The sequence below is a fragment of the Sphingomonas pituitosa NBRC 102491 genome (assembly GCF_001598435.1).
Lineage (GTDB): Bacteria > Pseudomonadota > Alphaproteobacteria > Sphingomonadales > Sphingomonadaceae > Sphingomonas > Sphingomonas pituitosa.
Genome location: NZ_BCYY01000024.1, coordinates 1 through 54,511 on the forward strand (window position 1 = coordinate 1; position 54,511 = coordinate 54,511).

55 protein-coding genes and 1 tRNA gene are annotated in these 54,511 nt (G+C 66.2%); 19 read left to right on the forward strand and 37 right to left on the reverse strand.

Going from position 1 to position 54,511, the window contains the following annotated elements; all coding sequences use genetic code 11:
• Window positions 1-389 precede the first annotated feature (389 nt).
• The 8 genes from SPI01S_RS17395 to SPI01S_RS17430 all read left to right on the forward strand — a co-directional run bounded on the left by SPI01S_RS17395 (window position 390) and on the right by SPI01S_RS17430 (window position 10,658).
• Window positions 390-734, forward strand: a complete 345-nt coding sequence (locus SPI01S_RS17395) for a hypothetical protein (protein ID WP_157084762.1) — start codon at window positions 390-392, stop codon at window positions 732-734.
• Between the two features lie 55 nt (window positions 735-789).
• On the forward strand, window positions 790-2,049 hold the full coding sequence (locus SPI01S_RS17400; protein ID WP_066725557.1) for a TolC family protein: 1,260 nt from the start codon (window positions 790-792) through the stop codon (window positions 2,047-2,049).
• Window positions 2,046-3,197: an efflux RND transporter periplasmic adaptor subunit gene (locus tag SPI01S_RS17405; RefSeq protein WP_066725560.1), complete on the forward strand. Its 1,152-nt coding sequence runs from the start codon at window positions 2,046-2,048 to the stop codon at window positions 3,195-3,197. The genes SPI01S_RS17400 and SPI01S_RS17405 overlap by 4 nt, the downstream gene beginning before the upstream one ends.
• Window positions 3,194-6,430, forward strand: a complete 3,237-nt coding sequence (locus SPI01S_RS17410; RefSeq protein WP_066725563.1) for an efflux RND transporter permease subunit — start codon at window positions 3,194-3,196, stop codon at window positions 6,428-6,430. The genes SPI01S_RS17405 and SPI01S_RS17410 overlap by 4 nt, the downstream gene beginning before the upstream one ends.
• Window positions 6,431-6,590: 160 nt before the next feature.
• Entirely contained in the window at window positions 6,591-7,433 is an 843-nt protein-coding gene (locus tag SPI01S_RS17415; RefSeq protein WP_066725565.1) for a chromate resistance protein ChrB domain-containing protein, read from the forward strand.
• The gene (gene chrA / locus SPI01S_RS17420; RefSeq protein ID WP_066725573.1) at window positions 7,430-8,839 is read left to right on the forward strand and encodes a chromate efflux transporter; all 1,410 of its coding nucleotides are present in this window, start codon (window positions 7,430-7,432) and stop codon (window positions 8,837-8,839) included. Before SPI01S_RS17415 ends, chrA begins: the two co-directional genes overlap by 4 nt.
• Window positions 8,840-9,154: 315 nt before the next feature.
• Window positions 9,155-9,228: transfer RNA gene (locus tag SPI01S_RS17425), tRNA-Gly, on the forward strand.
• 197 nt (window positions 9,229-9,425) lie between these two features.
• Window positions 9,426-10,658, forward strand: coding sequence for a tyrosine-type recombinase/integrase (locus tag SPI01S_RS17430; RefSeq protein WP_066725576.1), 1,233 nt, complete (start codon window positions 9,426-9,428; stop codon window positions 10,656-10,658).
• 63 nt (window positions 10,659-10,721) lie between these two features.
• On the opposite strand, the gene SPI01S_RS17435 is transcribed toward SPI01S_RS17430, so the two are convergent.
• From SPI01S_RS17435 to SPI01S_RS17525, 19 genes are all read right to left on the reverse strand, one after another.
• Entirely contained in the window at window positions 10,722-11,144 is a 423-nt protein-coding gene (locus tag SPI01S_RS17435; protein WP_066725579.1) for a type II toxin-antitoxin system VapC family toxin, read from the reverse strand.
• Window positions 11,144-11,407 (reverse strand): type II toxin-antitoxin system Phd/YefM family antitoxin, encoded by a 264-nt coding sequence (locus SPI01S_RS17440; RefSeq protein WP_066725584.1) that lies wholly within the window; start codon window positions 11,405-11,407, stop codon window positions 11,144-11,146. The genes SPI01S_RS17435 and SPI01S_RS17440 overlap by 1 nt, the downstream gene beginning before the upstream one ends.
• Before the next feature lie 232 nt (window positions 11,408-11,639).
• Window positions 11,640-11,858 carry a DUF2274 domain-containing protein gene (locus tag SPI01S_RS17445; protein WP_019369571.1) on the reverse strand — a complete coding sequence of 73 codons (219 nt, stop codon included), beginning with the start codon at window positions 11,856-11,858 and terminating at the stop codon, window positions 11,640-11,642.
• Between the two features lie 9 nt (window positions 11,859-11,867).
• Entirely contained in the window at window positions 11,868-13,076 is a 1,209-nt protein-coding gene (locus tag SPI01S_RS17450) for a TraB/TrbI/VirB10 family type IV secretion system protein (protein WP_066725590.1), read from the reverse strand.
• On the reverse strand, window positions 13,073-14,002 hold the full coding sequence (trbG, locus tag SPI01S_RS17455) for a P-type conjugative transfer protein TrbG (RefSeq protein WP_066725592.1): 930 nt from the start codon (window positions 14,000-14,002) through the stop codon (window positions 13,073-13,075). The genes SPI01S_RS17450 and trbG overlap by 4 nt, the downstream gene beginning before the upstream one ends.
• Window positions 13,999-14,805, reverse strand: a complete 807-nt coding sequence (gene trbF, locus SPI01S_RS17460; RefSeq protein ID WP_066725596.1) for a conjugal transfer protein TrbF — start codon at window positions 14,803-14,805, stop codon at window positions 13,999-14,001. Before trbF ends, trbG begins: the two co-directional genes overlap by 4 nt.
• 3 nt (window positions 14,806-14,808) lie before the next feature.
• Complete coding sequence (gene trbL, locus SPI01S_RS17465; protein ID WP_066725603.1) at window positions 14,809-16,107, reverse strand: P-type conjugative transfer protein TrbL; 1,299 nt, start codon at window positions 16,105-16,107, stop codon at window positions 14,809-14,811.
• Window positions 16,108-16,220: 113 nt separating this feature from the next.
• Window positions 16,221-16,967 (reverse strand): P-type conjugative transfer protein TrbJ, encoded by a 747-nt coding sequence (gene trbJ / locus SPI01S_RS17470; RefSeq protein WP_066725739.1) that lies wholly within the window; start codon window positions 16,965-16,967, stop codon window positions 16,221-16,223.
• Between the two features lie 4 nt (window positions 16,968-16,971).
• A complete protein-coding gene (trbE, locus tag SPI01S_RS17475; protein WP_066725605.1) occupies window positions 16,972-19,410 on the reverse strand; it encodes a conjugal transfer protein TrbE in 2,439 nt (812 codons plus the stop codon).
• Window positions 19,404-19,676, reverse strand: coding sequence for a VirB3 family type IV secretion system protein (locus tag SPI01S_RS17480; protein WP_066725607.1), 273 nt, complete (start codon window positions 19,674-19,676; stop codon window positions 19,404-19,406). The genes trbE and SPI01S_RS17480 overlap by 7 nt, the downstream gene beginning before the upstream one ends.
• Complete coding sequence (locus tag SPI01S_RS17485; RefSeq protein ID WP_066725609.1) at window positions 19,673-20,002, reverse strand: TrbC/VirB2 family type IV secretion system protein; 330 nt, start codon at window positions 20,000-20,002, stop codon at window positions 19,673-19,675. The genes SPI01S_RS17480 and SPI01S_RS17485 overlap by 4 nt, the downstream gene beginning before the upstream one ends.
• A 2-nt stretch (window positions 20,003-20,004) precedes the next feature.
• The gene (trbB, locus tag SPI01S_RS17490) at window positions 20,005-20,994 is read right to left on the reverse strand and encodes a P-type conjugative transfer ATPase TrbB (RefSeq protein WP_066725612.1); all 990 of its coding nucleotides are present in this window, start codon (window positions 20,992-20,994) and stop codon (window positions 20,005-20,007) included.
• The gene (locus tag SPI01S_RS17495) at window positions 20,991-21,392 is read right to left on the reverse strand and encodes a CopG family transcriptional regulator (protein WP_066725614.1); all 402 of its coding nucleotides are present in this window, start codon (window positions 21,390-21,392) and stop codon (window positions 20,991-20,993) included. Before SPI01S_RS17495 ends, trbB begins: the two co-directional genes overlap by 4 nt.
• Window positions 21,393-21,394: 2 nt before the next feature.
• A complete protein-coding gene (locus SPI01S_RS17500) occupies window positions 21,395-23,446 on the reverse strand; it encodes a conjugal transfer protein TraG (RefSeq protein WP_066725616.1) in 2,052 nt (683 codons plus the stop codon).
• A 738-nt stretch (window positions 23,447-24,184) separates the two neighbouring features.
• Complete coding sequence (locus SPI01S_RS17505; RefSeq protein WP_157084763.1) at window positions 24,185-24,970, reverse strand: hypothetical protein; 786 nt, start codon at window positions 24,968-24,970, stop codon at window positions 24,185-24,187.
• A complete protein-coding gene (locus SPI01S_RS17510) occupies window positions 24,967-25,392 on the reverse strand; it encodes a hypothetical protein (protein WP_066725620.1) in 426 nt (141 codons plus the stop codon). Before SPI01S_RS17510 ends, SPI01S_RS17505 begins: the two co-directional genes overlap by 4 nt.
• Before the next feature lie 57 nt (window positions 25,393-25,449).
• Window positions 25,450-26,361, reverse strand: a complete 912-nt coding sequence (locus SPI01S_RS17515; RefSeq protein ID WP_066725623.1) for a DUF4238 domain-containing protein — start codon at window positions 26,359-26,361, stop codon at window positions 25,450-25,452.
• A 66-nt stretch (window positions 26,362-26,427) separates the two neighbouring features.
• The gene (locus tag SPI01S_RS17520) at window positions 26,428-26,844 is read right to left on the reverse strand and encodes a sigma factor-like helix-turn-helix DNA-binding protein (protein WP_066725625.1); all 417 of its coding nucleotides are present in this window, start codon (window positions 26,842-26,844) and stop codon (window positions 26,428-26,430) included.
• 254 nt (window positions 26,845-27,098) lie between these two features.
• Window positions 27,099-28,985: an ATP-binding protein gene (locus SPI01S_RS17525; protein ID WP_066725627.1), complete on the reverse strand. Its 1,887-nt coding sequence runs from the start codon at window positions 28,983-28,985 to the stop codon at window positions 27,099-27,101.
• Between the two features lie 240 nt (window positions 28,986-29,225).
• Here SPI01S_RS17525 and dndB point away from each other — a divergent pair, with 240 nt between their 5' ends.
• Genes dndB through SPI01S_RS17550 form a run of 5 tightly spaced genes read left to right on the forward strand, consistent with a single transcriptional unit; the run spans window position 29,226 to window position 35,407 of the window.
• A complete protein-coding gene (gene dndB, locus SPI01S_RS17530) occupies window positions 29,226-30,374 on the forward strand; it encodes a DNA sulfur modification protein DndB (protein ID WP_084253545.1) in 1,149 nt (382 codons plus the stop codon).
• 45 nt (window positions 30,375-30,419) lie between these two features.
• Entirely contained in the window at window positions 30,420-31,904 is a 1,485-nt protein-coding gene (dndC, locus tag SPI01S_RS17535; RefSeq protein WP_066725633.1) for a DNA phosphorothioation system sulfurtransferase DndC, read from the forward strand.
• Window positions 31,901-33,889, forward strand: coding sequence for a DNA sulfur modification protein DndD (gene dndD, locus SPI01S_RS17540; RefSeq protein ID WP_066725641.1), 1,989 nt, complete (start codon window positions 31,901-31,903; stop codon window positions 33,887-33,889). The genes dndC and dndD overlap by 4 nt, the downstream gene beginning before the upstream one ends.
• Window positions 33,870-34,247 carry a DNA sulfur modification protein DndE gene (dndE, locus tag SPI01S_RS17545; RefSeq protein WP_066725643.1) on the forward strand — a complete coding sequence of 126 codons (378 nt, stop codon included), beginning with the start codon at window positions 33,870-33,872 and terminating at the stop codon, window positions 34,245-34,247. Before dndD ends, dndE begins: the two co-directional genes overlap by 20 nt.
• Entirely contained in the window at window positions 34,244-35,407 is a 1,164-nt protein-coding gene (locus SPI01S_RS17550; RefSeq protein WP_066725645.1) for a cysteine desulfurase family protein, read from the forward strand. The genes dndE and SPI01S_RS17550 overlap by 4 nt, the downstream gene beginning before the upstream one ends.
• Before the next feature lie 10 nt (window positions 35,408-35,417).
• Here SPI01S_RS17550 and SPI01S_RS17555 read toward each other — a convergent pair whose 3' ends face one another.
• Window positions 35,418-35,633: a hypothetical protein gene (locus tag SPI01S_RS17555; protein WP_066725647.1), complete on the reverse strand. Its 216-nt coding sequence runs from the start codon at window positions 35,631-35,633 to the stop codon at window positions 35,418-35,420.
• Window positions 35,634-35,750: 117 nt separating this feature from the next.
• On the opposite strand from SPI01S_RS17555, the gene SPI01S_RS22735 reads away from it, so the two are divergent.
• Window positions 35,751-35,903: a hypothetical protein gene (locus SPI01S_RS22735; protein WP_169804537.1), complete on the forward strand. Its 153-nt coding sequence runs from the start codon at window positions 35,751-35,753 to the stop codon at window positions 35,901-35,903.
• A 19-nt stretch (window positions 35,904-35,922) separates the two neighbouring features.
• Here SPI01S_RS22735 and SPI01S_RS17560 read toward each other — a convergent pair whose 3' ends face one another.
• From SPI01S_RS17560 to SPI01S_RS17605, 11 genes are all read right to left on the reverse strand, one after another.
• Window positions 35,923-36,807, reverse strand: a complete 885-nt coding sequence (locus tag SPI01S_RS17560) for a toll/interleukin-1 receptor domain-containing protein (RefSeq protein WP_066725649.1) — start codon at window positions 36,805-36,807, stop codon at window positions 35,923-35,925.
• A 2-nt stretch (window positions 36,808-36,809) separates the two neighbouring features.
• Window positions 36,810-37,874, reverse strand: coding sequence for a class I SAM-dependent methyltransferase (locus SPI01S_RS22430; protein ID WP_066725650.1), 1,065 nt, complete (start codon window positions 37,872-37,874; stop codon window positions 36,810-36,812).
• A 45-nt stretch (window positions 37,875-37,919) separates the two neighbouring features.
• Window positions 37,920-39,359: a hypothetical protein gene (locus SPI01S_RS17570; protein WP_066725653.1), complete on the reverse strand. Its 1,440-nt coding sequence runs from the start codon at window positions 39,357-39,359 to the stop codon at window positions 37,920-37,922.
• Between the two features lie 128 nt (window positions 39,360-39,487).
• Window positions 39,488-40,738, reverse strand: coding sequence for a DNA phosphorothioation-associated DGQHR protein 1 (locus tag SPI01S_RS17575; protein WP_084253546.1), 1,251 nt, complete (start codon window positions 40,736-40,738; stop codon window positions 39,488-39,490).
• Window positions 40,739-40,752: 14 nt separating this feature from the next.
• Window positions 40,753-41,283 (reverse strand): hypothetical protein, encoded by a 531-nt coding sequence (locus SPI01S_RS22435; protein WP_157084765.1) that lies wholly within the window; start codon window positions 41,281-41,283, stop codon window positions 40,753-40,755.
• Between the two features lie 433 nt (window positions 41,284-41,716).
• Entirely contained in the window at window positions 41,717-43,681 is a 1,965-nt protein-coding gene (rlxS, locus tag SPI01S_RS17580) for a relaxase/mobilization nuclease RlxS (protein ID WP_066725655.1), read from the reverse strand.
• A 266-nt stretch (window positions 43,682-43,947) separates the two neighbouring features.
• Window positions 43,948-44,319, reverse strand: coding sequence for a hypothetical protein (locus SPI01S_RS17585; RefSeq protein ID WP_245653646.1), 372 nt, complete (start codon window positions 44,317-44,319; stop codon window positions 43,948-43,950).
• A gap of 221 nt (window positions 44,320-44,540) precedes the next feature.
• Window positions 44,541-45,152, reverse strand: coding sequence for a lytic transglycosylase domain-containing protein (locus SPI01S_RS17590; protein WP_066725658.1), 612 nt, complete (start codon window positions 45,150-45,152; stop codon window positions 44,541-44,543).
• Window positions 45,140-45,727 (reverse strand): S26 family signal peptidase, encoded by a 588-nt coding sequence (locus SPI01S_RS17595; RefSeq protein WP_066725661.1) that lies wholly within the window; start codon window positions 45,725-45,727, stop codon window positions 45,140-45,142. The genes SPI01S_RS17590 and SPI01S_RS17595 overlap by 13 nt, the downstream gene beginning before the upstream one ends.
• Window positions 45,714-45,953: a helix-turn-helix domain-containing protein gene (locus SPI01S_RS17600; protein ID WP_066725664.1), complete on the reverse strand. Its 240-nt coding sequence runs from the start codon at window positions 45,951-45,953 to the stop codon at window positions 45,714-45,716. The genes SPI01S_RS17595 and SPI01S_RS17600 overlap by 14 nt, the downstream gene beginning before the upstream one ends.
• A gap of 168 nt (window positions 45,954-46,121) precedes the next feature.
• Window positions 46,122-46,421 carry a DUF736 domain-containing protein gene (locus tag SPI01S_RS17605; RefSeq protein WP_066725667.1) on the reverse strand — a complete coding sequence of 100 codons (300 nt, stop codon included), beginning with the start codon at window positions 46,419-46,421 and terminating at the stop codon, window positions 46,122-46,124.
• 331 nt (window positions 46,422-46,752) lie between these two features.
• On the opposite strand from SPI01S_RS17605, the gene SPI01S_RS17610 reads away from it, so the two are divergent.
• Both SPI01S_RS17610 and SPI01S_RS17615 read left to right on the forward strand, forming a co-directional pair.
• Window positions 46,753-47,232 (forward strand): YbaK/EbsC family protein, encoded by a 480-nt coding sequence (locus SPI01S_RS17610; RefSeq protein ID WP_066725669.1) that lies wholly within the window; start codon window positions 46,753-46,755, stop codon window positions 47,230-47,232.
• Window positions 47,233-47,236: 4 nt separating this feature from the next.
• Complete coding sequence (locus SPI01S_RS17615) at window positions 47,237-47,647, forward strand: NUDIX hydrolase (protein WP_066725672.1); 411 nt, start codon at window positions 47,237-47,239, stop codon at window positions 47,645-47,647.
• 18 nt (window positions 47,648-47,665) lie between these two features.
• Here SPI01S_RS17615 and SPI01S_RS17620 read toward each other — a convergent pair whose 3' ends face one another.
• From SPI01S_RS17620 to SPI01S_RS17635, 4 genes are all read right to left on the reverse strand, one after another.
• Window positions 47,666-48,031 carry an NIPSNAP family protein gene (locus SPI01S_RS17620; RefSeq protein ID WP_066725674.1) on the reverse strand — a complete coding sequence of 122 codons (366 nt, stop codon included), beginning with the start codon at window positions 48,029-48,031 and terminating at the stop codon, window positions 47,666-47,668.
• A gap of 136 nt (window positions 48,032-48,167) precedes the next feature.
• Window positions 48,168-49,925, reverse strand: coding sequence for a ParB/RepB/Spo0J family partition protein (locus SPI01S_RS17625; protein WP_066725746.1), 1,758 nt, complete (start codon window positions 49,923-49,925; stop codon window positions 48,168-48,170).
• Window positions 49,926-50,016: 91 nt separating this feature from the next.
• Window positions 50,017-50,445, reverse strand: coding sequence for a DUF2958 domain-containing protein (locus SPI01S_RS17630; RefSeq protein ID WP_066725677.1), 429 nt, complete (start codon window positions 50,443-50,445; stop codon window positions 50,017-50,019).
• Window positions 50,442-51,413 (reverse strand): ArdC family protein, encoded by a 972-nt coding sequence (locus tag SPI01S_RS17635; protein ID WP_066725679.1) that lies wholly within the window; start codon window positions 51,411-51,413, stop codon window positions 50,442-50,444. The genes SPI01S_RS17630 and SPI01S_RS17635 overlap by 4 nt, the downstream gene beginning before the upstream one ends.
• Window positions 51,414-51,749: 336 nt before the next feature.
• Between SPI01S_RS17635 and SPI01S_RS17640 the strand changes: the two genes are divergently transcribed.
• Both SPI01S_RS17640 and SPI01S_RS17645 read left to right on the forward strand, forming a co-directional pair.
• Window positions 51,750-52,106, forward strand: coding sequence for a ParD-like family protein (locus tag SPI01S_RS17640; RefSeq protein ID WP_066725681.1), 357 nt, complete (start codon window positions 51,750-51,752; stop codon window positions 52,104-52,106).
• The gene (locus SPI01S_RS17645; protein ID WP_066725683.1) at window positions 52,103-52,690 is read left to right on the forward strand and encodes an ATPase; all 588 of its coding nucleotides are present in this window, start codon (window positions 52,103-52,105) and stop codon (window positions 52,688-52,690) included. The genes SPI01S_RS17640 and SPI01S_RS17645 overlap by 4 nt, the downstream gene beginning before the upstream one ends.
• Here SPI01S_RS17645 and SPI01S_RS23380 read toward each other — a convergent pair.
• Window positions 52,687-53,034 carry a DNA -binding domain-containing protein gene (locus tag SPI01S_RS23380; protein WP_373278324.1) on the reverse strand — a complete coding sequence of 116 codons (348 nt, stop codon included), beginning with the start codon at window positions 53,032-53,034 and terminating at the stop codon, window positions 52,687-52,689. The genes SPI01S_RS17645 and SPI01S_RS23380 overlap by 4 nt on opposite strands.
• A 163-nt stretch (window positions 53,035-53,197) precedes the next feature.
• Entirely contained in the window at window positions 53,198-53,518 is a 321-nt protein-coding gene (locus tag SPI01S_RS23385; protein WP_373278325.1) for a transcriptional regulator domain-containing protein, read from the reverse strand.
• 208 nt (window positions 53,519-53,726) lie between these two features.
• On the opposite strand from SPI01S_RS23385, the gene SPI01S_RS17655 reads away from it, so the two are divergent.
• Entirely contained in the window at window positions 53,727-54,470 is a 744-nt protein-coding gene (locus tag SPI01S_RS17655; protein WP_066725690.1) for a helix-turn-helix transcriptional regulator, read from the forward strand.
• The last annotated feature ends 41 nt before the right edge of the window (window positions 54,471-54,511 follow it).

Genomic DNA, 54,511 nt, shown 5'->3' on the forward strand with positions numbered 1-54,511 from the left:
GAACTTCTCCAACGCGCTCTCCCCGTGCGACCGAACCGGACCCCTTGCCGTGGCGCAGGATGCTTGCGGTCCACGGCGTGAAGAGAGCGGCCTTATCCGCCGCGCAAGGCCCCGCCAACTGGGATCAACGCGGCGCCGTCTCGCAGCATTCGCGGTGGCCGGCGCCGACTGCGACCATAGGCGGTAGCAGCCAATCCATTCCCGGGTCGGATCGGCCAGCACGTCGCGAATGACGCGGTACCCGAGCGCACGAGTCCGACGCCCCCGCCAAACGGCTTCCCGCATCGAGGGCATCGGCAACTCGTGATCGACAAGCTGCACCCACGCTGGCGGAAAGCGTGACCCGACGCGCCTTGCCGGAGGGCGGGGTCTCGCGTAGGCTTGCCTGCATGGCAGCGCATCGATCCCGCTTGGCGATCCTTGGGGCCCTGCTCGCGTTGCTTGCGGTGCTGGGGATGAGCGCCCTGTCGACCTGGCACAGCGTCGATTTCCACGATCAAGATCCGGCGCAGGTGGCCTCGGCGGCGCAGGCCCATGAGGACGACGACTCGCCTGCCGATCCGGACCACGCGCTTCATGCCGCGGCGCACATGGTGGGGCACGGCGTTGCGTTGCCCGCTGAAAAGACTGCGCTCGCCCATTCGAATGCGACCGGTCCGCGCTGGACCGTATATCGCGCCGGTGTGCTGCCCGGTCTCGATCCTGCATCCTTGCTGAGACCGCCGCGCGCCTGAGCCGTCTCCGGCGCGCACCAGCGCGCAACGGCTCTCTCGTGCAAGGATACCGGATATGAACGGCACTACCAGCCGGCATCGCCTCGCGGCGCTGCTCGGCGGATTTGCGGGCGTGATGCTCGCAGGCGCAGCGTGGGCGGATCCCGCGCCGCCTTTCGCGCAATTGTTGAAGCAGGCGCAGGCATCCCCGCGCGTCGCGGCACTCGATGCAGATGTCGATCGCGCGCAGGGGCTGGCGGAACAGGCGCGAGCGCGTCCGAACCCGACCATCAGCCTCTATGGCGAAAATTTCGCCGGTTCCGCGCCCTATACAGGCTTCGGACGTACCGAAACGACGCTGCAATATAATCAGCCGTTCGAGCTGGGCGGCAAGCGGTCGGCGCGCGTCGCGGCGGGCGAGGCCGGGGTGAAAGCGGCGGCCGCACGCGGGCATCAGGGGCGCGTGCTGTTCGCGCACGAGCTGGCGCTGGCCTATGTCGCGGTCGAACTGGCCGACAAGCGGATCGAGATCGCCGAGGACGAGGTCGAGGAGGCGGAGGCCGACTTCAAGCTGGCCGGCGCGCTGGTCGCGGCCGGCAAGGAAGCCCGTCTCCGCGCGCTGCAATCGGAAACCGAGCTCAATGCGGCGCGCGCGATGCTGGAGGGGGCACGGGCGACCCGCACGGCAGCGCTCGCCCGCCTGTCTGCGCTCGCCGGCGTCGAGGCACCATTCACCGGCATATCGGAGTCGCTGCTGGACCGGCTCGCCGCCCCGCCGCCCTATGGCCCCGTCGATCCCAAGCGGAACGCGGGCTATGCCGCCGCGCTGGCGGACCGCGAAGCGGCGGCGCGGCACGCCGTCGCGGAGCGCAAGCGCGCCATCCCGGATGTTACCGGGCAGATCGGCGTGCGGCGGCTTGAGGGCGACCGGGCCACCGCCATCGTCGCCGGCATCTCGCTGCCCCTTACCCTGTTCGATCGCAACAGGGGCAATATCGCCGCGGCCGAAGCCGATCTGCGGGGTGCCGAAGCAAGGGCGGCGAATGCGCGGTTCGAAGCCGAAGCCAATGCCCGTGCGGCGCTTGCGCTGATCGCGGCGGCCGAGGCGCGGATCGCCGCAGCCGACCGTACCCTGCGCACCGCCCAGGAAACCTATCGCCTGGCGCGCATCGCCTATGAAGCCGGCAAGTCGCCGCTCAGCGAACTGCTCACGGCGCGCCACGGGCTGGGTGTCGCCCGCGGAGTCGTTGTCGACGCCGCCGCTGCCCGCATCGATGCCCGCGCCCAACTCGCCAGCCTGCAAGGACTGGCCATCACCGGAGACCCGGTCCAATGAACGACAAGAACCGCCTGTACACCGGTGCCGCGCTGGGCCTCGCCGCCGCAGCTGCGCTCGGCTTCGGTGCCGCTCGCTGGACCCAGCCGACGCCGCCGGCGCCGCAAGCCCCCGCTACGGCAGAGCCGGCGCCCGCCGATAGTGTCGAGATCACAGCCGACGGCATCCGTGCCTCCGCGATCGCCATCGCGCCCGCTGCGGCCGGAGAACTGGACGCGGCGATCCCGGCGTCCGCCACGGTCGAGGCGACCCCCGATGCGGAAGCGGTGCTGACCGCGCGGGCACCCGGCACCGTGTTGCGCATCTTCAAGCGCATCGGCGATCCGGTCCGTGCCGGCGAAACGCTGGCGCTGGTCGAAAGCCGCGATGCCTCCGCCATCGCCGCCGATCGCACCGCCGCTGCGGCGCGGGTCGCGCTTGCCGCGAAGCAGCTCGCCCGCGAACGCACATTGCTCGCGCAAGGCGTGTCTCCCCGGGCAGACTATGAGACGGCGCAGGCGAACCTTGCCGTGGCGCAGGCCGATGCCGGACGCGCCAGCGCCGCTGCGGGCGCGGTGCGGCTCTCGCCCGATGGCCGCTCCATCGCGGTGGTCAGCCCGGTAAGCGGTCGCGTCACGGCGGCCCCGGCGAGCCTGGGCCAGTTCGTCGCCGCCGAAACCGAACTGTTCCGGGTCGCCGATCCGGCGCGGCTCCAGATCACCGCCAGCCTGCCGCCGGCAGACGCCCCCCGCGTGCGCGCCGGGGATCGGGTGGAACTCACCGCCCGCGATGGGCGCGTGATCGCGGGACGGGTGCGGTCGGCAACCGGCGTCGTCGATCCCGACACGCGGGCGGCGACCATCGTCATCGAGCCGAGCGCGGGCAGCAGCCTGCTCGTCCCCGGCCTGCTCGTCCAGGCCCGCATCTTCGCGAGCGGCGGCGCGACCAAGAGCGGCGTGATGGTGCCGCAGGAAGCGGTGCAGACGATCGGCGACCGCACGGTCGTGTTCGTCCGCACGCGCGCCGGGTTCAAGGCGCGCACCGTCCAGGTCGGCGGCCGCTCCGGCGGGCTGGTGGCGATCACGGGCGGCTTGGCCGCGGGCACGCCGATCGCGACGACCAACGCCTTCCTGCTCAAGGCCGAGATCGAGAAGGAGTCGGCGGAATGATCGCGCGCATCCTCTCGCTTTCGGTCCGGATGCGATGGCTCGTCGCCTTTCTGACGCTGCTGGTCATCGGTTTCGGTGCCTGGCAGATCACCAGGCTGCCGATCGACGCCGTGCCCGACGTCACCAATCGGCAGGTGCAGATCAGCACCTTTGCACCGACGCTGGGGCCGGTCGACATCGAGAAGCAGGTCACCTTTCCGGTCGAGACGGCGCTGGCCGGCATCCCGGGCCTCGAAATGACGCGCTCGATTTCGCGCAACGGCTTCAGCCAGGTGACCGCGGTGTTCACCGACGCGACCAACATCTATTTCGCGCGGGCGCAGGTCTCCGAGCGGCTGGGACAGGCGAAGGACAGCCTGCCGCCCGGCGTACAGCCCAATCTCGCCCCGCTCAGCACCGGGCTCGGCGAGATCTTCTTCTATTCGGTCGCCTTCCGGCATCCCGACGGCAAGGGCCTGAAGGCCGCCGACGGCAAACCCGGCTGGCAGTCCGACGGCAGCTATCTCACGCCCGAGGGCGAGCGGCTGACCACCGAACTGGCCAAGGCGGCCTATCTGCGCACGGTGCAGGACTGGATCATCCGGCCGCAGATGCGCAACGTGAAGGGCGTCGCCGGCGTCGATTCGAACGGCGGCTATGTGAAGCAGTATCTGGTCGAGCCGAACCTCACCGCACTGGCCACCTATGGCCTGTCGATCACCGAACTCGCCGATGCGCTGGAGCGGGCGAACCTGTCCGCCGGCTCGAGCTATGTCCGCCGCGCCGGCGAGAGCTTTCTGGTGCGTGCCGATGCGCGCCTGAAGTCGATCGAGGACATCCAGGACGCCGTCGTCGCCACCCGGGGCGGCGCGCCGGTGCGCGTGAAGGATGTCGGCCAGGTCGTGATCGGCGGCGCGGTGCGCACCGGATCGGGCAGCCGCATGGGATCGGAGGCGGTGATCTCCACCGTGCTGATGCTGGTCGGCGAGAACAGCCGGATCGTGGCGAACAGCGCCGCGGAAAAGCTGGTCGAGGTCAACCGTGCGCTGCCGCCCGATATATTTGCGGAGCCGATCTATAACCGCTCCAAGCTGGTCAATGCGACGATCGCCACAGTCGAGAAGAACCTGGTCGAAGGTGCCCTGCTCGTCATCGTCGTGCTGTTCCTGCTGCTGGGCAATATCCGGGCGGCGCTCGTGACGGCGGCGGTGATCCCGATCACCATGCTGATGACCGCCGCCGGCATGAACGGCCTGGGCGTGTCGGGCAATTTGATGAGCCTCGGCGCGCTCGACTTCGGGCTGATCGTCGACGGCGCCGTCATCATCGTTGAAAACGCGCTCCGGCGCCTCGCCGAGCGGCAGGAGCATGTGGGGCGCCTGCTGACCCGTTCGGAACGGATGGAGGAGACGACGCTCGCCGCGCAGGAGATGGTCCGACCGACCGTCTACGGCCAGCTGATCATCTTTCTCGTCTTCGTTCCGCTGCTCACTTTCCAGGGCGTCGAGGGCAAGACCTTCGCGCCGATGGCGATCACGTTGATGGTCGCGCTGGCGTCGGCATTCCTCCTCTCGATCACCTTCGTGCCCGCGATGATCGCCCTGCTGATCACCGGCAAGGTCAGCGAGACCGAGGTCAGGCCGATCCGCTGGTTCAAGCGGAAATACGCGCCCATGCTGGCCAGGGCGGTCGCGCGGCCGGTGCCGTTCATCCTGGGCGGCGTCGGCATCTTTGCGGCCGCCGTGCTGTCGTTCGGCCTGCTCGGCGAGGAGTTCATGCCGCAGCTCGACGAGAAGGACATCACCGTCACCAACTTTCGCGTGCCCTCGGCATCGATCGATCAATCGACCCAGATGCAGCTTCAGATCGAGAATGCGCTGAAGACGCTGCCGGAGGTTGCCCTGGTCTTTTCGAAGAACGGCAACGCGGATCTCGGCACCGATCCCATGCCGCCCAACGCCTCCGACACCTATGTCATCCCGAAGCCGGAGCGCGAATGGCCGGCGGAGGTGAAGAGCAAGGCGGACATTCTGCGCCGCATCGAGGCGCGCATGAAGCCGCTGATCGGCAATCGGACGGAGATTCAGCAGCCGATCCAGATGCGTTTCAACGAGCTGATCGCCGGCGTGCGATCGGATGTCGCGGTGAAGCTCTATGGCGACGATATCGACGCGATGACTGCGCAGGCGAAGCGGATTGCCGGCGTGCTGCGCGCCATTCCCGGCGCGGGCGATGTCAGTGCCGAGCAGACCTCGGGCGCGCCGACCTTCGACGTGAAGATCGATCGCCAGGCGGCGGCGCGCTACGGCCTGTCGGTCGAGGCGATCGCGAACACCGTCTCTGCCGCGCTGGGCGGACGCGAGGCCGGGCTGCTGTTCGAAGGCGACCGGCGCTTTGCCGTGGTCGTCCGCCTGCCGGATGCGCAGCGCGACGACCTGGAGACGCTGGGCGCGATTCCGGTGATGCTGCCCGCGGCTGAGGGGCAGGCCGCCCGCGCGATCCCGCTGCGCGAAGTGGCCCGGTTCAGCTACACGCAGGGGCTGAACCAGATCAGCCGCGAGAACGGCAAGCGCATGGTGGTCGTGCAGGTCAATGTGCGCGGGCGCGACCTTGGCGGGTTCGTCCAGGAGGCCCAGGCCAGGATCCGCCAGCTCGATCTGCCGCCGGGCATGTACACGGCGTGGGGCGGTACGTTCCAGAGCCTGCAGTCGGCCCGGCTGCGGCTGCTGATCGTGGTGCCGATCTGCTTCGTCGCGATCTATGCGCTGCTCTATCTGGCGCTGGGCAGCTTCGTGCCCGCCGCGATCGTGTTCAGCGCCGTGCCGATGGCGCTGGCAGGCGGCGTGTTCGCGCTGCTGCTGCGCGGCATCCCGTTCTCGATCACCGCCGCTGTCGGGTTCATCGCGCTGTCCGGCGTGGCGGTACTCAACGGCCTCGTCATGATGAGCGCGATCCGCAAACACCGCGAGGACGGTGCCGAGGAGGATGCCGCGATCATCGGCGGCGCGATGGAGCGCGTCCGGCCGGTGCTGATGACCGCATTGGTCGCCAGCTTGGGCTTCGTGCCGATGGCGCTGGCGACCGGGACCGGTGCCGAAGTGCAGCGGCCGCTGGCGACGGTGGTGATTGGGGGGCTGATCACCTCGACCGCGCTGACCCTGCTGGTGTTGCCGGCAATAACGGCGTTCCTGTCGCGGGCGACGCGGCGGCGTAACGACGCGCGATCCGGCGAGCATGCCGCCACGGCGGATTGACGGCAAAGCGAGGGCGCGGCGTGCTCGCTCCCTCGTGCCTTGTCGCGTTCCCGCTTGACCGAGCCCATCGCGGTCGGCACTCTCTGCTATATGGGGTTCGCGATCTCCCCATGAGGCGACAGGCTGAAGTATCGCGTCCCAATCCCCTTGAGGACGCATCATGCCTTCGATCAATGCCGTGGCTCCCGACAAGCTCGTCCGTCTCCTCGGCACACCGCGTGCCCCGTCTATCCTGGATGTTCGCAGCGATGCGGCGTTCGCCGCCGAGCCGCGCCTGATCCCGGGAGCGATCCGCCGACCGTTCGCCGGACTGGCGGACTGGGCACCCCGCTTCGCGCATGCTGCGGTCGTCATCGTCTGCGAGGACGGCGGCGCGATCGGCCATGGTGCCGCCGCCTGGCTGCGGGATGCCGGCGCAGATGCCGATGTGCTCGACGGCGGGATCCGCCGCTGGGCTGGCGCCGGCCTGCCGATGCTCGATTGCTCGGCGCTGCCGGCGGGCGATGCTGCGGGGCGCACCCTCTGGGTTACCCGCGCCCGCCCCAAGGTCGATCGCATTGCCTGCCCATGGCTGATCCGGCGGTTCGTCGATCCGCAGGCGCAATTTCTGTTCGTCCCCGCGGCCCATGTCGTCGGTGTCGCCCAGCAGATGGGTGCTGCACCGTTCGACATCGAGGCCGAAGGCGTGCGCTGGACGCATGACGGCGCGCATTGCACCTTCGACGTGATGCTCGAAGGATTCGGCCTTGGCGGGGTCGATGGGCTGGACCGGCTTGCGCGGGTCGTCCGCGGTGCGGACACAGCCCGGCCGGATATCGCACCCGAGGCGGCGGGTCTGCTGGCGATCTCGCTGGGGCTGTCGCGCCTGTACAGCAACGATCTCGAACAGCTCGAGGCAGGCATCGGGATCTACGACGCGCTCTACCGCTGGTGCCGCGACGCCACCGACGAAACCCATGACTGGACCTCGCACCAGCCTGCGAAGTCGCGGGTGACGGCATGAGCACGGACGCGGTGGCGGCGGGCGCGGTTGCCACGCGCCCACGGCCGGCCGACGTGACGCTTGGGCAGGCCTTCTGGGTGTGGCTTCGGATCGCGGCGCTCTCGTTCGGCGGCCCCGCCGGCCAGATCGCGATGATGCACCGCGTGCTGGTCGAGGAGAAGCGCTGGATCGGCGAGCATCGGTTCCTGCACGCACTCAACTATTGCATGGTGCTGCCGGGGCCGGAGGCGCAGCAGCTCGCGACGTATATCGGCTGGCTGATGCACCGCACCCGGGGCGGCATCGTCGCGGGCGGGCTGTTCATCGTGCCAGGTGTCATTGCGATCATGGCGCTGAGCTGGGTCTACGCGCTCTACGGCAAGCTCGGCATCGTGTCGGCGTTGTTCTTCGGGCTGAAGGCGGCGGTGCTGGCGATCGTGCTCCAGGCAGTGGTGCGGATCAGCAGCCGCGCGCTGAAGAACAATGTCATGCGCACCATGGCCGCCATCGCCTTCGTGCTGATCTTCTTTGCCGGGGTGCCGTTTCCGCTCATCGTCCTGGCGGCGGGCGTGATCGGCTATTTCGGCGGGCGCGCGGGCCTGGCGGTGTTCAAGGTCGGCGGCGGTCACGGCGCGAGCAAGGGGACCATCGTCGAGGATGCGGAGACGCTGCTCGGCGAGGCGCTTCCCGCCCATGCCCGGGTCGCGCCGCGCGCGGCGATCCGGACGGCCGGGGTTTGGCTGGCGCTATGGCTGGCCCCGGTCGCGGTGCTGGTTGCGTGGCTGGGCCCGGCCAATGTGTTCAGCCAGATCGCAACCTTTTTCTCCACGCTGGCGGTGGTGACGTTCGGCGGCGCCTATGCGGTGCTCGCCTATGTCGCGCAGGAGGCGGTGCAATCCTATCGCTGGCTGCAGCCGGGCGAGATGCTCGACGGGCTCGGCATGGCCGAGACGACGCCGGGACCGTTGATCATGGTGCTGCAATTCGTCGGCTTCATGGGCGCGTATCGCGCGCCGGGGATGCTGCACCCGCTGCTCGCCGGCACGCTGGGCGGGCTGCTCGCGACCTGGGTCACCTTCATGCCCTGCTTCCTGTGGATCTTCCTCGGCGCGCCGTTCATCGAGCGGCTGCGCGGCAACGCGGCGGTGGCCGGTGCGCTGTCGGCGATCACCGCCGCGGTCGTCGGGGTGATCCTGAATCTCGCGATCTGGCTCGCGATCCATACGATCTTCCGCCAGGTCGTGGCGTTCCGTGGCGGACCGCTGCGGTTCGACGTGCCGGTCCTGTCCAGCGTGGATCTCTGGGCGTTGCTGCTCTCGGCGGCTGCCATCGTGGCGGTCCTGCGGTTCAAGACCGGCACGCTGCCCACGCTCGCGGCGACCTCTGCTGCGGGCATCCTCCTCTATGTCACTGGCGTCATCCAATAATCGCAGAGGGACCCAGCCTGTCCGAGACCAGCATGGGCTGCCGCGGCCTGATTGCTGCCGGCGACACCTTCGGAGCGGCGGCGATGGAAAGCGCGAAGCGCTGATCGCATTCGCAGCAAGCACCTCCACGACATCCGCAGAACCTTCGCCCCGCGGCGGATGCCCGCCCGACGAGGTCCGCCGGATCCGGACGATCTACGTTGACGACCACGCCAGGAATGTGGCACTCGGCCGTCGGATCGCACGCGGGTCTGCAAACCGGGATTGTAAACCGGCGCTCCGCAAGCGGTTGGAACAACGATAAGCCGTTGTTTTGCGGGTGTAGCTCAATGGTAGAGCAGAAGCTTCCCAAGCTTACGACGAGGGTTCGATTCCCTTCACCCGCTCCATTTTTCGATCTCACTAGATCCCATACGGCTTTGTAAACCACGGAAATCTGCGGTATTTTTCGGACTGTCCGGTTCGTGATCGCTCGTCTCATCTCATCAAATCGCAACTGCAGATGGGGCCTTCTCAAAAATCGCGGGCCCCACTTTTTTGCACGAGGCCCCAATGTGGTGGGGCCTCGGGATGAGAGGTCCGCACCATGCCGTTGAGTGATATGGCGATCCGCAAGGCCAAGACCCGCGAAAAGGCCTACAAGCTTTATGACGAGTTGGGCCTCTACGTCATCGTGTCGCCGTCTGGCTCCCGCCTGTGGCGGATGAAGTTCAAACACCGTGGCGTCGAGAAGAAGCTCAGCTTCGGCTCCTACCCGGAGGTCAGCCTGCGCGACGCGCGTAAACTGCGCGATGACGCGCGCGAGGTCCTTGCCGAGGGGAAGAACCCTGTTCTGGAGAAGCAGCGCGAGAGAATTCGGGCCGAAGCACTGGCGGAAAACACCTTCACTCGCATCGCCAACGAATATTGCTCGAAGCGGCGGCGCGACGGCGACCGGGCGTGGGCGCCCTCCACCGCTGCACGCTGCGAGTATCTCCTCAGCCTGCTCGACACCTCGATCGGCACAATGCCGATCCATGAGATCGAGCCCATCGACGCGCTAACCGCGATTCGAAAGATCGAGAAGCGTGGCAAGCTGGAAAGCGCGCGGCGTACCCTGCAGCTAGCCGGCGCCGTATTTCGCTATGCTGTCGCCACCGCCCGATTGAAGTCGGACCCGACGAGGGACCTGCGCGGCGCGCTGCTGACACCAACCGTCAAGCACTACGGCGCGGTCACCGAGGCGAAGGACGTTGGCAAGCTGCTGCGTGCAATCGATGCATATGAGGGCCAGGGCATGACCAAATGGGCGCTGCAACTGGCGCCGCATGTGTTCGTGCGCCCCGGCGAACTACGTCACGCACGATGGGACGAGATCGACTTCGACGCCGCAGTGTGGACCATCCCGGCCGAGAAGATGAAGATGCGCAAGCCGCATCACGTCCCGCTCTCGACTCAATCGATCGCGATCCTGCTGGAAATCCGGTCGATCACCGGGTCAAACGGCTATGTATTCCCGTCAATGCGGTCGCGCACGCGGCCAATGTCGGACAACACCCTCAACGCGGCGCTCCGCCGCCTCGGCTACGCAAGCAGCGAAATGACGGCACACGGCTTCAGGGCGATGGCCAGCACCCTGCTGAACGAGTCCGGCAAGTGGTCCTACGACGCGATTGAACGGGCTTTGGCGCATGGCGATACCGACAAGGTGCGTGCGGCCTATCATCGCGGTACCCACTGGAAGGAGCGGGTAGCGATGGCGCAGTGGTGGTCGAACCTGCTGGACAGCCTGCGCAGCGGCGCAACGATCTTGCCCTTCCCGGGAGTGCGGGTCGGCTGAACGCCTCCGGTCACGCCGCCCGATCGCGCGCCGGTTTAGGTGTCGGTACGCGACACCGCACGCTTATTGGGCAGGGTCTTCCCAGGGATTGAGCAGCGGCACCCCGGTTGCAATGAAGTCGGCGGTGTTGCGGGTGACGACGGTGAGGCCGTGGACAAGGGCGGTGGCGGCGATCATTGCATCGCGTTCGGCGCGAGGATCGGGAACGTGGAGGGCTGCGCAGCGACGGGCCACCGCAGAATCGAAGTCGAGAATGTGATCCGCAAATCCGGGCATCACGATCTTGTCCATCCAGCGCCGTAGCGACTCTGCCTGTGCTTCATCCCGGCGTTGAAGCCGAAGAATGCCGATCTCGATTTCCATGATCGTCACGGCTGACAAGAACGGGCGAGCACCGAAGGCTATCTTTGTCCAAGCCTCGAACGCAGGGCCTGCCCGTTCCGGCTTTCGGAGTGCCGATACGACGTTGGTATCGAACAGGAACATCAATCCTCGCCAAACTCGGCCGGACGGAAGCCGATGTTCAGCTTGGGCGGCTCGAAATCGAAATCGCCCCCGTCATCCTTGTCTGCGAAGATATCCCACAAGGTCTGGCCCTTGCCGATTAGCCGTTGATATTCTTCGATTGAGAGCAGGACATGCGCTGGGCGCCCGCGATCGGTGATGAAGACGGGGCCATGCAGCGCCGCCTTCTTGGCGCGCGCGGCGTCCTGATTGAACTCTCGGCTGGTAAGGCTGGTGATACCCATGACGCCCTCCTGGCGCTTGACGATATGTTGCTACATTGTCAGCGGGCCGGCGAAAGTCAAGACGCGTGGCACTGTAATGCGCTATAGCCGGGCCACGGTTGGCCCCTTTGCCCGCGCGGAGGTAGCCACTAGGCCCTTGATGTTCGAAGCCTTGGCAAGATCGATCAGCTCTTGTGACCAGTACAAGCCAAGTGCGTCATAATCGGAAAATGAATGGACACCGGCCCGGATGTCACCGGCTGGCTCCCCGCCCCCGCACGAACCCGCGATCGCTCTCGAGGAAGGATGTCAGCATCGCCGGGATCAGATCCGTCACCGCCTCCTTCTGCCCATAAGTGTCGGCATATAGTGCAGCATAGTCCTGCAGCCGCTGGTGCAGGTCGGGCGTGATGAGGATCGCGAGCTTGACGGGCTTTCGATCCGGCAGCTTTGCCAGTTTCAAATCAGGCATGTCGGCCTCCTATTCGCGCCAAGGCGCGAGGATCAGGTCCTTGTGGACCACGAGCAGCACATTCGTGCCGGGGCGAACTGTCAGCGTCGGCTGGACGTTGAGATTGCGTGAGGTGATCTGGTCGCCCGCCCGCGCGACATTCTGCTGCGTCGACTGCCGGATCGCGCGGACCAGATCGCTGTCGCCCGAAATCGTCAGCTCCGAGCCCACGCCGAGCAGAGTCGACATCGCGACCCCCTTGAGCAGCGTCCAGGTGTGGAAGTCTACCTTGTCCTGCAGGCCGGCATAGCCCGAGGCATCGGTCGCCGGCACGTTGTCGATCCTGAGCGAGCTGCCGTCCGGCAGCAGGATGCGCTGCCAAATGACCAACGCACGCTTTTGCCCGTACGCGACCACGGAGTCGTAGCTTCCGACGAGCCGCGCGCCTTGTGGGATGAGCAGGATGCGCCCGGTGGGACTGTCGAACACGTTCGCTGTCACCTGCGCCGTGACCAGGCCGGGCAGATCGGACCGGAGACCGGACATCAGACTCGCCGGGATCACACTGCCGGCCGACAGGAGATATGGCGACGGCGCGGCTTGCAGCGTATGCGGATTGGTGTCCGCCGATGTGTCGCGCGTGACGACGAACTGGGCCTTGCGGCTCTGGGCGTTGGGATCGCGCTCCGGATCGACTGCCGGTGTTGGCGCTTCCGGGGGGATGGGCGTCGGCGGAGAAGCGACCTCCACTGACACCGGCGCCGATGGCCTGCTCTGGTTCTGCACAAGCAGTCCCGATGCGCGTGCTGCCTTCAACTCGGCAAGCTGCCGATCGCGTTCCTGCGTTGCGGCCTGCGCCTCCGCCCGCCCTGCCCCACTACCGCTATCTACCTCCACCTCGGCCGCCATGCGGCGCTGGCGCTCGAGGATTGGGCGCCCCGGGTCACCCGGTAGCGGCGGCCCGAGCTTTGGAACATCACCATAGCTTGCGGGCAGGCGGTTCAGGGTATCGGGCGGCGGCTGTTTGTTCGGCTCCGATAGCTCTTTCCGCTCGACTGCTGCCGGCATCAGGCGCGATCCCAAAGCACTCCATGCCACGGCGACCAGGCCGACCGAACCCAGGGCTGCGAGCGCGATGATCACGCCGCGACGGAACCGGATGGCGCGCGGAGGCTTGACCCGGATCGCCAGCGCTTCGGGGTCGAGCTTCGAGGTTGGCAGGACAGCATCCTCGCTCATGACCGCTTGCCTTTAGGCGCAGGAACCTCGGTCACCCGATCGATGCGGACCACCTGCTGCTTGCCGGTGCCTAGCCGCAACTCGGCACGATCGAAAATCCGGTCGACGACATAGAAGCGCCCGCGCATCCGGTAGTTGACCAGCTCGGCCTCGCCCGCCGCGCCGATCACGAACAGCGGCGGTGCCTCGCCGACCGCGATGCTCGCCGGGAACTCGACAAAGGTCTGCCGCCCGTCGTCGAATGCGCGGAGCGGCCGCCAGGCCGGACTGTCGCCGTTCACCCTGTAGTTGAAGTGCAGGCTGTCCACCGACAGGCTCGCAGCGATCGGGGCTACCGCTCCCGCCTGAGCCTCCTTCTGCCGGAGCGCGATCAGCTGGTCGGCAGGATAGGTCCAAGACAGGGCGGCCATGGCGGTCCGCGTGGTGGCCGTAAGCTGGAGATGGTAGCTGCGGCGATCGGTGGTGATGACGAGGTTGGTCGCGAGGCCACTCGCAAAGGGCTTCACGAGGACATGGGTGCGCTTGTCGGCGCCCGTCCCGCTGGTGGTGTCGCCGATCACCCAGCGTACCGTATCGCCTGCCGCGACAGCGACGAGATTCTCTCCCGACTGCAAGGCAAGGTCGGTCACGGCACCCGGGGCCGTATAAACCTGATAGATCATGCCCTCGCTGAAGGGATAGATCTGGACCGCGTTGACGAAGCCCTGGGCCTGCGGCTGCTGGGTAGCTGCGCGATTGGCAGCAGCGACGCGCGCGGCGCCTAGGCTCACGGACTTCCGCACGTGCTTGCGGACTGGCGGCTTGGCAGGTGGGGACGCGGTGGCGGTCGGCGCAGGGGTCGGTCTAGCCGGAGGCGACGGTGCGTGTTGGCCCCATGCCGATACCATGGCGAGGGACGCCGCCGATAGGGCGAGCAAAAGCTTCATGACTGGTCCTCCGTGCTGGGCTCCGCCGGGGCAGCGGGATCGACTGGGGAGTTGGTCGGCGCCGAGACGGGAGCGGACGGCGGGAGCATCGGCGCGGCAGCCGGCTTCGGCGCGGCCGAGGCATCCAGCTCCCGGCTCCAGTCGATCGCATCGACATAGACACCGAGCGGATTGCGGCGGAGCGTGTCGGCGTCCTTGGGCGGGGTGATCGCGACGGTCAGGATAGCCGTCCAGCGCGACGTGCCGGTCTCGGCGCCCCGCTCGAACGCGGTCTCGGTCCATTTGACCTGGAACGAGCGATCGGATGCCCGCACCACGCTGGTGACCTGCACCGTTACCGTCTTCTCGCCGATGGCCCCGAAAGGGTCGGCCGCGCGCGCATACTCGCCCAGAAACTGGGCGCCGCGCTTGGTGGCGAAGTCGTAGGCATCGAGCCAGTTCCTGCGCACCAGCACCGGATCGAGCGACCGGCCGCGCACATTGGCGATGAAGCGCGACAGGTGCCAGGCGATCTGCGGATCAGTCGGGTGATAGCCGGCCTCGGCCTCGGTGGCGGCACGCGCCTCTCCCAGCCGGTCGACTTCGACAACATAGGGCGTCACTCGGCTCTGCGCCGACTGCCAGGCGAGAGCACCCGACAGGCCGGTTGCGAGCGCAAGGCACCCGAACGCCATAAGCCGCCAGTTCCGCGCCTGCACACGGGCCGAGCCGATCCGCTCGTCCCAGAGCTGCCCGGCCCGCTGGTACGGCGTCTCCGGTTCGGGGGTTCGTCCATAGCGCTGGACGGCGCGTCTGAAGACCATCGGCTAGTCCCTTTCCTTAATGTCTGGGGTTGCGGAAGCGCCGCCGCGATCGCCCTGCTGGAGGGCATGCAAGGCGACCTGGCGGTGATGGCGGCTAGTCTGCTGGCGCTGCATGGCGCGGGCCCATGCGGGAACGGCTTCTTCGGCGGCGGCCTGCGACGCGGTATCGCCGCCGGTGCGATTCAGCGCATTCCAGGCGGCCGCCCGGCCGCGCGACGCCGCTTCGCCAAGGCCCAGCGCGCTGGAGGCGCGCGCGCGTGCGGCATTGCTGGCGGCACGGGCCACGCCGCCCAGCCCCGCCGACATGGTCGGCGCCGCGGCCGTCTCCTTGCCGAGCGTGTAGGCCGTGGATGCAGCCGATCCCATCGCGGTGCCTGCGCGAACGGCCCCCAGCGCGGCACCGCCCAGCATGCGGGCACCGCCCACAGCGGCACCGCCGGCAAGCATCGCCATGCCGGCAGCGCCGACCGTGGTGCCCAGCGCTGCGCCAGCGCCGAGCTGCGGTGCACCGGACACGAGGCCCGAAGCGATGCCGGGTCCGAAGATGCCCAGCCCGAAGATCGTCAGGCTGGCGAGCATCAGGCTCATCGCCTGGCCGATATCGGGCTCCTGCCCCTGCAGCGCGCTGGTGAACTCGCTGAAAAAATTGGCGCCGATGCCGACGATGACGGCGAGCACCATCACCTTGATGCCCGACGAGACGACATTGCCGAGCACCCGCTCGGCGAGGAAGCTGGTGCGGTTCCACAGCGCAAAAGGCACGAGGAGGAAGCCGGCGAGCGAGGTCAGCTTGAACTCGACGATCGTGACGAACATCTGCACCGCGAGCAGGAAGAAGGTCAGGATCACGACCGCCCAGGCGAACAGCAGCACCGCGATCGTCAGGAAATTGTCGAAGAAGGTCGTGAAGCCCATCAGCTGCGACACCTGGTCGAGCAGCGGCCACGCGGCGGCAAAGCCCGTGCCGGCGAGACGACCGGGCTTCAGCAGATCCTCGGCCGACAGCGTGCCCCCGCCGGCAGTCAGCCCGGCCTGCGCAAACGAACGGAAGATGATGTCGGCGAGGGTCGAGAAGCTGTTCAGGATGAACGCGAAGGCGCCAATGTAGAGGATCTTGCGCAGGAAGCGGCCGATGACATTGTCTTCGCCTCCCATCGCCCAGAACAGCCCGGCAAGCGTGATGTCGATGCCGATCAGGGTCGCGGTGAGGAAGCGGACATCCCCGCCCAGCAGACCGAACCCGCTATCGATGTAGCGGGTGAACGCGGTCAGGAAGCGATCGATGACGTTGAGGTCGTTCACGGTGGCGATGTCCTGCGCTGGAGGGGTGCCGCGAGGCGGGACCGGGGGTGAGAGCCCCGCCCCGCGGCGGACGACGGCGGGAGGCAAGACCGCCGCCGCCCTGGCCGGCGGCGCTACCTGGGGATGTAGGCCGAGCCGGAACCGAGGAACCTGCGTGTTGCCGCGCGCGCGTCGATCTCGGCCTGGGCGCGGCGCGCCTGCTCGATCGCCTCGGCGCGGTACTGCGCGGCCATCATGTTCTGGATCTGGAACTGCTGCTTAGCGGCCAGCGCGAGCAGCTGGTTGGTCGCCTGCTGGGCCTGGAGCGCTCCCTCGGCGCCCTGGCTCTTGGCGACGATCCCGCTCAGCGCCTGGGCATCGGCCGTGACATTCTCGGTCACCTGCGCCTGCACCGTCATGGTCTGCTGATAGGCGGACATCGCGGTATCAAGCCGGGCGCGCGCAGCGACGACCTGCTCGTTGGTCCGGAGCGCCGCCGAGAAGCTCTGCGGGAAGAGCTGGCGGAACTGCTGGTCGAGCCCGGACACGCGGAACTGGATGCCCTGCGCCTGCCCCATCAGCCGGTTGACCTGCTGGAGCGTCTGGGTCAGCGCCTGTAGCTCGGGGAAGTCGATCCTCGTGAGGTTCTTCGCCTGGTTGATCAGCATCGTCGCTTCGTTCTGGAGCGACTGAATCTGGTTGTTGATCTGCTGGAGCGTGCGCGCGGCGGTCAGCAGGTTCTGGCTGTAGTTGCCGGGGTCGAACACGGTCAGCTGCGCGCGGGCAGGCGTGCCGGTCATGATAAGGCCCATGGCGAGCGCCCCTGCCGCGCCTGCGCCAAGGGCGCTTGCGACCAGATATTTGCGGGTGCGGATACGCATCACATCACTCCTCTCTTTGGTTTGCGGGGAAAGCGGCGAGCAGTTCGGCGGCCCAGTCGAGGCCCAGATCAGCGAGGAAGCGCGCGGCAAAGTCCGCGTGCCCGCCCTCGGCGAGCATCGCGTCGATGCGGGCCTGCGTCGCGGGATCGGAGGCGCCGCACAGGGCCAAGGCGATAGGACCCAGCCCCAGCTCGAACAGCCGATTGCCGCGCGCGGACTGCAGATAATAGTGCCGCTTCGGCGTCGCGCGGCTGACCAGCTCGATCTGCCGCTCGTTGAGCCCGAACCGTACGTAAGCCTCGCGGCTCTGCGGTTCGATCGCCCGGTCGTTCGGCAGCAGGATGCGCTGCGGGCAGCTTTCCAGGATGGCGGGGGCGATGCTGCTCGATGCGATGTCGGCAAGGCTCTGCGTCGCGAACAGCACCGCGACATTCTTCTTGCGCAGCACCTTCAGCCATTCGCGGATGCGCGCGGCGAACAGGGGATGGTCGAGGAAGATCCAGGCCTCGTCGAGGATCAAGAGCGTTGGCCGGCCGTCGAAGCGCTCCTCCAGGCGGTGGAAGAGATAGGTCAGAACGGGGGCGACCACGCCGGCCTGGCCCATCAGCGCCTCGGTCTCGAAACACTGGACATCGGCGAAAGCGAACTGCTGCTCGGCCGCATCGAGCAACCGGCCATAGGGACCGTCGAGCGTATAGGCGCCGAGCGCGGTGCGCAGCGCGTTCGACTGGAGCAGCAGCACCAGCCCGGTCAGGGTGCGTTCTTCCACCGGCGCCGAAGCGAGGCTGCCGAGCGCGGACCAGACCGCGTCCTTGACCTCGGGCGTGACCAGCACCTTCTCGTGCGCGAGCAGCGCCGCGATCCATTCGGCGGCCCAGCTCCGCTCGGCGGCATCGTCGATCCCGCGGAGCGGCTGGAATGCCAGCGTATCGCCTACATCGGTGCCCATCCCCAGCGCATGGTGCGCGCCGCCCATCGCCAGCACTGCAGCGCGGGCCGAGAAGCCCTTGTCGAAGATATAGACCTGCGCGTCGGCGTAGCGGCGAAACTGCAGGGCGATCAGCGCCAGCAGCACCGACTTGCCGGCACCCGTAGGCCCGACCACCAGCATGTGCCCGACATCGCCGACATGGGTCGACAGCCGGAACGGCGTCGATCCCGCCGTGCTGGCGTGGAGCAGCGGCGGCCCATCCAGATGCGCATTGCCACTCGGTCCCGCCCAGACCGACGACAGCGGCATGAGATGGGCAAGGTTCAGCGTATGGACGAGCGGCTGGCGGACATTGGCATAGACCTGCCCCGGCAGCGACGAGAGCCAGGCCTCGACCGCGTTGACGCCCTCGCGGATGCAGGTGAAGCCGAGCCCGCCCACGATCCGCTCGACCTGCCGGACCTTGTCCTCGACGCGCGCGCGATCGGTGTCCATGACCGTGATGGTGGTGGTCAGGTAGCCGAAGGCGACATGGTCGCCGCCCAGCACCTGGAGCGCCAGATCGGCATCCACCACCTTGTTGTCGGCATCGCTGTCGAGCAGCTGCGAAGACTGGTTGTACATCACCTCGCGGAGCAGCGCGGTGATCGACTTGCGCTTGTTGAACCACTGGCGACGGATCTTGGTCAGCGCCTTGGTGGCATCGCCCTTGTCGAGCGCGAGGAAGCGCGTCACCCAGCGATAGGCGAGATCCTGGTGATTGAGGGCATCGAGGTTGCCCGGCCGGCTCATGCTCGGGAAACCGAGGATGGTCAGGGTGCGGACATGGCGATCCCCCAGCCGCGGCTCCAGTCCGCCGGTCAGCGGCGTATCGGCGAGCAGCGCGTCCAGGTAGATCGGCGTCTCCGGCACCGCGACATCCTGCTGCCGCGTCGAGATCGTGCCGTGCAGGAAGGTCAGTGTCTCGCTGTCGTCGAGCGCATGGACCTCGGGCATGAAGCTCGCGAACAGGTCGAGCGCGCGGTCGGTCTCGGCGATGAAGTGCGCCAGCGCCGCGCGCCAGTCCCGCCCCTTCTCGGCGTCGGGCCGCTCGACCAGCGACCGTCCGGCGGCCTCGGCGCCGTCAGGCGCCGGAAGCCACACAAGCGTCAGGTGGTAGCGGCTTTCGAAATGGGCGCCCTCGCCGAGGAAGGCCGCCCGGCGCTCCTGGTCCACCAGCCACGATGCGGCGTCGGGGAAATCGCTGTCGGGATAGGCGGCCGCTTCGCGCCGCTCGGCATCGAAGAACAGGGCCCAGCCGCTGCCGAACCGCTTGAGCACATTGTTGCCCCGCGCGCAGGCAGAGATCAGCTCGGCCTCGGTGGCGGACTCGAGATCGGGTCCACGGAATCGGAGGGTACGCTGGAAGCTTCCATCCTTGTTGAGGACGACACCGGGGGCGACCAGCGCCGCCCAGGGGAGATGGTCGGCCAGCCGATCCGCGCGGCGACGATATTCTGCGAGGTTCAGCACGCGAAATATCCCTTCTGCCGGAGGTGGCGAAGCAGGACGGGCGCGAAGTCCGGGTCCCGCCGCGCGGCGAACACGGCGATGCTGTGCCCCACGGCCCAGAGCACGAGCCCGGCCAGCCACTGCTGCAGCCCGAGCCCGACCGCCGCGGCGACCGTCCCGTTGACGATCGCGATCCCACGCGGGGCGCCGCCGAGCAGGATGGGCGATCCCAGGCTCGCATGGATCGGTGCCTCGAAGCCCGGCAAGTGCTGACCGGTGTCGCTCATGCGACGAGCGCTCCCCCGCCGAAGCTGAAGAAGCTCAGGAAGAAGCTGGAGGCGGCAAACGCGATCGACAGCCCGAACACGATCTGGATGAGCCGGCGGAAGCCGCCGCTGCTCTCGCCGAACGCCAGCGACAGGCCAGTCGTGATAATGACGATGACGGCAACGATCTTGGCGACCGGCCCCTGGACCGACTCGAGCACCTGCTGGAGCGGTTCCTCCCAAGGCATCCCCGAACCCGCCGCATGGGCCGAGGTGGCAAATGCGATGCCGATGGCGGCGAGTTCGACGAGGCGCGCATGGCGTGCCGGGATCTTGGCGAATTGCATGATCAATCTCCTTCGGGGCTGGGGGGCAAGAGAAGGTCGGCAAGCGCGTAGCTGCCGGTGTCCGGATCGACGCCGGCGACGCGGGCGACCTGCGAGACGCGCCGGTCGAGGCCGCGGCCGGAGACGAACACGATGACGTCGATCGCCTCGGCGATGAGCAGGCGCGGCACGGTGACCACTGCCTCCTGCACCAGGCCTTCGATCCGGGTGAGCGCGGACAGCGCGCTGTTGGCGTGGACCGTGGCGATGCCGCCCGGATGACCGGTGTTCCACGCCTTGAGCATGTCGAGCGCCTCGGGCCCGCGGACTTCGCCGACGATGATGCGATCAGGGCGCAGCCGGAGGGTCGAGCGGACCAGGTCCGCCATGGTCACGACGCCGGGCCGTGTGCGGAGCGCAACCGTGTCGGCGGCAGGGCTCTGCAGTTCGCGCGTGTCTTCGATCAGGAGGATGCGCTCGTCGAGGCACGCCATCTCGGCCAGCAGCGCATTGGCGAGCGTGGTCTTGCCCGAACTGGTGCCGCCGGCGATCAGGATGTTGTGGCGCAGGAGGACGCAGGCTTTCAGCCGGTCGGCCGCGAGCCGGGTCATGACGCCATCGGCCACATAGTCGTCGAGCCGGTAGAGACGCTCGGCCGGCTTGCGGATCGAGAAGCACGGCGCGGCAGACACCGGCGGTAGCACGCCCTCGAATCGCTCCCCTGCCCGCCCTTCTTCGTGTGGTGGAAGCTCGGCCGAGACGATCGGCGCGTCGCCGTGCACCTCGGCGCGCGCATGCGCGGCGACAAGCCGGATGATCCGCTCGACCTGCGCGGCTTCCATGCGAACGCCCGTGTCGGAGCGCCCCTCCCCCAACCGGTCCAGCCGGAGCGCGCCGTCGGGGTTGACCATGATCTCGGTGACGCGCGGATCGGCGAGCGCTGCGGCGATCGCCGGACCCATGGCCGTCCGCAGCATCGCGCGCCGCCGATCGCCGGAGATGCCGGCGGTCACTGGCCGGGCTCCGAGGCGCCGATCGTCCTGCGGCCAGCCGCAACCTGCCTGCCAACCTGGGTGACGAACGCCTCGAAGCGCTTCGCCCCCATGGCGCGCCCTGCCTGGTCGCTCTCGGCAAGCGGCGCATGGATGGCGAGTTCGTAGCGGACGAACAGTGCCAGGGTCTCAAGCAGGACATGCTCGTTCCGCTCGATCCGGCCAATCGCCGTCGTCATCCGGTCCAGCCGCAGCCCGAAGCGCTCCTCCAGCTCCGACACGCCGCGCCGGTTGAGCCAGGCGGTAACGGCATCCGCCAGGATCGCCGACTTCGACGCGCCCGGCTTTGCCGCAAGCGCTTCCAGTCGATCGCTGAGCGGCTTTGGCAGGAAGAGCTGATGGCGGACCTTCTCGACCATGGTCACAGCTCCACCTGCATGTCGCCGGCCCGATGCCCCCCAACGCCACCCGCGCCTGCATCCATCGCGAACGCCGTGCGCGCGATGCCGGAGGCACCGGCCCGATCCATGGCCCGCTGGTCAGCCGCCGGATCGTCCTCGTCCTGGCCGAGCCCGAGCACCTCGGTAGGTGTGGGTTCGGAGGCCGGCTTTGCTGGAAGCTCCTGCCCGGGATGACGCGCCTGCTTGAGACCGCCGTCCTCATCCTCGCGCTGCTCCTTCGCACTTCCGGCGAGGCGCGTATCCGTCTCACGCACGACGCCAGCCCAGTCGTCCGGTCGCGGCGCGGGACGATCGGCATAGTCGCCATCACCGAGCACGGGCGGCGGCAGGATGCGGGCCTTGAAGATTGCGTCCTTGTAATAGCGCAGCTTGGTGGCGCGGATCGGCGGCGTGCCCGCCACGAGCACAAGCTCCTCCGTCGGCGGCAGCTGCATGACCTCGCCGGGCGTCAGCAGCGCCCGCGCCGTCTCCTGCCGGCTGACCATGACATGGGCGAGCCAGGGCGCCAGCCGATGCCCGGCATAGTTGCGCATCGCGCGCTGCTCGGTCGAGGTGCCGAGCGCGTCGGAAATGCGCTTCGCCGTCCGATCGTCGTTGGTCGCGAAGGCGATGCGAACATGGCAGTTATCGAGGATAGCGTTGTGCTCGCCGTAGGCTTTCTCGATCTGGTTGAGGCTCTGGGCGATCAGAAAGGCGCGGACGCCATAGCCAGCGAGAAACGCCAGGCTGGTCTCGAAAAAGTCGAGGCGCCCGAGCGCGGGGAACTCGTCGAGCATCATCAGCAGCTTGTGGCGGCCACCGCTCTTGGCGCCCTTATCGGCTTCCAGATGCTCCGTCAGCCGTCGACCGATCTGGTTGAGCACGAGACGGATCAGCGGCTTGGTGCGGCTAATGTCCGAGGGCGGCACCACGAGGTAGAGCGATACCGGCGCCTTGGCCTCGACCAGGTCGGCGATGCGCCAGTCGCAGCGCGAGGTGACGGCCGCGACCGTCGGATCCCGGTAGAGGCCGAGAAACGACATGGCGGTCGACAGCACGCCGGAGCGCTCATTCTCGGACTTGTTCAACACTTCACGTGCCGCCGATGCGACCACCGGATGCACAGCTGGCGCTTCCGGCGTGCCGAGATGATTGGTGGTCATCATCCGGTCCAACGTGCCGGTAAACTTGCGCTGCGGATCGGACAGGAAGGACGCGACGCGGGCCAGCGTCTTTTCCTCCTCGGCGTAGAGGATATGAAGGATCGCGCCGACGAGCAGCGAATGGCTGGTCTTCTCCCAGTGATTGCGTCGCTCCAGCGCCCCCTCGGGATCGACCAGGATGTCGGCGATGTTCTGGACGTCGCGCACCTCGTCCTTGCCGCGACGGACCTCGAGCAGCGGATTGTACCGTGCCGATCGCACGTCTGTCGGATTGAACAGCAGGCAATGCGAGAAACGCTGGCGCCAACCGGCGGTCAGCTGCCAGTTCTCGCCCTTGATGTCGTGGACGACGGCCGAACCGGTCCATCCGAGGAGCGAAGGTATGACGAGCCCGACGCCCTTGCCGCTCCGGGTCGGCGCGAACGCCATGACATGCTCGGGACCGTCATGGCGCAGGTACTCCCGGCCCATCCGGCCGAGGAACACACCGGCTTCAGTGAGAAGCCCGGCGGCACGAATATCCTGAAAACTTGCCCAGCGGGCAGAGCCGTACGTCGTGACATGGCGCCGCTGACGAGCGCGCCAAAGGGACCCGAAGATTGCTGCCCCGCATCCGACCAGGCCGCTCGTGGCTGCAATGGCGCCCGCTTCTTCGAAGATCGTCGGGGCGTAGGCTTCGAACGAGAACCACCAGCCGAACAATGCCCAAGGTCGATAGAAAGGACGCCCGAAGGCGACGAACCAGGGCCTGCCCAACTCGGGCTGATACGCCAGTTCTGCTGCTGCCCACTGCGTCGCGAACCAGACCCCCGCCAACACGATGACGAGCACGACCAGGATCTGTCCAATGAGCAACTTGGTAGGAGTCATGCGGGCCTCCGTCCGCCAGGTCAGCCCGTGCGGGATCGGCCCCTAGGCTCCTCCAATGCTACGAAGATAGGCAGTCCCAGTCGGGTGCATTCCGATGCAGATTAGATGCAATTGAAGCGCTGTGGCTGCACCCCACACACGTGAATATATAACGGTCAAAATTGGCGCGCCGGATGAATGAGTCTTCCGGGATCAAGTACGTCGATCATCCATTCGTGATTTAGTGCCAGAAGAGCCTTGCTCGATCAACCTTAAGCAACTGACTTTACAGTAAAATTACAGACCTTCGAAATCGCCGAGAGTAGCGCCAACACGCTTTCAATTAGTGGAAAAGGCTGGACGTAAGTGGAAGGGCTTCGAAGCCTGAAAGGCTGAGCCGCCCAAAGAGGCTAGACTGATCATCTCTGCGCACGCCGACCGGATCGTCCGCATGGGTGCGATCCTCCTCATCACGTGGATCGACGATCCTCGAAGTCCGACAGGCAATCTCGCCTTGCTCGGATTTGGCTATGCGGATCCCGACGCGATGCAGGCCACGTTTGCCGACATCATAGCCCTAGTTGTCGATGACGGTGTCCTGTTCAATTCAGATACCTTGCGTGTTGATAGCATCCGAGAAGCCGTTGAATATGGTGGTGTCCGCTTGCGGGCCATCGCCGATGTCGGCAGTGCGCGTTTGCCGGTTGCGATTGGCGTCGGCTCCGGAGATGCTCTGGAGCCCGGCGCCGAAATACTCGATTACCCCCCGCCACTTTCGCGATCGGCTGATTGCCGCGGCGGTTTACCGTGGAGTTCGTCGCGCACGCGATCCCATTCTTCCTTCAACACTGCCTGCGCCGCGGCTGTGACCGGCGCGACGAGTGCCTGCCGCTTGTCATAGTCTCCGGCGGCCGCTTCAAGCGCGCGCAGCGCCATAATCAACTTGCGTGAAGGCGCCTCCGCCGGGTTGAGCAGCAACTCGATCTTGGCCATCACTTCATTGGCCTTGATCACCCGATCATCGAGGCGAAGCCATTGATCTTCGGTCGCGCCAGCACCGGCTTTTCGCCAGTTTGGAAGCAAGGAGAGCGCCTCCGCGACCCGCGCACGCAGTTCGTTGATCCATTCCTGGCGTAGCCGCGCAACCGCGTGAATGCCTTGATTGTCGGAACTACGGTTGGCGGCCTGCGCCGATTGCGCCGCCGCATGGGCGCTTGAGGCGGCGACCGCAATCGCTTCGCGTGTGACGGTTGCCTGAAGATCGGCAACCTTGAGCGATGTGCGCGGCGTGATCCTAATCGCCGCATAGGCGGCGACGACTGCGCCGATGAAGCTTGCCACGTTGAGGAACAGGATGATCCAGACGGGTGGCGAGGCGGTCTGGAAAAAGCTCGCCGCCGCCGCATTAGCATCGGCGCGGTTGGTGGCGCCGGTCCCGAGCAGAAACCCCGCGAACAGGACAACGGCGACAAAGCAGAGCGCCGCTATAACCCATAGCACGACCCACAGAATGCCGGACCGGCTCTCGTCAGAGTTACTTGTCATGATGCTTCCCACACCTTGCGCAATGTACCGGCCGAGGGCACGCCGACCGTGTACCAGTCGGTCTGATAGATCGCTTTCACCTCACCACGAAAGTCGCGCTTCGGCGTCAGCACGACATCGCCGCCGGGTTCGCGCGTGTCCTGGTTGACGACGATGGCGTTGAGTGCGGGAAGTCCGTTCATCAGGCAATAATGGCCGACAATACCGAGCTGGCGGCTGAGCATGTGCCCCGCGCGGCGATCGGCATGACCCATTCGCTCGGCGAGCTCGCCATAGGTCAGGGTGCGATCGGAAGCTCTGATCGGCGCAGGTCGACCGCAGACATATCCGGTCAGGATCAGCCAGATGCGCTGCGCCTGAACAGGCAGCCGGTCGCCAATCGCATATCGGCGGATGGCAGGAATATGGGCGGGACGACTCATGATTGTGCTCATGTGGACAGCATGTGCAAAAATGCACATCACGAGTCAATTGACACATCATGCCGCTGCGGCCTCATATTTGCGGGCGAGCAGTTCGGGCAGCCCCGAGCGGAGGTCGCTGGCGAAGTTGGCGCGCACGAAGTCGATCTCCGCGCGCACCGTTGCGCCGACGAAATTCCGCGCCCGGCGGACAACCGCGTGGTTAATCAGCGTGACGATCGTCGCCGGCGCCAAGCCCTTGAAAGCGTCGAGGCGGGCGCGATTCCGCGCAGCGAAGAACAGCCGTTGCGGGCTGATCGGCATAGCTACATAACCCTCGGGCCCGAAGATCGCGCTGGTCTGGGCGAGCACGGCGTCCGACACCATCAGGTTTCGCGGGCCAGCCACGTCCAGCACTGCCCAGTGCATATCGTTCAGCCGTTGGCCGTTGGTCGGATTATCGACCTGCTGGCGAAGGACATGCATGGCGGCGCGGTCCGCGAGGTGTGGGCCCATTTTGGCGACCGCTTCCGCCCAGGTCGCCGGATATCCCGGCTGACGCCGCGCCTGATAGGCTTCAGCGAACTGCGTATCGTCGATACCGAGCAGCGCGGCGGTGGCGTCCTTGAGACCGCGCACTCCGTCAGGCGTGCGAAACCAGAGCGACATGATGAACCGGCTCCAGGCACTGCGCTCGCGCCGGTCCATGGCGTCTATCTCACCGTCGAGCAGCATCTGGTGGGCGGTCGCGGCGCGGTCGTCGAGCAGCGCCATCAGTTCCTGCTCGATCTGCTGCGCGCACTCGGGGGGATCATCCGGCGTGGTGTAGAGATATTTCTCATAGCCGAGCTCGGCCGGCGCGACATGCTTGGCGGCGAAATTGTTCATCCAGGGATTGGTGAAGCGCCACAGCTTGCCATCGGGTCCGGCCCAGGCGGACAGCAGGAACTGGGCAATGAAATGATGCTTGATCGGCGGGTTCGACGACATCGCGGCATCCTCCTGTTCAAGCCCTTCCGCCGCGCCCGTCGCAAGACGCGGCGGCGGGCGACCGGCTCAGTGCAGCAAGCGGCGGCGCAGCTGCGACAGTCGGTTCTTGACCGTGCCCCCGGCAAGGTCGAGCTCTTTAGCGATCTCGCTGTGGCTATGCCCCAGCGCCACCATCTCGATCAGCCGCCAGTCGGCTTCGCTGACGGCGGCACGGATGCGGTCGAGATCCTGCCGGGCGCAAAGGCTGTCGTGCGACGAGGGCAGCTGGATCGCGTCGGCGGTCGGCAGATAGACCTCGGCAAGCGTCATCGCGCGGCGACGATGCTTGGCCACGCGATTTCCAGCGAGCACCTGGAGCGTTGCGGCAATGTCGGGGACAGGAAGAGGTGGGGTCTGTTGGACGAGGGCGATCGCGGCATCCGCGGCCTCGTCGGCAGCCCAGTAGCGATGGTTGATGTGGTGGTGATCGGCGGCACGCTGCATGCGTGCGACCAAGGCCCAATGGGGGCTTAACTTCATATCGGTCGTCCTATCGTTCTGCCGGCGCTATTGCCGGACAGGGCTTCTGTTGGGGTCCGTGCCGCCTCTTCTCGCTCCGAATGCCAGGACGCTGTGCCTGGCTGCCGGAGATCATCGAGTCGTTGCGGTCGATTTCCTCACGAAACGGTTGTATATCATTAACGCAAAATTAGTTCCAGCGGGACCGGCGATTGGCCGGCCCCGCTGGGTGTGTTAAGTCAGTTTGCCTGCAGCTGGACCCGCAGGTTGTCGGACCACTGGCGGCGCAGCGTGTCGAACAGCTCGCGCCGCTCATCCCCCTCGCTGCCCGCCGTCATCTGGCCCTGGGTGCGCGCGAGGCTCATCAGCAGCAGCTGCAGCGACACTACGACCTCATTGGCCTCGCAGTCGACTGGACCCTCGCTCTCGTCGTCATGCATCCCGTCAACGCTAGCGGCGGCGACCAACTTGACCAGCGGCTGATACAGCTTGGTGTAGAAGGGATGGGCGGTGTTCAGGGTCAGGATCACTTTCCCATACTGATAGTCAGCATGATAGAAGGGCCAATATTCATCATGCTTGAACTGGGTCAGATAGGTCGAGGCTTGCACCCGTTCGAACGCCTGTTCGTCGGTCTCACCATCGCGCTTGAGCGCCGCCGCCAGGCCGCGCAGGTTCTCGGCGAGCATCGTCTCTTCTTCCGGCGTCTGCGGAGCGGGCGCGGGCAGCTGACGCCCCTGCAGCGCATCAGTGGCGCTAGCACGGCGTTCGGCTTCGCTCGCCGGACTCGTTGGCGTATCGCTGTCGCCCGCTACGCGTGAGGCGGCGATGCTCTTTTTGACCGCCAGGACGTCATCCCGGATGATCTGCATGATCGTGTCGTAGACGAACTTCTTTGGGCGAACGCCCTGCTTATTCATCGCGACGCCAAACGCCTCATCGAGCTCCGCCGGGAAGTCGATCTGCAGCCGCATCCACTTGGTATCGCCATGCACGCGCATATTAAGTGCAGCGATTGGTCCGGCGTGGACCTCGCGATCAGCGCGCATGAACGATACCTGGAAATCGTCATAAACGCCCATGTCGCTCTTCAGCACCTTCTTGGGCAGTTGACCCCATTCCTCGATCGGCAACCGGTAGAGACGAACCGATACCGGTGCCTTGTTGGGGCTGCCCTCGGCCAGCGGCACTTCGATCCGCGTCCAGCTCTGGACCAGCCGGCTGCGCTTCTCCTCCAGCCCCTCGACCTTGGCGTGACGCGCTGACAGCATCCAGAAGGTCGGATCGACCGCCTCGAGGCGGCGGTTGTTAACGTAGATTGCCACGCCCTTTTCGAGATGCTTGCGGTAGACCCGCGCCATCTCTTTGACCGCATGATCGACCAGCGTCTTCGCTGACTTGTAGGTCAGGCGGTCGCAATCGGGCATCATGACGATCGTGCCGTGGCTGCCGAGCCGGGCATAGACATCGTCCTCGCTCTGGGCGAGCAGGTCCTGCGTTTCGTTGGGGTTCTTCGGGTACACCATTGGTCGCGACATGATGCGCGTAACGCTCGACGGCAGCTCCGCCAAAAACTCCGGCTCGGGAAGTTCGATCAGGTTCGAGCGGTTGTTGCTGATCTCGTTGACGTCGAGAATCATGCGATAGAAGGCGCGATCGTCCTGCCAGGAGTAGAGCTCCATCACTGGGCTCATCGACAGCGCCGCGGCCTTCATGCCGACGCCGTAGCGGCCGATGCTCGAGCGGTTCTCATAAACCATCGACCCGCCGAACGAGGTCGCGACCTGGAGCACGTGCGGCGCCATGCCGCTGCCGTTGTCGACGATCATCACGTCGACGCTCTTCTGCGCCTTGTCCTTCTGCTCGTGGAAATAGATGCGGACTTCGCTCGCATCCCACTGCAGCGAATTGTCGACATGCTCGCACACCGCCGAGATGGTGTCGTTATAGCCGACGTCACGAAGCGAATTGACCAGCGTCTGCCCAAGGAACAGCGGCACCTTGGTGCCCTCCTTCAGGATCCGCTGCAGGACGGCGCGGCCACCCTTAGGAGCCGCATTGCCCCAGCTGTGATAGGGGTCGTTGCCGATCGACGGCGTGGCGGCGGTATCAGTTTCGTTCAGCATTGGTCTTCCTTCCCATGGTTGGTGACGCGCTGTTGCGTCACGGGATGAGGCGCGCTCGATGCTGGCCTCACTCATTAAGGTAGGCTAGGCGGGCAAAGGTAACGGCGATTGCGGCGGCAGGCAGGATTTTTTTGCTCTGCACATGCCGGTCATGCTGTTATGGGCGCTGCGGCCCGGAGAAGACGGAGCGCCACGTGACGGCGTCCCCTGCGTCGCGAACAGCCGCGACAACCGGGCAGCATGAAGTTAGACTCCGGTCATGGGCGCGGCAAAAAGGCTGCGCATATCCGCATGCCGGTCGGTCGGCGTGTAGAGGGTCGAAGGGATATGAACTGCTATCGATTTTCGGCTATTCGAGGCGTACAAGCGGGCCGCGCCTATTTCGTCATTATGGTGCCGTTCAGCACGGTGCAGCCGCTGTTTCGCTTCGACGACGCCGATTTGCCGCCCGAACTCACAGCACAACGCGAGTTGACCCGGTCACGCATTCCGGCCATCGCCCGTTACATCGTCGATAATGCCGAGACCTATGTGCTCTCCGCCCTGTCGGCCTCGATCGACGGCAATTTCAGGTTCCATGCGGTTGGAGCAGGTGATGGCGAGCGCAATGTCGGCACGCTTGAGGTCGATCTGGCCGCAACGCTGGTCATCAACGATGGTCAGCACCGCCGCGCGGCGATTGTCGAGGCACTGCGCGAGCGGCCGTATCTCGCCCATGAGACGATCGCTGTGACGCTATTCCCCGATCGGGGCCTCGGTCACGCGCAGCAGATGTTCGTCGATCTGAACCAACATGGCGTGAAGCCGTCGCGCTCGCTGCGCATCTTTTACGACGCACGTGATGGCGAAGCCCAGGTGACCAAGGCGGTGATCGATGCGGTGCCGCTATTCCACCATCTAACCGATCTAACCCATGTCACGCCCAAGGCGGGATCGCGCAAGCTGTTCGGCCTCTCCAGCGTGCATGTCGCGGTCAAGACGCTGATCGCCGACGCCGGCCTCAGCGGCGATGCCGCGGTCGATGCCGCGGTCGAATACTGGTCGGCGGTCTGCGACAATATGCCCGACTGGCAGGCGGCGGCGCGGCTCGACATCCTGCCCGCGGAACTGCGCCGTGAAACCGTCCATGCGCACGGTCTGGCGCTGGAAGCGCTGGCAATCGTTGGCGCGCGATTGTTCGATGCCTATCCCGATGCCTGGCGCGCGCGGCTGGCCGGGCTGCAGCGGCTCGACTGGTCGCGGGCCAACACCGGCTTGTGGGAAGGGCGGGCGATGGTCGGCGGCAAGGTCAATCGCTCGCGCACCAGCGTTTTACTCACAGCTGAACTCATCTGGACCTGGATCGAGGCGCAATCCGGTGGCGCGGTCGCACAACCCGTCCTACAGTGAGGCAGGGGGTCGCAAGACCGGCATTTTTACGTTGATTCGAGTATTATGGCAGCACGGGAACCGGGGGTTTTACAGGCCCTTCACGACGATATTCGCGAGATTTACCAGGCCGACTCGCGGCCCTGGGTGGTGGGCTATTCGGGCGGCAAGGACTCGACCACCGCGCTGCAGCTGATCTGGACCGCGATCGCCAAGCTGCCGGCTGAGAAGCGGGTCAAACCGATCTACGTGATCAGCTCCGACACGCTCGTCGAAACGCCGGTCGTGTCGCGCTATATCGACGTTACGCTCGAAAAAATCGCTGCCGCCGCGACCGAGCAGAATATGCCCGTCATCACTCACAAAGTCGTGCCCGAAGTCGACAAGAGCTTCTGGGTGAACATGATCGGGCGCGGCTATCCCGCGCCGTCGCGCCGCTTCCGCTGGTGCACTGAGCGGCTAAAGATCGAGCCGGCCAATGAGTTCATCAAGAGCCGCGTCGCCGAGTTCGGCGAGGTGATCATGGTGCTGGGCGTGCGGTCGCAGGAATCGGCGACCCGCTCACAGGTCATGTCGCTCCACCGGATCGAGGGCAGCAAGCTCTCGCGGCATTCCTCTCTTCTCAACGCGTTTGTCTACGCACCGATCGCCGATTTCTCGACCGACGATGTCTGGACCTATCTGCTGCAGAATGCCTCGCCATGGGGCAGCGACAATCGCGACCTCGTCGCGATGTACCGCAACGCCGCGTCGGGCGAATGCCCGCTGGTGGTCGACACCACCACGCCGTCATGCGGAAATTCGCGCTTCGGCTGCTGGGTCTGTACGGTCGTGGAGCGCGACAAGGCAATGGAGGCGATGATTGACAGCGGTGAAGAATGGCTGACGCCGCTGCTCGAATTCCGCGACAAGCTGTCCGAAACGCAAAAGCCCGAACTGAAGACGCGCTATCGCGACTTTCGGCGCCGGACTGGCAAGGTGCAGTTCATTGGTGACACCGACCGGGTGATGCCGGGGCCGTACACCATGGATTTCTGTCGCGAGTTGCTGCGCGGCCTGCTCGAAACGCAAAAAGAAGTCGCCGCTGACGCGCCCTTGGGCGAAGCGCCGATCCTGATCCACGAAGCCGAGCTGCACGAGATCCGACGGTTGTGGCGGACCGAGCGCGGCGACTGGCCGGATAGCGTGCCGCGCATCGTGCGCGAAGTGATGGGTCGCGACTATGACTGGGTCGCCGAGGACACCGTCGCCTTCACCCAGGACGACAATGAACTGCTCGACACGATCTGTGCCGAAAATGACGTGCCGACAGAGCTGGTGGTGAAATTGCTCGATGTCGAGCGCGCCTCGCACGGACTGAAGCGGCGTCATGCCGTTCACACCCGGATCGAGGACGCGTTCCGCCTCGAATGGCGCGATCTCGAAACCCTTGTTGCCGAACGCCGAGAGCAACTTGGCGTGTCGGGCGACGATGTCGTTGCGATCGACGACGAAGAAGAGAGCGACGATCTTTTTGCCGCACCGCCCGCGCACGAGGACGACGCAGCATGATCCTGCGCGCGATCCATCTCGAGAATTTCGGGCTCTACGCCGGGCGTCAGACGCTCGACCTCAGCCCGCGCGGCAAGCCGGTCGTGCTGGTCGGCGGCCGCAACGGTGCTGGCAAGACGACATTGCTCGAGGCCGTGCGTCTCGCGCTTTACGGTCGCCGCGCGCTCGGCATGCGCATCGCGCAATCGGAATATGAGACGCATCTGCGGCGGCGCGTCCATGCTGGTAGCGGTTCTGACCAGGCCAGCGTAGCGTCGGTCGGGCTCGATTTCGACTATACCGAAGGCGGCATCGTTCACCGTTACCGCGTCGTTCGCCGCTGGACAATCAAGGCCAGCAAGGCAACCGAGACGCTGGTGCTCGAAAAGGACGGTGCTCCGGTCACCTCGGTGCCGCGTGAGGAATGGGCGAACTTCCTCCAGGAGCTGATCCCGCCAGGCGTGTCGCAGCTGTTCTTCTTCGACGGCGAGAAGATCGCCGAGATCGCGCACGATGGCCCGGACGAAGGTCTCGCCGAAGCTGTCCGCGGGTTGCTCGGGATCGAGCTGGTCTCGCGGTTGCGCACCGATCTTGGACTCTACCTCGCGCGCCACAGCAAGGCCGATGATCGCAAGTCGGCCGAGGCCTATGAGCAATGTGTGCGGGACATCGCGCAAGTCGACACCGACACCGCGCGGATGATCGAGGAGATAGCCGAACTTCGCTCGGCGCGCGACGGGCTTGCCCGCACCGCCTATAATGTTCGCCAGCGGTTCGTGGCCGAAGGCGGCGATGCCGCCAATCAGCGCGCGACGCTGGAGGCGGCGCACACGGAGGTCACCGCGCAGATCGCGCGCCGCGAGAATGAGCTCAAGGATCTCGCCGGCGGTCTGATGCCTTTCGCAATGGCGCCGAAGTTGGTGGCGCGATTTGCTGAAACGCTCAGTCAGGCAGGCGACCCCGGCGTCGAGAATGCGCTGGCGTTGCTCCGCAGCCGGCTGCTCGAATGGCGTGCGGGTGGCGAGCCGGTGCGCAAGGCGAATTGGAAAGACGGGCACTGGACCGACCTCGAGCAATTTCTGGCATCCGATGCCGGGGTGCCGGGCAATGCCGCTGTTGCCTGGCTCGAACTTGGTGAACGCCGCAGCCTGCTTGGGCGACTGGAAGAAATCCGTGACAGGGTCGGGCCGCGCGCGCGGCTCCTGGTTGCCGATCTCGACGCGCATACCAACCGCCTGCGCGAACTCGATGCCGAGCTGGTGCGCGCATCAGGCCATGCCGCAGGCGTGGTGCTCGATGAATTGGTCGAGGCCGAACAGCAATTGGGAGCGGCCGAAGCGCAATTGAAGGCGCGAAGCGAAGAGCTGAAGGTACTCGAATTCCGCAAGACCGCGCTGATACGCGACAAGCGGCGGCTCGAGCAGGTCCAGCAGGAAAGCCGCGATGCCGCTGGCCGCACCAGCTTGGCGCAGCGTGTCGGCACTGTGCTACAACGCTATGAGGACGATCTGCTCGACCTCAAGATCGCGCAGCTCAAGACAGCGTTCGTCAAGCGCTTCAACCATCTCGCCCGCAAGGACGATTTCGTCGCCGACGTCCGGATCGACCGCGCTACACTCGATGCCGTGCTGATCGACTCGCATGGCCGCGAACTGCCCAAGTCGAGCCTGTCGGCAGGTGAAAAGCAGGTCTATGCGATCGCGATGCTCTGGGCGCTGGCGCATACCAGCGGCCGGCAGTTGCCGATGATTGTCGACACCCCGCTGGCCCGCCTCGATACGGAACACCGTGCCGCGCTGGTCGAGCGCTATTTCCCCGAGGCGAGCCATCAGGTGATTGTGCTGTCGACCGATACCGAGATCGACGATGCGCTGCTCGCCAAGCTGGGGCCGAAGGTCTCGCACAGCTTCCGGCTCGATTATGATCACAAGGCGCGGGCAACCCGTGTGCTGTCGGGCTATTTCGGCGACGAGGAGGGGCAGGACGATGCGCTTCAACAAGCTTAAAATCTCGGCCGATGCGACTAGCCGCCTGCGTTCGCTCCGGCAGCGCACCGGGCTCACTCCGAACTTGCTCTGCCGCGCGGCGATCATGCTGTCGCTCGAAGAAGGGCCGGTCGGCGGCGGCACCACGCCCGACGAAGAGGGACAGGAGTTCAATGCCTATACGCTGACCGGCGATTACAATGGTCTGATCGGTGCATTGCTACGCTTCGTCGAAGAGACTGAACCAGACCTCGCCGTCCCACTCACCAATGATCAGTTGGTGGGTCGCCTGCGATTCCATATCCACCGCGGCGTCGCAACGCTTGCCGTGCGTGCCAAGTCGCCGGCTGATGTCGCGCGCCTCGCGATGGCAACATGAGCGATACCGCACCGCTCTATCTCGATAACAATGCGACCACCCGCACCGACCCGCGCGTCGTTGAGGTGATGCTGCCCTATTTCACCGAGGATTTCGGTAATCCGTCGAGCGTTGAACATCGGCATGGCAACCGTGCCCAGAGGGCAGTGAAACAGGCGCGCGAGCAACTCGCTGCCGTGATCGGCGCACGCGAAGGCGAGATCCTGTTCACAGGTAGCTGCACCGAAGCCAATAACATCGCGATCCTGGGGGCGGCACGGGCGCAGCCGGATAAAAGGCATCTGATCACCAGTGCCATCGAACATCCGTCGGTGCTTGAGCCAATGCGATCGCTCGAACGCGAGGGATGGGCACTGACCGTGCTGCCGGTGGATGCCGAGGGCCGGGTGTCGCCCGATGTCGTCCAAGCCGCGCTGCGCCCGGACACGGTGCTGGTGTCAGTCATGGCCGCCAATAACGAGGTCGGGACGATCCAGCCATTCGCCGCGATTGGAGCGCTCTGCGAAGCCGCCGGCATCCTGTACCATTGCGATCTTGCCCAATTGCTCGCGCATCACCGCGTCGATGTGATCCGTGATCATATCCACCTCGCCAGCATGTCGGGCCACAAGGCCTATGGCCCAAAGGGGATCGGCGCGCTCTATGTTCGCTCGCGAGCGCCGCGCGTACGCATCGCGCCGATCAGCTACGGCGGCGGTCAGGAAAAGGCGTTGCGCCCCGGAACGCTCAACGTGCCGCTGATCGTCGGCATGGGCGAAGCGGTCGCGCTCGCCGGGCGTGGCCAGGACAAGGAACGGGCGCGGCTCGCGGCAATGGCTCAGCGGTTCCGCGCTTTGGTCGTGGCCGAACTCGACGGCGTGATGTTCAACGGACCGTCCGAGCAGCGCCTGCCCGGCAATATCTCGCTGTCGATCGATGGTGTCGAGCCGCTCGCGCTAATGCACCGCCTCAATGGTATCGCCAGCTTCTCGGCATCGAGCGCCTGTTCGACCGAGAAGGTCGAAACGAGCCCCGTGCTGTTGGCTATGTTCGGCGACACGCCGCGCGCCCGTCAGGCGTTTCGCGTGTCACCAGGCCGGTTCACCACGGCGGATGAGCTAATGCAGTTCGCCGAGGCCCTGGTGCGCGAGGTCCGCGATATCCGGCGCTTCGCCGCCTGAGCGCTGATCATCAATCGCCGAGATATTGACGGATGAAACGCTCGATGATCCCGAACTGGCGTTCTTCCTGATCGAGCCAGTGATGCGCGCGCTGTTCGGCCAGCTTGCCGCGTTCACTAGTGGGACTGGCGAGATAGGCGCGGTAGCGGCCGAACCCTTTTTCATTTGCGGTGCGGGCACGCATCAGCGCCTTCAAGGCTTGGCGGGCAGTGACGATCTTCGACATGGCAGCCTCCGTAAGCGATATCGTTTATAGATAAGCGATATCGCTTATACTGTCAATAACCGATATCGCTTAGGGATCACGCTCGACGCTGTAGGCGATATCGGTTAGCGCTGTGCCATGGGACGCCCGCCGCTCAAGGTGAAACCGATTCTTGTCCGCCTGGGAGAAGGCGTGCCTGAGCGGATCGAAGCGCTGGTCGGAAAGCAAAAGAAAGCGGAATTCATTCGTGAAGCGGTCGATGCCGAACTTGCCCGTCGCGAAAAGAAATAGCGCTCGGGTTTCTCGCTTATTAGCCAGGATCGAGATGCGGCGGGGCGTAGCGCCGATAAGCGTCCTTAAGCGCCGCAAGTGCCGCGTCCTTGTCCGCGCCATGTTCGGGGCCGAAGTGGTAGCTGCGCGCCTTGCGGGTCCTGGGATCGGCAGCAACCATCCAGTCTCCGCTCTTTATCTGGTGCCAAGTGAGCGTATAGTCTGAGAAGGCCGGGAATTTCTGATCGTGCGAGCAAGGCTGGCGCACGTCACCGCCGAACGTCTCCAATCCGCATTCATAGACGTCGACTGAATCCCAGTGCTTCTCTGCGTCGTCGAGCGGCGCCGGCGTCCGGTGGGCGAGCGGCGCTTTGCAATGAGGGCACTGGAAATCCTCGAGCTGCTCCTGGGCGGCCTCGAGTTCAGCCCGCAGTTCCTGAAACGCCTCGCCGCTGGCACGGCGCATCAGCTCGCTGCGCGGCTGTGCTAGATACAAATCCGGGCGGATATGCATAAGCAGCTGGATTGCGAGATCGACCGCGGTACGATCGGCGGTCAGGATCGCGACCATATCGGCAAGCGGCGGGCTGAAATCGAGCACCGCGTCGCGATCTATCTGGTGCCACAGTGGGATGATCTCGCTGCGCCCGGCGAGCGCCAGCGTTGTGAGTCCGCGAAATTCGCGCTCGGCCCAAGGGCGGCCGATGAAGCTTGGGCTGAGGATGATCAGTCCGTAGCGGGATTTGCCCAGCCCCTTGTCGATGGATGCTTGCAAACTGTCGCCAGGCTTGAGGCTGAATTCGTCGTACCAGACTTTGACCCCGAAATCCGCGAGAGCATTGGCCAGCGGACGGACGAGCGCTTTCTTGTCGTCCGAGGCGTGGGAGATGAACACATCCCATTGATCGCAATCGGGCTTTGCCATGCTCAGGCGGTCTTGGTCAGCAGCAAGGTCTGCCAATGGACTGCGTCGCGACCGAGGAGATCGGGGCGCTTGCCCCAATCCTCGACCTTGAGGCGGTGGCCAGCGGCAAGATCGCGGATCTCGCCCGCGTCATTGGTCCATAGCGCCCGCTCGGGTTCGGCCGGGCCGAGCCGCAAGGTGAAATAGAGCCGGCCACCGGGCGCGAGCAGCGCGGTCAGCCGGTGGAACGCCTTGTCGCGATCGGCGGGCGGGACGTGCATCCACACCGCGCTCAGCGTGATCAGATCATACTGTCCCTGCGCCTTGGTGAGTTCGGGCATGGCATCGGCGACCCAGTCGACATCATCGTCGGCATGAATCGCGCGCGCAAGCCGGAGCATCTTCGCCGAAGGTTCGACCGCCGTGACCTGGTGACCTAGCGCCGAGAGTGCTGCGGCGTCGCGACCGGTGCCGGCGCCGACGTCGAGAATGCGAAGCGGCTTCGAACCGGCTAGCGCCGCGAACAACCGTGGGTGCGTCTCCTGTGCTTCGAGGCCTTCATAGCCGTCAGCGATGCGTGTAGCGTGCGTGTCGTACCACGCGATCGCTTTCGCCCGCGCGTCAGGTTGCTTGGGGTGAGTCAACTCAGTCATTGATCCGCAGAATAGCACAAAACTGATGATCGCAGCAGAGAGCAACATCAGCTGGAAGGTGGTCTTCACCGTTTCCGAGCGTGTGCCCCAGCTCGTCCCCCGCGCCGACACAAACCCGCGCGGAAAGGCCGCATTGATCCAGTCGAGATAGCAGCCGATGATATGGCGCAGGCGCGACAGGACGATCATCAGTCCGAGATCACCGAGACCCGCGAGCAACAACAGGCCCGAACGCATCAGCGCCATATCTTTGATGCTCGATACCCCGAACCACAGGCCGCCGGTCAACGTCATTGCAATCAGCGGAATCTGCCACATCAAGGCGTTCAGCGCTCGGAACGTCTCGAAATTTTGATTGAACGACGCGAGCGCTAGCGGATCATTGGATGGGAGCGGATCGATGGGCGAAGGCGCTAATGTATCGGTATCGGTCATCGACGTGCTGTCCTTTCACTCTCATCAAAAGTCGGTCCGGCCGGGTCACGACCCGAGATGGCGGAACCATTCAAGAACGCGGTCGATGATCGCTGACCCGTCCTGGCCCCGCCACAACTCGCGCAGATATTTGGCGGTCTGATTGATAAACTGAAGAAACGGCAATTGCTTGACCGCTTCTGCGCCTGCCTGCTTGAGCGCGCCTTCGGTGAGGGATTTCCGCGCGTCCTTGGTCTTGCCGAACCACTTTTTGAATTCGAGCACCGCGCTGCGCAGGAGTGCCCGCGCCCCGTTCTGCTGCATCTCGACTGAGTTGGCTATGGCCTGGTCGGCATTAACACCGGCAGCTTCGATCGCACTTTCGGCGACGTGGGTGGCCGTCGCAAGCACAGTGGCAGCCCCGGGCTCGATTACGTGCGGCGCGGTCTGAGCGGCGGCGACGAACTGTCGTCCGGCCTCCATCCGGGCGATCAGCTCAGCACGGCCCGCAGGACCGACACGCGCTAGGTCGAGCTGGCGCAGCAGCGGGTCGCTCTGAGCATAGACATTGAACTGCTCGACCAAATCGGTCAGCAATTCACCAACGTCCTCCGGCAGCGGCAATATGTCGGGACTAGCGCTCGCGCGCGCGCGGAGATCGGCATCGCCCAGGCGCCGCAGCGTGTTTGCGTGCGACCAGATAATATGCCCGTTCGCAACCTCCGGCTCGGCCTGCAGGGCGGTGGACAGGAGATCGATCGCATGGCGCAACTGCGGCGCACTGTTGCTGATCGCTGGGACTGCCTGGCGCAGTGTGGCACATTTCGCCCGCAGGATCAGATAAACATCGCGTTGAACGGTGCCGACCTGCAGTGTATCGACTGACAGTGCAATGGGGGCGATCCCGTCGGTCTCAAAGCTCGGACCGATCGCCGTGGGCGGAGGTAGGCTCTCGACATTGAAATTGGCCAACGCGTCGCCAGCCGCAATCGCTAGCGACTTGGCGACCTCGCGCGGGGGCGGCATTGCAAACAAATCCTGCTGATCACGTAGCGCATCGAGATAGGCGGCCACCTCATTGTCGTCGGGCCATAGCTCGGGCGAACTGAAGTGGGCTGGATCAAGCAACGGCGCGACGAGCGACTGAGTCTCGGCATCGCTGGCAAGCATCAGCAGCATCTGGTCCCGCAGGAGTTTGCGCGTATCCGGTGCATCCCAGAGCGCCTTGTACCCGGGGCTTACCGAGTGGCTGTCGAACTTTTCGAACAGCTTCTTCTTGGTTCGCGGCATGCCATTTTCGAATGAGCTTCGATCGAGCGGTTTGCCTTTGCGGAAGAACGTCCAAAGACCATCGTTCGACAAAAACCATAGCGGTTGCCAACCGCTCGAGGAGCGTTCCGGAAAGAACGGCTCGACATAGTCGGCAAACTGCCGGACGATGAGGTCGGAATGCAACAGGTCGCTGACCAAGCTGCCGCGGTCGGCGAGATCAACCGCGGCAATCACACACACCGGCTTGAAGAAGCGCGCACTCGGTGCCCGCCCACGCCGTATCGAGCGGATTAGCGTGTTCCAGTCCTTTCTGGGTGGAGACGCCCTTGTCGCGGGGCGTTTTTCAACTGACCGTGGCACCGTCACGCCGTGATTTTCGGCCGACCAAGCGGCGGCAGGCCGAGCGCTCCCTCAATCGCTCTGCGAATGTCAGACCGGCCGGCGCCGGATGCGTTGTGAAATTCGATCGCGGAGAAGTCGATCTCCCCCGCATCTGCCAATCGCGCCGTGAATGCAGCGACGCTGATGTCTCGTTCTTCAAGCATCGGACGCGCGAGCCGGCGCAAAATGTCGAGCAATGCCTGCACACCGACGGTCTTGGTTATATAGGAACCTGCCGTCGCCTCTGACCAGAAGATCTGTTCACACGCCACCAGATAGTTGAGCACAATCGTGTAAATCACCGCGTCCTTCTGGCCGATATAGAGGTCGCGGAGCGGCGAGCGATCTGAACGCACGCTGGCGATTGCCGAGCGTGGTTTGCGACGGCCCTTCAGCAGGGCCGCCGTATCGGACTTCGGATTGGTGGTGAACAGCCGCATAATTCCTTCAACGATCACCGCCGTTGACACTTTCCAGCGGCCTGTGCCGACGATCTTCTCAAGCGTCTCGTCGCGGATCGGGGCGATGATGATGCGACCGTTGAGGGGCGACTTTTCGTCGACCGCCAAGCGTCGGGTGAAATACACAGCGAGCTTGTCGGGGCTCCAATATGCTTCATCTTCCTCTTCAATATTGTAACCGAACATCTCGTAGGTGAGGCTTTTGTCGACCGGCTTCTGGTTCGAGTTGATCGTTGCAAACAGCTGCGCTTGATAGGGGCGCGGCAGATCGAGAAACACCGCACAGATCAGCTGCATGTCGAGCCTGCGCGACATCGCTTCGGCGAACGAGAAAAGCCGGTGCTGACCGTCAATCACCGAGACTAGCTTGCGCGCCGACGGTATGATCAGCTCGTGGCAGCCGTCGTATTTCTCGATGACGCGCCACAGATCGTCGGGATTGGTCACCGGTTTCTCTTCAGTTTCTTCGTCCGGATCCTCGACCTCCTCGACGAGTCCGGTGTCCTTCTCCTGGTTGGCCGCGACGATAATCGCGTTGGGAAATGCCGCATCCTCGCGATCGATATAGGCGGCGATCGGTTTCAATCGCTTTGGGTCGCGTAGGCGTTGCGTGCCATAGAGGCGGTAGTTTTGATCTTCCTCCGACCAAGTCGCGCTCAGCGCATCACTGTAGGCCACCTCGATCAATAGCCGGGCAGGAAGGGTCGTGATGTAATAGGTGCCCATCGGCTGATCGACACGAAGCGCCTTGGCGGTGAACGGAAAGTTCATGTGAGTGTCTCTGTTCAATGATTGAGGCCGGCGAGGTCGTCTTCGCCTGAGAGGGATTCGTCGAGAGGCTTTTCACCGAGCGGTGCATCTGGTGATTGTCGGTACGACGCCGAAAGACCGTTTGCCGCGCACCAGATCCAGAGGCTGACGCAGGACAGAAGCACGCCAAGGAAAAGACCAAAGGCGTCAGGGATTTCGCGGTCTGTTGCTGGGCTAAACAGGAGCAGGAATATTATCGTGGCGCTCACCGCTGCGCCACGATGGGCTTTGATATCGTTCTCGAACACCATTTGGAGAGAAGTGGCACCGACGATGGCAGGAAAGAATACCGCAACTGCGATTCGTAAAGGGCGTAAGGGGTTTGCATCAACCGGACCGTGAAGCAGTTCCTTCATAAGGTTATAGACCTCGAGCCATACGCCCAGGCCGCCACAAGCAACCACACCCACCCAAAAAGTGATCTTGAATGGTGCGTGCTTAAAACCCTCTCCGGCCCGCCGATTGAGTTCGCGTGCAAGATCGCGAATCGGTCGTGATTTCTCCAATTGTCTTCCCCCTCCGTCACGACTCCGCGACTCTCAGCCATCCCCCACCAATTTCTCGCTTTTGACAAGGCAGATTTCGCCGCGGTGCGCAGAATGAGCGCGCCCAAAATGCCCCACCGGCTCTTCTCTCGCGCGCAAGCATGTGGGCGCACGCTTCCTACACCAAATCCTTGACCACGTCTGCTTGCGGACATGTCGACGAAAGAACACGCTCAGCCATTGGCACACGGCCCCGGCCTCGCGATCCATCGTGATTGAATCAATCCCGGCGTGACCGGGATTTGTGATGGTCAGCTAGTGATGCCCGAGCCGCACGCGCTGTGGACACGAGCTGATCGTTTGGCCGCACACGCGCGCAAAGAGCGATCCGCATCGTGAAGAAAAAAATTCGCATTGGTCTGACAGCGCCCGCCGAGACTATGCCGACCTCAACTTAGCTGACTGTCGGGCCAGACCGCCCACGTCCGAACCGCCAGCTGATGCCGTCCGCGCGCATGATGCCGGATGCCGCCTTACCGATGTTGCGTTCCAGCACGTCGCGCCAGGGCACCAGCGTAAAATCCCGCGACCGTTCGACGACCGCGAAGCTCCCGCTTTCAAGATCCACCCGGCGCGCGATGACGCCCTCGATCCGCTCGCCGATCCGGGCCTTCTCAAAACGCTTGCCGAGGCCGGCGCTGATCCGCTCGCCGGCCTCGCGCAACTCGCGCTGGCGGAGGCTGTCGATCGCTCCATCGCGATACCGGAACGCCGCCCGCTCACCGTCGGCCAGCTGCTGCTCGACCAGCCATTGTCGACGTGCGGCTAATGCGGTCCGCACCTCGTTCCCAAAGCCTGCGTCTCGCGCCGCCGTCTTCGTGTCGGATGCCAGTTCGCGATCGAGCCAACTCGGCGCCTCGATGTCGACCAACTCGCCAACCTCGCGCGCCGACAGGATCGTCAACGCGACCGGCCGGTCCCGCTGCTGCCGGCGTGCGAACACTTCAGCGCGATCCAGATGGTCCTCTGGAATGACCCAACTGCCGTCGGCTTGCCTCCCTGGCCCGGCGCCCGCCCGCCGCATCGCTTCCAGGCGCCGGACATGCGCTGTTGCATAGGCCTGACTGGCACTGGCGTCGTGACGCAAATGGAGGTCGATCGAGTAGCGGCCGCTATTGGCCCGCGCCACGGCATCGACCGTGCGATCGGCGTCGGTCACACCCAGCGCGCGCGGATCGAGCCGAACGGTCGCGCCTTCGGGCACGGCCGGTGTGGCATCACCCCGCCCGATGTCGACATAATGCACCCGACCGTCGATGCCATCGACCAACAGGTAATGCCGGTCGCGATGCTCGTCGGAAAAGCCGCGCTGGATCAGCCGTCCGACCAGGGGCTCGCGAAGCTCGGTCTCGACCACCTGCTCGACGCCGGCACGATCCAGCCGGCGCGCCGTCAGTTCGCGTTGCATGAGCCGGATGATGTCACCCCGCTCGCCCATCTGGCGGAGCGTGACCTCGAGGCCTTCGGCAAGCCGGTAGCGCCCACCACCAAGGTCTTCCGCCAGTTCCATCGCCTTGAGCTTCCGCAACCGTCCCGCAGCGACGGCCTGCTGGAAGGGATCGTTGTCGGCGGCCGACACCGTTCGGTCGGCATCCATGCGCCGGAGCAGCCGCCGGTCGATCGCGGTCAGCCGCTCCTGGTCGACATCGTGGCGAAGGCGCGCCTCGATCTCGTGATCGGTGCGAGGGCCAAGGTCGAGCGTGACGAGCTCGGACGCGCGCTCGCGCAGGCCATGGGAAATATACTCGCGCGCGATGATCAGGTTCTTGCCGGCCTCGTCGACGCCGCGCAGCACGATATGGGTATGCGGATGCTCGGTGTTGAAGTGATCGACGGCCACCCAGTCGAGCCTCGTGCCGAGGTCCTGCTCGACCTGCGCCATCAGCCGCCGGACATAGGGCTTGAGGTCCGGATATTCGGCACCGTCCTCGGCCGAGACGATGAAGCGGAACTGGTGGCGATCGCCCGCTGTCCGCTGCAGGAATTCCTTGCCGTCCGCGCGGTCGGTTTCCGGGCCGTAGAGTTCGCCGGGCAGCCCCTCGCGGGTGACCCCATCGCGCTGGATATAGCGCATGTGCGCGCGGGCTGCCTGGCCGCCCTTGCCGGCGAGGCGAATGAGGCTCGCCTTCACCACCGCGCGGCGGGCACGGAATCCTCCCAGCCGGTCGCGGCTGGAGAGCAGTCGCCCGATGCTCGCGCCGCGCCCGATCCGGCTACCGTCGAAGCGACGCGATCGCACGCCGGTCTTGGTGCCGGCAAGCCGCGCCGCCGCAGCAATGCGACCACCATAGCGGACGACGCTTTTGCCGTCCTTGCCGCGCGGCCTGCCGAGCCTGGGGGTGAAGTCGTCCTCAGGCATGACGGCCTCGCAAAATCTCGCAAATTGGCCGCGGGAACGGCGGATTTCCGTGGCTTTGGCCCTCCCAGTCTCGCGCCACGGCATCGCGGTCTCGCGAAAAACCGATGTGCAGACAATCCCTTGGCAGGTGTCGCGAGACACTGCCTTTATCTTGTTTCCCCTTTCCTCCCTCTCTGACCACCCTGCCCCGCCCATCCCGGCGCGACAAAAAAGCCGGGACACGATGCCGATGTGGCACCGCATCCCGGCATGCATTGGCCAGAAGCTCAGACATCCACGAACGCCGCCATGGCCCCGCGTCGGTGCCCGAAGCTGCGCTTGCCCAGCAGCCCGTGCGGCTGTCCGTCGCCATCGACGATCATCACCGCGACGTACCAGCGGCCTGCCACCCGCCCGACGATCCGGACCCGATCCAGCTCGACACCAGTCTCGCTGTCCGTGCCTTCATACGACCCGAGCCAGCGGTCCTGGTCGCGCGCTTCCCAGAGAAACTCGGCCTCCTCGGCGTCCAGGAACCGATGCGCCAAAGCCTCGCCGGCATAGCGCCCGAACTCGCGCTCCAGCCCCGCAACCAGCGCCGCCAACACGCGATCCTGGGCAGCGCCCGACGCTGCCGAAACCGGTTGTACCATCGCCATGACCGTCTCCTTCGCTTCTGTTCTCCTGATCGAGAACATCGCCTCGAAGACGGGTGGCGGAGTGGCTGTCAGGGCCGCTGGAGCGCCAGCGGAAGCGCCGCGAAGCGGACGTGGGGGGAACCGATTTTCGAAGAAAATTGGGGGGCACCCGCGGGCCTTGAGAGCCGCTTCGTCACCCGTCATGCTCGGACTTTCGAGACGAGCCCCTCCCCCGCTCCCCATCACGGGACGCGCTTTCGGACTGCGAAAAGCATGCTCGGGGCCATGTCCTGCCGCTCGGGGAAAGGGGGGACAGCGCCCTCCCGCCCCACCATGAACAGTCCCGGTCGCAGGGCGGCTTGGCGGTTGGGCGAACGCACCACCGCCGCCTGGCCAGTGACCGCGCCCAGATAGACGAGGGTCTCGCGCGGCAGCGTGCGCCTGCCCACCAGATACGCCGCATAGGCGCCCGGCCCGGCATTATAGGCGCCGAACAGCCCCGGATAACCGAAGCGATCATGCATCAGCCGCAGGTAGAGGGCGCCCGCCAGGACGTTGTCGCGGGGATCGTCGGGGTTGTTGCCTAGGGCCAGCCGCGCGCGCATCTCCGCCCAGGTGGCAGGCATCAGCTGCATCAGCCCGATGGCGCCCGCCCGGCTGCGGATCGGTCGGCCACCAAGCGTGGTCCGCCCGCCGCTTTCGGCCCGCATCACCCGCTCGATCCAGGAGGCGGGTATGCCGAACCGGTGTGACGCTTCCGCGATCAACGGACGCCACTGCTCGACCGGATCGGCCCGTGCCGGCGTGGCGAGGACCAGCAGCGCCGCGGCCGCCATCGACCTCAGCGCCGCCATAGCAATGTCGCCTTCCCGACCAGCTGCGCGCCGTCGGTCGGGCCGAAATAGCGGCCGTCGAACGAGGCCGGACTGCCCGGCATCAGCAGGAAGAACTGCCCCTGCCGCAGCCGGATACATCCGCGCCACCAGGGCAAAGGGCGCCCGGCGGCATCGGCGCTGCGGCGCTCGGCGATGCGCGTGCCATTGACCAGGACCTGGGCACCGACAGCACAGACCTGGTCACCCGCCAACGCTGCGACCTGCTTCACCAAAGGCACATTGGCAGGCAGATAGCGACGCCGGGCGGCGAGCATTCGCCAGCCATCGGGCAGCCGGGCGACCACCATGTCGCCGGCCTGTATCGATGCGCCGGGGCGCACCGCATAAAGTCCGATCGGCGCGCTGGCGCTCGCGTTCCAGACCAGACGCGGGGTCGGAGGCGCGGCAATGGTCAGTACCAGCAGGCCGGTGCCGAGGCCGATCGCGACGCCCCGCCAGCCTAAGCGCCGCGGCACTTGTCCGGCCACAACAGGATGTCGGTCGCCCCAGGCGAGCAGCGGCAGCTCGCCGAGCGGTTTGTCACGCCGGGCCATGGCCGCCGCCGCGTACCGACTGGGCGTCCGACCACGCCCCCAGGTCGTCGATATGATACTGGACCAATTGGCTGTGGCGGCGAAAGGTCGGCCCCTTGCCGTCGCGCCGCAGCTGCTTGAGCAGCCGGGTCGAGATCTTGAGATAGGCCGCCGCCTGGTCGGTGTTGAGGTAGGGCGAGCCGCGCTTGGCGCGGTTCGCGCGCGCGATGTCGTCGTCGATGTCCATCCGCCACTCCCGTCGCGTCGAGCCGGCGGCGGGACTGCCGTCGCTCGCGCCTGGGATGGCTGCCGAAGCGCGGGCTGCGGAGTGTCGGAATCGACCTGCATCTCTTCGACACCCCCCTGCCCCGCAAGGACCGAAGCCCCCCGCGCGTGGCGCGAGGGGCGGTCGATGTCAGCGCGACCAGATGAGCTTGTATTCGCCGTCGTCGCCCTGCGTCAGGGTCGCGTAGATCGGCGCGGGGAAGGACGGATCGTCGAGCTTGAGGCTGAGATATTCCGCGCCGGTCTCGCGCGCCGCCTTGGTCCAGCCCGCGCCGAATTCGACCCCGCCGGCGTTGACGCGGTGGTCGGGTGCCTTGTCGTGGTCGCGCTCGACGGGGCGGATGCTCGCCTTGACGCGGAGCGTGAGGGTGCGGATTTCGCCGGTATAGATGCCGTTTTCGCCGCGGGTGAAGCTGCCGATCTGTGCCATGGTGAAGTCTCCTTATGCGTGTCTCGATGCCGCCCCATGCGGCCTCGATGGCAGTCGATCAGGCGATGGGCGGACGACGCGCACCATGAGGCCGCAGCGCCAGCGAAGGACGGCCAAAGCCGGCTTTCTTGCTCCGCGAGGAGCCCGCCAGGGCGGGGAAGAAAGTCGGCGACGCCGTTGCGCGGCACCGGCCGCACAGCGCCAGACCTGCCAGCACGAGAGGCCATAGGGGCGGCCGTGACCGGCATCGGAAGGCCACCGACGAGCGGAAGCCATCCGTGGCGATCGCGCGCATTGGGCATCGGGGATTGCTGGGCTATCGATGGGTCCGATGAGCCATGAATCCGTTCTTGCCGACCTCGCCCTGCGTGCGCCCGACCTGGCCGTCATCACGGTCGAACTGAGCACGGCGACCGTCGCCGAAGCCGCGATCGCGCTGGATGTCGTGCCCGGCCAGATCGCCAAGACGCTCGCGCTTCGCGTGGGGGACCAGATCGCGCTGCTGGTGACACGCGGCGACACGCGCCTCGACAATCGCAAGACCAAGGCAGCGCTCGGGGGACGCCCCAGGATGCTGGATCCCGTCGAAACGCTCGCAGTGACCAGCCATCCGATCGGTGGCGTCTGCCCGTTCGGGCTGCCTGCAGCGCTCCCGATCTACTGCGATCAGAGCCTCAAGGCGTTCGCGATCGTCTATCCGGCGGCGGGCTCGCGCAATACCTCGGTCGCGCTGTCGCCGGAGCGGCTGGCGGCGCTCGTCGACGCCACATGGATCGATGTCTGCAGCCTTCCCGAGCCAACGGTCGGCTGAGCGCATGGCAGACGCAGTTTCCAGGACGATTCGCATCGCCGCCGCCCTGATCGACGACGGGGACGGACGGCTGCTGCTCGTACGGAAGGCGGGGTCGCCGTGGTTCATGCAGGCGGGCGGCAAGATCGAGGGACAGGAAAGCGCCCTGGCCGCGCTACGGCGCGAGCTGGCCGAAGAGATCGGGCTGGCGCTGCGCGCGCGCGATGCAACCTATCTCGGCCGATTCTCGGCGCCCGCCGCCAATGAGCCCGACACGATCGTCGAGGCGGAGCTGTTCCATCTCCGCGTGCGGCATGTGCCGATCGTGCAGGCGGAGATCGCGGAAGCGATCTGGATCGGTATCGCGGAGGCCGCCCACTTGCCGCTCGCACCGCTGACGCGCGATGTCGTCCTGCCGCTGGCGGAGACGCTCTAACGGTACCGCGATCCGCGCTTACAACGCGCCTGAAAGCGGCTCCAGGAAGAGGCGCTCATAGCTTTCGAAGGGCGGTTCGGCGAAGCGCGCGATGACCTCGACGGCCTCGGGATCTTGCGGCAGCTCGGTGCGATAGCGGCGATAGGCCGCGTCGTCCGGAAAGCCGAACAAGGCGACGGCAATGTTGTCCTCACCCTGCCGTTCCTTGCCGGGGAAGCTGATCGTCGTGTCGCTGGGCGCATCCCGCGGCAGGAAGAAGCCGTAATGGGTGCCACCGAACCGCTCGATCAGGTGCACCCAGGCGCGACCATAATCCTCGAATTCGGCAAGGCGTTCGGGGTCGAGCCGATACCGCACTTCGCAGACGATCGCCGTGGCTTGCATCCGACATTTCCTTCCGTGACACCCTACGGAAGGGTACGCCCGGAACACGGCACGATGCAAAAAATGCCGCGTGGCGCGCCCTTGGGCGGCGCCACGCGGCCGAAATCCGGGGTCGGCTGCGGGCACCCGCCTCCGATCACGCCGCCCGCTGCAACGGTGCAGGCGCGGTGTCGGGATCCGGCTCGGGGGCCTGCGCAGACTCGGCCGTATCACGCGCGCCAACGGCGTCGTTCCCGCCTCGGCTGGTATAGGCGGACGCCGGAAAGCCCAGCCATCTTGGCACCCAGCGCTCGACCTTTCGACGTCCGTCGGCCCCGTCCAGATGATCGCGAATGATGCGCTTCAAGACCTTGGTCTTCTCGGCCGCGTTCGCGGCGGCGACGGTCTCGCCTGCCACCTCGCCAACGATCCGGAGAAGCACCTCGCGGTCACGGATCAGGTCGAAAAAGGCGGTGTCCGCCTCCCACCAGTCGGCCATGTCGACGCCGAGATGGACGCCTAGCCCCGCGACGACGGCGCTGCCGCTCGCCAGCGTCTCGCCCATGACGATGGTCAGGATTTCCATGACGACGGCGTCGGGCAGGTCGACCAGCCGCAGGAAGAGCGTGGGCACGCCGCCCTCATGGCCGCTGCCGCCGGTCACGGTCGGCTCGTCGGGCGCAAGGCCGAGCACGGCCAGCGCGGCGCATCGGCGCTCGTCGAACAGCGTCTCGGCAGGGCAGGTCTCGACGCTTTCGCGGACCGCGTCGGCGCGCGTCGCCTGTGGTTCGGGCGACACCCGCCAGAGGTGCGAACCGCCTATCGCATGGGCGACCATCAGCCGCAGCGCGACGCCGGGCTGCCCGAGCAGCGCAGCGCGAGCGGCGGCATGGCGATGCAGGTCGAGATAGGTCTGCATGGTCGACGTCACTTCCGGACGGGGCGCCCTGGCTGGTTCCGACGCTTCGCCGCGCGCTAGACGGCGCGCTTCCCGGGCCGAGAGATAGCCCTCGTGGAAGGTAACCTCGCCGCTCGCCCGGACATCGACATAGACCCGCCCGCCCTTGCGCTTCGGTGCCTTCTCATACTCCCAGCTATGGAAATGCTCGGACGGCGGCACGACCACGACATCGCTCCAGCCCTGTTCCAGATAGGCTGCGCGGCGCGCCGCGATGGCGGCGTTCTGCGCGGCCCAGAAGGCATCGGGATCGGCGAAATAGCGGTCCTCGCCAAACAGGTCTGCGACGATCGCGCCGCCGAAACTGTCCAAGTCGAAGAGCGCGAAGCGTGCGGCGATCGACTGGCCGCCGAACAGCCATGCCTTGAGCTGATGCCCGGTCGGGGCATAGCCATCGGGGTCGTCGAATAGCGCCAGCCAGCTACGCTGCTGGTGCTTGCTGGCGAGCGTCAGGTGGCGGATGGTGGTGCGGTCGATCTTCTCGGCGGCATAGAGCTGGCGGATGCGCGGCAGAAGGTTGCCGAGCGCCAGCACCCGCGAAATGGTAAGGTCGGGCAGCCCGAACGTGGCGGCGATGTCGGCCACGTCGCGGCCCTGCCGGACCAGCCGGGTGAAGGTTTCCCACTGCGTCACTTCGTCGGCGTCGAGGCGGGACAGGTTCTCGATCATCGAGGCCTCGATGGCGGCGGCATCGTCGGTTTCCGCGAGGATGCGGCAGGGCAACGGCTCGGGCTCGCCGGTTTCGGCGGCGACGATCCGGGCCGCGTAAAAGCGCCGTGCGCCCGCGACGATCTCGAACTGCCCGGCCTCGGCGGCGGGGCGGACGAGCAGGGTCTGGATGATGCCGCGCTTGCGGACGGTGGGCAGCAGGTCGGACACGTCGGGGGCCTTCTTGCTGTAGCGCATGTTGGTCTTGCTGACGGACAGCTTGTCCTGGTCGATGAACAATAGGGTCATGGTCGTGCTCCTTGCGAGCGCCGGTCCGCCGTTCGTTTCGATAGAGCGGACCGGGCTGTCGGGGATGGCGGCGAAGCGCGCCGCCGGCGCTTCAACCGCCGCTTGGCGGAAGCTCGGGGTCCGGCGCTTCGCCGCCGCGCACGGCACGGCGGAGCAGCGCTTCGGCCCAAATGATCGACCCGGCGCGCCGCGCCCAGTCGGCCCAGTCGGAGAGCGGGACCAAGCCTTCGAAGCCGAGGTCGCGCTCGATGCGGAGGCCGAAGGGAAGCCGGATGGCGGCGATCTCGGAGAGGCTGAAACAGCCAAGCTCCGGGCAGCCGAAGCCGAGGTCGGCAAGGCCGAACAGCGTGTCGCCGTCTTCGTCGAGTTCGGTCGCCAGCCAGGTCGCCGCACCCAGCGGGTTGAACAGCTTGAGCAGCGGCACGGGGTCGGGCTCCGGCAGGCGCTCGCGCCGGGCGGTCCGGCGGGCGACGTCGTTGGCGCGAAGCGCGTCGCGAACTTCGGGGGTCAGGAGGATCATGCCGCCGCCCTCCCCGCTTCGTGGGCGGCCTGCGCCTCGCGGTGGCGGCCAAGCAGCCAATCGGCAGCCTTGCTGGCGGCGCTCGCCGCGCGGAAGATCGCGCGATGGTCCTCGCGCAGCACGTCCAGCCAGCTGCCGATATAGTCGGCATGGCGCACGGTCGGCACGATGCCGAGGGCGGCGCAGAGGAACGCCGATCCCATCTCGGCGACGAGTTCCTCGCGGGCATAGTCCTTGCTGCCGAAGGCGTTGGTCAGGTCGCGGCCCAGCCGCTTGGCATGGCCGGTGGCGTGGGTGAGTTCGTGCAGGCAGGTGCGGTAATAGTTGACCTGTTCGAAGAAGGCGGGCTGCGGCGGCACCTGCACGAAGTCGTGCGACGGCACATAGAAGGCGCGATTGCCGCCGACGCGGAATTCGACGCCCGAGGCGGCGATCACCTCCTCGGCGACGGGCACGATCTCGCGCTCGGGCAAGGGCGTAGGATCGCAGGCCAGCCCCTCGCGGAGGCCTTCGCACTGGGCGACGTTGAAGACGGTGAAGCGCTTGAGGAACGGTACCGCCTTGGCATCGTCGCCGTCGCGGGCGGCACGCGCACGCTCGGCCTCGGGGGTGAAGCGATCGGCATAGACGACGCATTGGCCGCGCTCGCCCTTGCGGACCGCGCCGCCTGCCTCCAGCGCCTGCCGGAAGGTCAGCCAGGATTGCGAGGGCCAGCCCTGTTCGATGACGGCACCCCAGAGGATCAGGATATTGACCCCGGAATAGGTGCGGCCGGTCAGCGCGTTGCGCGGCAGGCCGGGCCCGGTCCCGCCGGTCCGGCCCCATGGCTGGACCCAGGGCAGTCGCCCGGCTTCGAGTTCGGCGACGATCCGCGCGGTCACCTCGTCATAGAGGTTGGCTCGGGTCGCAGGCTGGCGATCCTCGCAGGCGCCGCACGGGCGGGCATTTCGGCTGGTGGCTTGGCGCATCGGTTCCTCCTCGCCGCCCCAAAAGGCACCATGCCTCCCCGGAAAGGCGGGGGGTGGGCGGCAGCAGCGACCCAAAGGCCCGGAGCCAGGGGCCGGCGGCACCGAAGGGCGGAGCGCAGCGGAGCACCCCGGAGCGCAAGCGGAGGGGTTGCCGCCGGCCACGCCGGGCCTAGCCGGGCGCGCCGCCCTCCCCCGCCGTGCCGGGAGAGGCACGGACAAGCCGCCGCGCCGGGAGCGCGGCGTCTACAGCCATCGCCGCGGTGCGCCGCCAACGGCGTGCGGCCTCCGCTTGAAGCCGAGGTAGCAAATTGCTACCTATAGACGTGGAGGTGCTGCATGGCGCAGTCGATCAAGCTTGGCGACGACCTGATGAAGATCGTGCGCCGCGAATCGGAGTTGCAGAGCCGGTCGCTCGCCGGGCAGATCGCCCATTGGGTCCGGATCGGTCGCGCGATCGAGAAATCGGGCAATTTCGACCATGCCCGCATCACTTCGGCGCTGGCAGGCGAGATCGAGACGACGGCGCTCACCGAAGAGGAGAAGGATGTCTGGCTCGACGGCTTCGTCGAGAAGATGGCCCAGCCCAGCCCCGAGGAAGAGGCGTTCTTCGCCCGGCGCCGCCAGCTCGGCCTCGGCGTAGGGCTCGATGAAAGCTGCAACCTCGTGCGCGAGAAGGCCGGCCGCAAGGCATGAAGCCGACAATGATCGTGCTTGCCGGGCCGAACGGCGCCGGCAAGTCGACGCTCTATGCTACGCGCGTCGCACCAAGCTTCGCAGGACCATTCATCAACGCCGACCTGATCCAGCGCGACGAACTGCGCGATCCCTCGCCGGCGGCCTCCTATGAAGCCGCGCGGATCGCGACGGCGCGGCGTGCCGACCATCTCGCCCGAGCCAAGGACTTCGTCACCGAGACGGTCTTCTCGCACCCTTCGAAGCTCGACCTGATCAAAGAGGCGAAGGCGAGCGGCTTCACCGTGGTGCTGATGCATGTCGGGGTCGAGACGCCCGAGCTCTCGGAGGCGCGCGTCAGTGCGCGGGTCGAGGAAGGCGGGCACGTCGTCCCCGACGACAAGATCCGCGCGCGCTATGCGCGCGGCGCGCCGCTGATCCGGGAGGCTGCGCTCCGGTCCGATCGCGCGATGGTGTTCGACAATTCGACGCTCAACCGGCCGCCCAGCCACTGCCTGACCTTCGCCCAGGGTCGGCTGGTCTACGCGCTCCCCCACCTGCCCGCCTGGGTCCGCGCGGTGTACGCGGCGGATCTCGCGGTCTAGCGCGCGCCAGGGATCCGATCGTCCCGCAGGCCCGCCCCTGTACCCAGCAGTGTGCGCCAGCCGCCGGCCGCCATCCGCGCCGCCTCGTCGGCGCGCCGACGAACCCGCGACAGCAGGAAGTCGGACCGCCCCTTCCATTCCTCGCGGACCAGGTCCTCGCCGTACAGTGCCGACGCCATCTCGCGATAGGTGGCGCCCGCCGCCACCGCATCGCCGACGCGGAGCGCCTCGATCCTCCGCCCGATGCCCGGCTCGGGCGGGTGGAGTTTCGGGGAGAAGCGTCCGGTGCGCCACAGCTCCAGCATCCGCCGCAGGGTCAGGACATGAGCATCAACCCGGGTCATGCCCGAGAGCAGATAGTCGAGCCGGGCAGGCCCCTCCTCGACCAGTGAGCCGTCGACCACGTCCAGCCGGATGCGGTGCCATCCGTCGGAGAGGGCGACATGCTCGCGACCGCCGCCGCGGACGATCGTCGCCCAGCGGAGCAGGCGGGCGAGGTCGATGCCGTCAGGATCCGTCGCCGCGGTCGGCGAGACGCGCACTTCCAGCACAAAGGGATCGAGGTCCGCATGCCAGAGCAGCCGCGCCTCGGGCGCCGACCGCCCGGGATCCTCGGCAAAAGCAGAGCCCGAATGCCCGGGCGTCCGCCTCCGGCACCAGAGACTGTCCTCCCACGTCGCCAAGACGGCCCAGCCGGGTAGCCATTGCCGCGTAGCTGGGGTCGCGGCGCAACCATTCCCAGGCGAGACCGGCGCGATCGATGCCGGCCAGCGCGCGGTACGGCGCGTCGTCGCGCCAATCGGGTCGCAGGTCAGCCGCCGGCCCCATGGCTGGTACGCGGGACAAATGCCGAGCCTATCAAACGGCTTGCCGGTAGTACTTCCGACCAAAATTTGCGCAGTGCATCAAAAACTAGTATCGATTGCACTTCGATCGGGTCGCGACGCCGACGGGAAAGCGGCGGGCGCGATACCGGTGTGGCGACAGCATCGGCGCAGCGGCCTGGGGCGCGTCCAGCATCGGGTGGGTACGCCCCATGGTCATCGCAACCGCGCAGCATTTCGGACAGGCCGCCCTGGCCGCCACGACTCTCGACGAACTTAACAACCTCCTCCACGCCATCACGCACGAGATGGGGTTCCAGTATTTCGCCCTTTCCCACCATGTCGACGTGCCGCGGGCACCGCAGCCAGCGCTCCGGCTGCACAATTATCCGCGTGACTGGGAAGCCTATTATGACGCCGAGCGCTTCGGTCCGTCGGACCCGGTGCACCGGGCCAGCCACCTTACCAGCGTCGGGTTCTGCTGGTCGATGCTGCCGCGCCTGCTGGCGCTGACCAACCGGGATGAGGACTTCCTCGCCAGGTCGCGCAGGATCGGGCTGATCGACGGCATCACCATCCCGGCGCATGTCCCCGGTGAGGCTGCGGGCTCCTGCTCGTTCGCGACGAGCTGGGGAAAAACGCCCCGCCCCGAATGGATGCCGCTCGTGCAGTTCGTCGGGACCACGGCATTCGAGAGTGCCAGGCGGCTCGTCGGCATGCGGCGGGCGCAGGCGGACCGGCCGCGGCTCAGCGACCGTCAGCGCGACTGCCTCTATTGGGCCGCGCAGGGCAAGTCCGACTGGGCGATTGCGAAGATCCTCGGCATCAGTCATGAGACGGCCATCCAGCACCTGAAGGAAGCGCGCGGCCGCTACGGGGTGGGCAACCGGACCCAGCTGGCGATCCATGCGCTCTATGACGGAGCGCTCAGCTTCACCGACGCGCTACGGCGTTGAAACTCCCCAGCTCTGGGGAATAGCGACCGGCCAAACCGGGA

What these genes read in the sequence shown, in the direction of transcription:
- SPI01S_RS17395 (WP_157084762.1), top strand. Translation starts at nt 390, where the DNA reads ATGGCAGCGCATCGATCCCGCTTGGCGATCCTTGGGGCCCTGCTCGCG.
- SPI01S_RS17400 (WP_066725557.1), top strand. Translation starts at nt 790, where the DNA reads ATGAACGGCACTACCAGCCGGCATCGCCTCGCGGCGCTGCTCGGCGGA.
- SPI01S_RS17405 (WP_066725560.1), top strand. Translation starts at nt 2,046, where the DNA reads ATGAACGACAAGAACCGCCTGTACACCGGTGCCGCGCTGGGCCTCGCC.
- SPI01S_RS17410 (WP_066725563.1), top strand. Translation starts at nt 3,194, where the DNA reads ATGATCGCGCGCATCCTCTCGCTTTCGGTCCGGATGCGATGGCTCGTC.
- SPI01S_RS17415 (WP_066725565.1), top strand. Translation starts at nt 6,591, where the DNA reads ATGCCTTCGATCAATGCCGTGGCTCCCGACAAGCTCGTCCGTCTCCTC.
- chrA (WP_066725573.1), top strand. Translation starts at nt 7,430, where the DNA reads ATGAGCACGGACGCGGTGGCGGCGGGCGCGGTTGCCACGCGCCCACGG.
- SPI01S_RS17430 (WP_066725576.1), top strand. Translation starts at nt 9,426, where the DNA reads ATGCCGTTGAGTGATATGGCGATCCGCAAGGCCAAGACCCGCGAAAAG.
- SPI01S_RS17435 (WP_066725579.1), bottom strand. Translation starts at nt 11,144, where the DNA reads ATGTTCCTGTTCGATACCAACGTCGTATCGGCACTCCGAAAGCCGGAA.
- SPI01S_RS17440 (WP_066725584.1), bottom strand. Translation starts at nt 11,407, where the DNA reads ATGGGTATCACCAGCCTTACCAGCCGAGAGTTCAATCAGGACGCCGCG.
- SPI01S_RS17445 (WP_019369571.1), bottom strand. Translation starts at nt 11,858, where the DNA reads ATGCCTGATTTGAAACTGGCAAAGCTGCCGGATCGAAAGCCCGTCAAG.
- SPI01S_RS17450 (WP_066725590.1), bottom strand. Translation starts at nt 13,076, where the DNA reads ATGAGCGAGGATGCTGTCCTGCCAACCTCGAAGCTCGACCCCGAAGCG.
- trbG (WP_066725592.1), bottom strand. Translation starts at nt 14,002, where the DNA reads ATGAAGCTTTTGCTCGCCCTATCGGCGGCGTCCCTCGCCATGGTATCG.
- trbF (WP_066725596.1), bottom strand. Translation starts at nt 14,805, where the DNA reads ATGGTCTTCAGACGCGCCGTCCAGCGCTATGGACGAACCCCCGAACCG.
- trbJ (WP_066725739.1), bottom strand. Translation starts at nt 16,967, where the DNA reads ATGCGTATCCGCACCCGCAAATATCTGGTCGCAAGCGCCCTTGGCGCA.
- SPI01S_RS17480 (WP_066725607.1), bottom strand. Translation starts at nt 19,676, where the DNA reads ATGAGCGACACCGGTCAGCACTTGCCGGGCTTCGAGGCACCGATCCAT.
- SPI01S_RS17485 (WP_066725609.1), bottom strand. Translation starts at nt 20,002, where the DNA reads ATGCAATTCGCCAAGATCCCGGCACGCCATGCGCGCCTCGTCGAACTC.
- SPI01S_RS17495 (WP_066725614.1), bottom strand. Translation starts at nt 21,392, where the DNA reads ATGGTCGAGAAGGTCCGCCATCAGCTCTTCCTGCCAAAGCCGCTCAGC.
- SPI01S_RS17500 (WP_066725616.1), bottom strand. Translation starts at nt 23,446, where the DNA reads ATGACTCCTACCAAGTTGCTCATTGGACAGATCCTGGTCGTGCTCGTC.
- SPI01S_RS17505 (WP_157084763.1), bottom strand. Translation starts at nt 24,970, where the DNA reads ATGACAAGTAACTCTGACGAGAGCCGGTCCGGCATTCTGTGGGTCGTG.
- SPI01S_RS17510 (WP_066725620.1), bottom strand. Translation starts at nt 25,392, where the DNA reads ATGAGTCGTCCCGCCCATATTCCTGCCATCCGCCGATATGCGATTGGC.
- SPI01S_RS17515 (WP_066725623.1), bottom strand. Translation starts at nt 26,361, where the DNA reads ATGTCGTCGAACCCGCCGATCAAGCATCATTTCATTGCCCAGTTCCTG.
- SPI01S_RS17520 (WP_066725625.1), bottom strand. Translation starts at nt 26,844, where the DNA reads ATGCAGCGTGCCGCCGATCACCACCACATCAACCATCGCTACTGGGCT.
- SPI01S_RS17525 (WP_066725627.1), bottom strand. Translation starts at nt 28,985, where the DNA reads ATGCTGAACGAAACTGATACCGCCGCCACGCCGTCGATCGGCAACGAC.
- dndB (WP_084253545.1), top strand. Translation starts at nt 29,226, where the DNA reads ATGAAGTTAGACTCCGGTCATGGGCGCGGCAAAAAGGCTGCGCATATC.
- dndC (WP_066725633.1), top strand. Translation starts at nt 30,420, where the DNA reads ATGGCAGCACGGGAACCGGGGGTTTTACAGGCCCTTCACGACGATATT.
- dndD (WP_066725641.1), top strand. Translation starts at nt 31,901, where the DNA reads ATGATCCTGCGCGCGATCCATCTCGAGAATTTCGGGCTCTACGCCGGG.
- dndE (WP_066725643.1), top strand. Translation starts at nt 33,870, where the DNA reads ATGCGCTTCAACAAGCTTAAAATCTCGGCCGATGCGACTAGCCGCCTG.
- SPI01S_RS17550 (WP_066725645.1), top strand. Translation starts at nt 34,244, where the DNA reads ATGAGCGATACCGCACCGCTCTATCTCGATAACAATGCGACCACCCGC.
- SPI01S_RS17555 (WP_066725647.1), bottom strand. Translation starts at nt 35,633, where the DNA reads ATGTCGAAGATCGTCACTGCCCGCCAAGCCTTGAAGGCGCTGATGCGT.
- SPI01S_RS22735 (WP_169804537.1), top strand. Translation starts at nt 35,751, where the DNA reads ATGGGACGCCCGCCGCTCAAGGTGAAACCGATTCTTGTCCGCCTGGGA.
- SPI01S_RS17560 (WP_066725649.1), bottom strand. Translation starts at nt 36,807, where the DNA reads ATGGCAAAGCCCGATTGCGATCAATGGGATGTGTTCATCTCCCACGCC.
- SPI01S_RS22430 (WP_066725650.1), bottom strand. Translation starts at nt 37,874, where the DNA reads ATGACCGATACCGATACATTAGCGCCTTCGCCCATCGATCCGCTCCCA.
- SPI01S_RS17575 (WP_084253546.1), bottom strand. Translation starts at nt 40,738, where the DNA reads ATGAACTTTCCGTTCACCGCCAAGGCGCTTCGTGTCGATCAGCCGATG.
- rlxS (WP_066725655.1), bottom strand. Translation starts at nt 43,681, where the DNA reads ATGCCTGAGGACGACTTCACCCCCAGGCTCGGCAGGCCGCGCGGCAAG.
- SPI01S_RS17585 (WP_245653646.1), bottom strand. Translation starts at nt 44,319, where the DNA reads ATGGCGATGGTACAACCGGTTTCGGCAGCGTCGGGCGCTGCCCAGGAT.
- SPI01S_RS17590 (WP_066725658.1), bottom strand. Translation starts at nt 45,152, where the DNA reads ATGGCGGCGCTGAGGTCGATGGCGGCCGCGGCGCTGCTGGTCCTCGCC.
- SPI01S_RS17595 (WP_066725661.1), bottom strand. Translation starts at nt 45,727, where the DNA reads ATGGCCCGGCGTGACAAACCGCTCGGCGAGCTGCCGCTGCTCGCCTGG.
- SPI01S_RS17600 (WP_066725664.1), bottom strand. Translation starts at nt 45,953, where the DNA reads ATGGACATCGACGACGACATCGCGCGCGCGAACCGCGCCAAGCGCGGC.
- SPI01S_RS17605 (WP_066725667.1), bottom strand. Translation starts at nt 46,421, where the DNA reads ATGGCACAGATCGGCAGCTTCACCCGCGGCGAAAACGGCATCTATACC.
- SPI01S_RS17610 (WP_066725669.1), top strand. Translation starts at nt 46,753, where the DNA reads ATGAGCCATGAATCCGTTCTTGCCGACCTCGCCCTGCGTGCGCCCGAC.
- SPI01S_RS17615 (WP_066725672.1), top strand. Translation starts at nt 47,237, where the DNA reads ATGGCAGACGCAGTTTCCAGGACGATTCGCATCGCCGCCGCCCTGATC.
- SPI01S_RS17620 (WP_066725674.1), bottom strand. Translation starts at nt 48,031, where the DNA reads ATGCAAGCCACGGCGATCGTCTGCGAAGTGCGGTATCGGCTCGACCCC.
- SPI01S_RS17625 (WP_066725746.1), bottom strand. Translation starts at nt 49,925, where the DNA reads ATGACCCTATTGTTCATCGACCAGGACAAGCTGTCCGTCAGCAAGACC.
- SPI01S_RS17630 (WP_066725677.1), bottom strand. Translation starts at nt 50,445, where the DNA reads ATGATCCTCCTGACCCCCGAAGTTCGCGACGCGCTTCGCGCCAACGAC.
- SPI01S_RS17635 (WP_066725679.1), bottom strand. Translation starts at nt 51,413, where the DNA reads ATGCGCCAAGCCACCAGCCGAAATGCCCGCCCGTGCGGCGCCTGCGAG.
- SPI01S_RS17640 (WP_066725681.1), top strand. Translation starts at nt 51,750, where the DNA reads ATGGCGCAGTCGATCAAGCTTGGCGACGACCTGATGAAGATCGTGCGC.
- SPI01S_RS17645 (WP_066725683.1), top strand. Translation starts at nt 52,103, where the DNA reads ATGAAGCCGACAATGATCGTGCTTGCCGGGCCGAACGGCGCCGGCAAG.
- SPI01S_RS23380 (WP_373278324.1), bottom strand. Translation starts at nt 53,034, where the DNA reads ATGACCCGGGTTGATGCTCATGTCCTGACCCTGCGGCGGATGCTGGAG.
- SPI01S_RS23385 (WP_373278325.1), bottom strand. Translation starts at nt 53,518, where the DNA reads ATGGGGCCGGCGGCTGACCTGCGACCCGATTGGCGCGACGACGCGCCG.
- SPI01S_RS17655 (WP_066725690.1), top strand. Translation starts at nt 53,727, where the DNA reads ATGGTCATCGCAACCGCGCAGCATTTCGGACAGGCCGCCCTGGCCGCC.